Origin of the sequence: Streptomyces sp. NPDC051136, from assembly GCF_044455745.1 — a bacterium.
In the GTDB taxonomy this organism is placed as follows: Bacteria; Actinomycetota; Actinomycetes; order Streptomycetales; family Streptomycetaceae; genus Streptomyces.
On sequence record NZ_JBITFE010000007.1, the window covers coordinates 447,235 to 502,979 of the forward strand.

Sequence of the window (55,745 nt, forward strand, 5' to 3'; positions counted from 1 at the left end):
TCCTGAAGAACAAGGGCCTGGCCACCGGCCTCGGCGACGAGGGCGGCTTCGCCCCCAACCTCGGCTCCAACCGCGAGGCGCTCGACCTCATCCTGGAGGCGATCAAGGAGGCCGGCTACACCCCCGGCGAGCAGATCGCCCTCGCGCTCGACGTCGCCGCGTCCGAGTTCTACAAGGACGGCTCCTACTCCTTCGAGGGCAAGAACCGCTCCGCCGCCGAGATGACGGAGTACTACGCCGAGCTGGTCGAGGCGTACCCGCTGGTCTCCATCGAGGACCCGCTGTTCGAGGACGACTGGGACGGCTGGAACACCATCACCGCCAAGCTCGGCGACAAGGTCCAGCTCGTCGGCGACGACCTGTTCGTCACCAACCCGGAGCGCCTGGCCCGCGGCATCGAGGAGAACTCGGCCAACGCCCTGCTGGTCAAGGTCAACCAGATCGGTTCGCTGACCGAGACCCTGGACGCCGTGGAGCTGGCCCAGCGCAACGGCTTCAAGTGCATGATGTCCCACCGCTCCGGCGAGACCGAGGACGTCACCATCGCCGACCTGGCCGTCGCCACCAACTGCGGCCAGATCAAGACCGGTGCCCCGGCCCGCTCCGAGCGCGTCGCCAAGTACAACCAGCTGCTGCGCATCGAGGAGATCCTCGACGACGCAGCGGTGTACGCCGGCCGCAGCGCCTTCCCGCGCTTCAAGGGCTGACCGCACCCCGTAAGCCCCGCGAGAGGCAGCGTCGTACGTACGTCCCCGTACTCGGTCCCGTACCGTGTGCGGGGACGTACGCACGTATGACGGACGACGCACGAAGGCTGAGGCGGGGCGACATGGCGGTGAAGGACCGGGACCGTTTCTCCACCGCGACCAGGATCCGGATCATCGGGGAGCAGACCGCGGCCCGGGTCTACCGCTCGCAGACCAAGCGCCAGGCGCGGCGTTCCCGGCTGACCGGCCGGGCCGCGCTGCTCGCCATGGTGCTCTGCTCGCTCGTCGTGGCGCTCGCCTACCCGATCCGGCAGTACGTCGCCCAGCGCGCCGAGATCGCCGATCTCCGGCAGGAGCAGCGGGAGACCCGGCAGCGGGTCGAGGAGCTGCGCGACCTGAAGGCGCGCTGGCAGGACGACGCCTACGCCGAGCAGCAGGTCCGGCTGCGGCTGCACTACGTGATGCCGGGGGAGACGGGGTTCGTCGTCGTCGACCCGGACGCGGCCGAGCAGACCCGCGCCCAGGCCGGCGCCGCCGACCGCCCCTGGTACCGCAACGTGTGGGACGGGGTCGACAAGGCCGACGCCGCCGCCGCCCGCCGGCAGTGAACCGACCGTGCCGGCAGTGACTCAACAGGAAGACCAGCAGAAGACAGCCATGCAGACTCCCCCGCCGACCACCCCGCGCACCGAGCCGACCGACGCGGACGTGGCGGCCTTCAAGCAGCAGCTCGGACGCCCGCCGCGGGGCCTGCGCGCCATCGCGCACCGCTGCCCGTGCGGACAGCCGGACGTCGTGGAGACGGCACCGCGCCTGCCCGACGGCACGCCCTTCCCGACGCTGTACTACCTGACGTGCCCGAGGGCGGCCTCCGCGATCGGCACGCTGGAGGCGAACGGCGTGATGAAGGAGATGACCGAGCGCCTCGCCGCCGACCCGGAGCTGGCCGCCGCCTACCGTGCCGCGCACGAGGACTACGTCCGGCGCCGCGACGAGATCGAGGAGCTGACCGGCTTCCCGAGCGCGGGCGGCATGCCGGACCGTGTGAAGTGCCTGCACGTGCTGGTCGCCCACTCGCTGGCGGCCGGTCCCGGCGTCAACCCGCTGGGCGACGAGGCGATCGCGATGCTGCCCGAGTGGTGGCGCAAGGGGCCGTGCGTGACCCCCGCCGACCCGACCGATCCGGCCGGCCCGACCGACCAGGAGGACGTCCAGTGACCCGTGTCGCCGCCGTCGACTGCGGTACTAACTCCATCCGGCTGCTGGTCGCCGATGCCGACCCGGCCACCGGCGAGCTGACCGACCTGGACCGCCGGATGACCATCGTGCGGCTCGGCCAGGGGGTCGACCGCACCGGCCGGCTGGCGCCCGAGGCGCTGGAGCGGACCTTCGCCGCGTGCCGCGAGTACGCCGGGGTCGTCAAGGAGCACGGCGCCGAGCGGCTGCGCTTCGTGGCCACCTCCGCCTCCCGCGACGCGGAGAACCGGGACGACTTCGTGCGCGGGGTGCTGGACATCCTGGGTGTCGAGCCGGAGGTCATCACCGGCGACCAGGAGGCCGCGTTCTCCTTCACCGGCGCCACCAAGGAGCTGACCGGCCGCGCGGACCTCGACACGCCCTACCTGGTCGTGGACATCGGCGGCGGCTCCACGGAGTTCGTCGTCGGCGACGACCGGGTGCGCGCCGCCCGCTCCGTGGACGTCGGCTGCGTCCGGATGACCGAGCGGCACCTGGTGCACGACGGCGCCGTGACCGACCCGCCCACCGAGGCGCAGGTCGCGGCGATGCGGGCCGACATCGAGGCGGCCCTCGACCTGGCCGAGCGGACGGTGCCGCTGCGCGAGGCGCGCACGCTGGTGGGGCTCGCCGGGTCGGTGACGTCGGTGTCCGCGATCGCGCAGGAGCTGCCCGAGTACGACTCGGCCGCCATCCACCACTCCCGTGTCTCCCACGACCGGGTCCGCGAGATCACCGACTGGCTGCTGCGGTCCTCCCACGCCGAGCGCGCGGCGGTCCCCTCCCTGCACCCGGGCCGGGTCGACGTGATCGCGGCCGGGGCGCTGGTACTGCTGGCGGTCATGGAGCGGACGGGCGCGCAGGAGGTCGTCGTCAGCGAGCACGACATCCTCGACGGCATCGCCTGGTCGCTCGCCTGAAGCACCCGCCCGGGGCGCTCGTGGGGCGTCCGCGGGGCGCCCGGGCGGCGCTCGCGAGGCGCTCGGGCGGGTCCTGCGGCAGCGGTCTGAGCAGGACGGACGACGATTGAGCGGGTTCCGGGGGGCCGCTCGGGCGCGTCGGCGACATCCCGTCGGCAAAGTTCGTGAAGTTCTTCACAAGGAAATCGGGCCCGTCGGGCTGGGAAAGCGCGCTCGCTGACCCTTTTGGGCTTTCAACTGCCCTTTGAACGCGTTCAGGACGGTGTTTCGAGAGGGGTGCGCGGAGCCCCTCCGGAGGGGTGGTTCACCGTCCCGGGTGCGCGGAGGTGCAGCTCACGCGGCATTGACAACGGGGTCCCCTACACGCTGGTTCCTTCGCCCGCCATGATCTCCGTCACTTCGGCGGCGGATGGTAGCACAGCCTCCACCGAACCTTGTGAAGGGGCGCACGAACCACCCCCCTCGGTCGGGTGGATACTCGATGGCATGAGCACCACGGAGCGTCCCAGGATCCTCGTAGTAGGCGGTGGGTACGTAGGCCTGTACGCAGCTCGACGCATCCAGAAGAAGATGCGTTACGGCGAGGCGACCGTCACCGTCGTCGACCCGCGGTCGTACATGACCTACCAGCCCTTCCTCCCCGAAGCCGCCGCCGGCAGCATCTCCCCGCGGCACGTCGTCGTCCCCCTCAGGCGCGTGCTTCCGAAGGCGGAGGTCCTCACCGGCCGGGTCACCACCATCGACCAGGACCGCAAGGTCGCCACGATCGCCCCGCTGGTGGGCGAGGCGTACGAGCTGCCCTTCGACTACCTGGTCATCGCCATGGGCGCGGTCTCCCGCACCTTCCCGATCCCCGGCCTCGCCGAGCAGGGCATCGGCATGAAGGGCATCGAGGAGTCCATCGGCCTGCGCAACCACGTCCTGGAGCAGCTGGACAAGGCCGACTCCACCACCGACGAGGAGATCCGCCGCAAGGCGCTCACCTTCGTCTTCATCGGCGGCGGTTTCGCCGGCGCGGAGACCATCGGTGAGGTCGAGGACATGGCCCGCGACGCGGCCAAGTACTACAACAACGTCTCCCGCGAGGACATGCGCTTCGTCCTCGTGGACGCCGCCGACAAGATCCTCCCCGAGGTCGGCCCCAAGCTCGGCCAGTACGGCAAGGAGCACCTCGAAGGCCGCGGCGTCGAGGTCTACCTGTCCACCTCCATGGACTCCTGCGTCGACGGCCACGTGGTGCTCAAGAACGGCCTCGAGGTCGACTCCAACACCATCGTGTGGACGGCCGGCGTCAAGCCCAACCCGGCGCTGTCCCGCTTCGGTCTGCCGCTGGGCCCGCGCGGTCACGTCGACTGCGCGCCGACCCTCCAGGTGCAGGGCACCGACTACATCTGGGCCGCGGGCGACAACGCCCAGGTGCCGGACCTGGTCGGCCGCAAGGCGGGCAACGAGAACGCCTGGTGCCCGCCGAACGCCCAGCACGCGCTGCGCCAGGCCAAGGTCCTCGGCGACAACGTGATCTCCGGCATGCGGGGCTTCCCGCAGAAGGAGTACAGCCACGCCAACAAGGGCGCGGTCGCGGGCCTCGGCCTGCACAAGGGCGTCGCGATGATCGTCATGGGCAAGATGAAGATCAAGCTCAAGGGCCGTCTCGCCTGGTACATGCACCGCGGCTACCACGGCATGGCGATGCCGACCTGGAACCGCAAGATCCGTGTCTTCGCGGACTGGACGCTCGGCATGTTCCTCAAGCGCGAGGTCGTCTCCCTCGGTGCGATGGAGACGCCGCGCGAGGAGTTCTACGAGGCCGCCAAGCCGGCCCCGAAGCCCGCCGCGGCGCGGCCCGTCGACCAGGGCGTCACGGGCGAGAAGGCCGAGAAGCAGGAGAAGACCGAGGCCAAGGCCTCCTGACTCCCGGCCGCTCGCGGCAGCGGCGGCACGGCAGTCGCAGCAGCACAGTCACAGCATCAGCAGTACCAGCGGTTCCAGCAGTTGTCCGAAGGGGTCGTCCGCCATCCGTGGTGCGGGCGGCCCCTTCGGGCTGTGCGGGAGCCGGGGGCGCGTCGGGCGCGCGCCGCGTGCGCCGCGCCGACGGGGCGGCAATGTTGTTGGTGGGTACAGCTATTTTGCCGAGTCGTAACGCGCGCCGGGGACTGTACGGCGGGTCCTCAGGTGTTTACGTGGTGTCGGACATTCCGGGATCGCTCGTCACGGAGGCACGCCATGGCTGACGCCGCGCTGCGGCTGCAGAACCTCTTCGAACAGTTGCTGGGAGCACCACTCCCGGTGCGCATCCGCGCCTGGGACGGTTCGCAGGCGGGTCCGCCGGGCGCGCCGACCCTCGTCGTCCGCAACCGCAGGGCCCTGCGCCGGCTGCTGTTCAAACCGGGTGAACTGGGCCTGGCCCGCGCCTGGGTGGCCGGCGACGTCGACGTCGACGGCGACCTCTACACCGCCCTCGAACTGATGGCGGGCCTCGTCTGGGAGCGCGGCGACGACGCCCGCACTCTGCTGGAGGCGCTGCGCGACCCCGAGGTACGGGCCGCCGTACGCGGTCTGGTGAAGCTCGCCGGGCCGCCGCTGCCGCCCGCCCCGCCGCCGGAGGAGGTCCGCCGGGCCCGCGGCCACCTGCACACCAAGCGCACCGACAAGCGGGCCATCAGTCACCACTACGACGTCGGCAACGACTTCTACGAACTCGTCCTCGGCCCCTCCATGGTGTACTCCTGCGCCTACTGGTCCGCCCGGCCGGCCGACGGCGGCACCCTGGAGGACGCCCAGCGGGACAAGCTCGAACTCGTCAGCCGCAAGCTGGACCTGAGGCCCGGTCAGCGCCTCCTCGACGTCGGCTGCGGCTGGGGATCCATGGCGATCCACGCGGCCCGCGAGCACGGCGTGAGCGTCGTCGGCGTGACACTGTCCCAGGAACAGGCCGCCTACGCCCGCAAGCGCGTCGCCGACGAGGGGCTCACCGACCGGGTGGAGATCCGGGTCCAGGACTACCGGGACGTCGCGGACGGGCCGTACGACGCCGTCTCCTCCATCGGGATGGCCGAGCACGTCGGCGCCGAGCGCTACCTGGAGTACGCCACTGACCTGCACCAGCTCCTCAAGCCCGGCGGACGGCTGCTGAACCACCAGATCGCCCGCCGTCCGCAGCGTGACGAGTCCGCCTACAACGTGGACGAGTTCATCGACGCCTACGTCTTCCCCGACGGCGAACTGGCTCCCGTCGGCACCACCGTCACGCAGCTGGAGCGCGCCGGCTTCGAGGTGCGCGACGTGGAGTCGATCCGCGAGCACTACGCCCTCACGCTGCGCCGCTGGGTCGCCAACCTGGAGTCCGAGTGGGCGGCGGCCACCCGGCTGGTCAGCCCCGGCCGGGCCCGGGTCTGGCAGCTGTACATGGCGGCCTCCGCGCTGGCCTTCGAGCGCAACCGCATCGGCGTCAACCAGGTCCTCGCCGTGAAGACGCCCGAGACGGGCGCCTCCGGGATGCCGCTGCGGGCCCGCGTGTGGGGCCCGCCCGCTCTGACCTGATCCGCCCACGACCCGAAAGGGCCGGGCACCCCGTGCGGGGAGCCCGGCCCTTTCGGCGTACCGCCTCGCGGCCAGGGGGTGTCGGTCACTCGGCCTTGATCGCGTTCAGCATGTTCAGCCGGGCGGCGTTGCGGGCCGGCCACATCGCGGCCAGGACGCCCACCAGGCCGGCCAGCACCACGAAGATCCCGATCCGGTCCCAGGGCAGGACCAGCGCGTACCCCGGGATCTGGTCGGCGACGGTCTCGCCGATCGCCCAGCCGAGGAACGTGCCGAGACCGATGCCGACCACCGCGCCGAACACCGAGATGACGACGGCCTCCAGGCGGACCATCCGCTTCACCCGGCGCCGGTCCAGACCGATCGCGCGCAGCATGCCGATCTCCTGCTGCCGTTCGAAGACGGACATCGCGAGGGTGTTGACCACGCCCAGCACCGCGATCATCAGGGCCATCGCCAGCAGGCCGTACATGACGTTCAGCAGGGTGTTGATGGCGCCGCCGAACTCGTCGCGGATGTCCTGCCGGTCCATGACGGTGATCGCGGGGTTGTCGCCCAGCGCGTCGACGAGGACCTTCTCGTTCGCCGCGGACTGCCCGCCGTCGGCCTTCACGAAGATCTCCCGGATGGACGGCTTCGCCTCGTGCCGGTCCACGACCTTCCGGTCGACGAGGACGGGGGAGAGGAACTCGCTGTCCTTGTAGACGGCGCCGACCGTCAGCGTGGCCTTCTCGTCGTCGTCGAAGGTGACGGGGACGGTGTCGCCGGTCTTCCAGCCCTTGCTCTTCGCCGTCTTCTCGGCGACCGCGATCCGGCCCTCGGCGAGCGAGTCCGCGCTGCCGTCGACGACGTCGACGGCCAGGACCTTCTGGATGTCCCCCGAGGTGACGGCGGAGGCCGACACGTAGTCGCCGTCGACCCGGAAGTAGGCGGACTGCTGCGGCGAGACCGCGGTCACGCCCTTCGCCTTCTCCAGCGCCGTCAGCGCGGACCGGTCGAGGTCGCCGCCGTTGGCCATCGTGACCATGTAGTCGGCCCTGATGTTGTCCGTGGTCATCTTGTCGATGGCGGCGCCGACCGTCACGCCGAGCACCGACAGGCCGGTCACCAGCGTCAGGCCGATCGCCAGCGCGGAGGCGGTGGCGCCGGTGCGGCGCGGGTTGCGGACCGCGTTCTGGCCGGCCAGCCTGCCCGCCACCCCGAAGGGCCCGACGAGCAGCGGACGGACGAGTGCGATCACGGGCCGGGACAGCAGCGGGATCAGGACGATGACACCGATGAGCGCGAAGAACGCGCCCGCCCCGATGTAGATCCGGCCGTCGTCGCCGCCGGTCGAGGCACCGGCCACGATCGCCACCGCACCGAGGGCGGTGACGGCCGCGCCGATCGAGTTGCGCACGACCAGCGACTTGGTGGTGGCCACCGCGTGGACGCTGTTCATGGCCGCCACCGGCGGGATCTTCGCGGCCCGGCGGCCGGGCAGCCAGGCGGCGAACACCGTGATCAGCACGCCCACCGCGAACGCCGCGACCACCGGCGTGGCGGACAGGACCAGCGGACCGTCCGGCATCTTCATGTCGGCCGCGGCCATGCCGGAGCGCAGTGCGACGGCGAGGCCGACGCCGAGGGCGAAGCCGACGGCCGAGGCGACCAGGCCCACCACCGCGGCCTCGGCGAGCACCGAACGGGTGATCTGCCGGCGGGACGCGCCGACGGCCCGCATCAGGGCGATCTCCTTGGTGCGCTGGGCGACGAGCATCGTGAACGTGTTGGAGATCAGGAAGATCCCGACGAACAGCGCGATGCCCGCGAAGCCGAGCAGGACCTGCTTGAGGTTGCCCAGGCCCTGCTCGATCTGCTCGGCCTGCTCGTCGGCGAGCGCCTTGCCGGTGCGGGCCTCGGCGGTGTCGGGCAGCAGCGGCTCGACCGCGTGCAGGATCCGGGTGTCGTCGGCGCCGGGGGCGGCGGTGACGGTGACCGTCTCGAAGTAGCCCGGCCGGAGGTACTGCTGCTGGGCGACGGCGGTGTCGAAGAGGACCAGGCTGCCGCCGGCGTTGACGGCGCCGTCCTCGGTGGTGAACACCCCGCTGAGGGTGTACTCCCGCACCGGGCCGTTGGTCGCGACGCGCACCCGGTCGCCGACCTCGTACGCGCCCTTGGCCGCGGACTCCTCGTCCAGGGCGACCTGGTCGTCCTTCACCGGGCCCGCGCCGTCGGTGAACGTGTAGGCGGTGTCCTTGCCGTCCTCGCCGGGGGCGAAGTTGGAGCCCTTGTTGGACCAGCCGACGCCGATGAGCTTCCCGTCCGGGTCGGCGACCCCGGCGAAGCCCTCGACCCGGCCGTACACCCCGGCGACGCCGTCCACGGCGGAGATCCGGTCGAGGTCCTTGCCAGAGAGGCCGGGCTCCTCCTTGGGGTTGTCCGGGTCGGCGTGCGAGGTGACGGCGACGGCGACGTCGTAGCTCTTCGCCGACTGGTTGCGGAAGGCGTTCGAGAGGGTGTCGGCGAAGACCAGGGTGCCGGAGACGAACGCCACGCCGAGCATCACGGCGAGCACGGTCATCAACAGCCTGGCCTTGTGCGCGAAGACGTTGCGCAAGGCGGTACGGAACATGGGTCTACTTCGTCCAGACGTACGGGGCGGAAGGCGGGCGGGGGATCAGCTGGTGCGGCCCTTGGCGTCGAACCGCTTCATGCGGTCCAGCACCGAGTCGGCCGTCGGCCCGTACACCTCGTCGACGATGCGTCCGTCGGCCAGGAACACCACCCGGTCCGCGTAGGAGGCGGCCACCGGGTCGTGCGTCACCATCACCACCGTCTGGCCCAGCTCCCGCACCGAGTTGCGCAGGAAGCCCAGCACCTCGGCGCCGGACCGGGAGTCGAGGTTTCCGGTCGGCTCGTCACCGAAGATGATCTCCGGCCGGGAGGCCAGTGCCCGCGCCACGGCCACGCGCTGCTGCTGTCCGCCGGAGAGCTGGGAGGGCCGGTGACCGAGGCGTCCGGACAGCCCGACCATCTGGATCACGGAGTCCAGCCACTGCTTGTCGGGCTTGCGGCCCGCGATGTCCATCGGGAGGGTGATGTTCTCCAGCGCGGTGAGCGTCGGCAGCAGGTTGAACGCCTGGAAGATGAAGCCGATCTTGTCCCGGCGCAACTTGGTGAGCTGCTTGTCCTTGAGCGAGCCCAGCTCGGTCTCGCCGATCCGCACGGAGCCGGACGAGAAGGTGTCGAGGCCGGCGACGCAGTGCATCAGCGTGGACTTGCCGGAACCGGAGGGGCCCATGATCGCGGTGAGCTCGGCCTGCCGGAAGTCGATGGAGACCCGGTCCAGGGCGACCACCTGGGTCTCGCCCTGGCCGTAGATCTTGGAAAGCTCCGTGGCGCGCGCGGCCACGAGGGTGGACCGGTCGGCGATTGGTGCGGTGGTCACGGGAAGGGCGCTCCTGTCGGTACGGCGGGTGGGTCGGCACGGTGTGTGCGGGGACGTCATCCATCGTCCCGGCCGTGCGGCGCCGTGTAGTCAGCCGCTGTTCCGGTTCAGGGGGGCGACTCCGGTCGGACGGCCGGGGCCGGTGTCATACCTGCGGATGAGGGCGGACCCCGACGACAGGGTGAGCCAGAACAGGGCGGGCGCCCTTGTCGGGACGGTGAAATCCCGTCATTCCGCATGCACCGCGGACCGTCTCACGCAAGGCTGTTGGCATGTGCTGATGGCCTGCCCTGGTAGCTGATGCCCCCTCAGGCGCCAATAAAATAAGACAACATCGATCGTCCCGTCCGAGGCCGGGAGGGGCGTCCCGATAGGCTCAAGGCACGCGACGCGGAGCCCATGGCCTGCCCGGATGGTGGAATGCAGACACGGCGAGCTTAAACCTCGCTGCCCCTTCGAGGGCGTGCCGGTTCAAGTCCGGCTCCGGGCACCATCACGCGCTGCCGCCGACCGGGGACGCCCCGTGCGGGTGCGGGCAGGGCGGGCGCGGTGTAGAGAGTAGGTGTGTCGCGGTACCTCGCAGGACTTCTCCGGTCGGCGCGGGCGGGCCACGGAATGATCGTCGTCCCGATCGCCTGGATCGTCGCGGTCTTCACGATCGACGTACTCGCACCCTCGAACATCCATCTGGGTCCGCTCCTCGTCGCCGCCCCGGCGATCACCGCGTCCTTCGGCGGGCCCCGGACGGTGGGAGCGGTGGCCGCGCTGGCGGTGGCCGCGCAGACCGCCATCGGAGTGCTGCGCGACCGGGACGAGCTCTTCTCGTCCAATCACCAGGCACAGATCTACGCCCTCGTGCTGGTGGGGGCGAGTCTCGTGGTCTTCTGCGTCCTGCGTGACCGGCGCGCCCGGGAGCTCTCCCAGGTCCGGTACGTGTCCGAGACCGCCCAGCGGGTGGTGCTGCCGCCGCTGCCCGGAACGCTGGGGCCGCTGCGCGCCGCCGCCCTCTACCTCGCCGCCGAGGAGGAGGCGCGGATCGGCGGCGACCTCTACGCGGCGGTCCGCACCGCCACCGGCACCCGGCTGATCGTCGGCGACGTGCGGGGCAAGGGGATGACCGCGGTGGGCGACGCCGCGCTGCTGCTCGGCGCCTTCCGGGCCGCGGCCCACCGCCAGGCGAGCCTCGGCGACCTGGTGGCCTTCCTCGACAAGAGCGTGAGCTGGGACCTGATGGAGCCGGACGGGACGGACGGCGTCGGGGAAACCTTCATCACGGCCCTGGTCCTGGACGTGCCCGACCGGACCGGCCGGGTGGAGATGATTGCCTGCGGGCACCCCCCACCGGTCGTCGTGCGCGACGGCCGCCCCACGACCATGCACGCCGCCCGGCCCGCCCCTCCGCTGGGACTCGGCGAACTGGCACACCCGCACTACCGCGCGGACAGCTTCCGGTTCGAACCCGGCGACCTTCTGCTGCTGCACACCGACGGGGTCACCGAGGCCCGCGCTCCCTTCGGGGCCTTCTATCCGCTCACCGAGCGGATCACCGGCTGGACCGACCGCGACCCCGAGGCCTTCCTCCGCCGCCTGCGGCGTGACCTGCTGCGCCATGTCGGCGGCCGGCTGGACGACGACGCCGCCGTGGTCGTGATGGTGCGCCCCGCCTCCTCCCGGACCTGACCGCCGGCCGCCTCGCGTCAGGGCGGGGGCCGGAACCGTTGACAGCGGCGCGGCGGGAGCAGAAACTCAGTGCACCGTGAGGGTGAAGGAAAGTTCACCACGCGAACACCGTCGTGTGACGAAGGAACAACGGCAACGACGCCGATCGAAGGGAACGACCGATGCGCACCACCGTCGGCATCATCGGGGCAGGCCCCGCCGGGCTCCTGCTCGCCCGGCTGCTGCACAACGCGGGGATCGACTCGGTCGTCCTGGAGAGCCGCGACCGCGCCTACGTCGAACGCAGGCAGCGCGCCGGAATCCTGGAACAGGGCACGGTGGACGTGCTGCGCGCGGCCGGGGCCGGGGAGCGGATGGACCGCGAGGGGCTGCGCCACGACGGGATCGAGCTGCGGTTCTCCCGGCGCCGCCACCGCGTCGACTTCCCCGCGCTCACCGGCGGCAGGTCCGTCATGGTCTACGCGCAGACCGAGGTCTGCAAGGACCTCATCGCCCTCCAGCTGGAGTCGGGCGGGCCGCTGCTCTTCGAGACCGAGGCGCTGGCCGTGGAGGACGCCGGGACGGACCGGCCGCGCGTCCGCTTCCGGCGGGGCGGCGCGAGCGGCGGCGGCACCGAGGAGGTGCTCGAGTGCGACTACGTCGTCGGCTGCGACGGCTTCTGGGGCGTGGCCCGGGCGGCCGTCCCGGACGGGCGGACCTTCGAGCGGACGTACCCCTTCGGCTGGCTCGGCATCCTCGCCGACGTCGCGCCCTCGCACGACGAGCTGGTCTACGCCCGCCACGACCGCGGCTTCGCCCTGCTGTCCATGCGCTCCCCGTCCGTCTCCCGCCTCTACCTCCAGGTCCCCGCCGACACGGACGCCGACAGCTGGAGCGACGAGGAGATCTGGGACGAGCTGGAGCGCCGCCTGGAGACCGACGACGACTGGACGCTGCGCCGGGGTCCCGTCACCCAGAAGTCGGTCACGCCGATGCGCTCCTACGTGCACGAGCCCATGCGGCACGGCCGTCTCTTCCTGGCCGGCGACGCCGCGCACATCGTGCCCCCCACCGGCGCCAAGGGCCTCAACCTCGCCGTCGGCGACGTGGTCACCCTCGCGCGCGCCCTCGCCCACCGCGCCGCGACCGGCTCGGACGAACTGCTCGACACCTACTCCGCGACCTGCCTGCGCCGCGTCTGGCAGGCCGAGCGGTTCTCGTACGACATGACGACACTGCTGCACAAGGCCCCCGACGCCACGCCCTTCGAGGACCGCCTCCAGCTGGCCCGCCTCGACCGGATCACCTCCTCCCGCGCCGCCGAGACCGACCTCGCCGAGGCCTACACCGGGTTCCCGGTCGGGTGAGCGCGGCCCGCGGCCCGCACGGCCCCGGCCGTGAAGGGAATCACTGATCGGCGTAGCGTGTTGAGCCGCAAGTCGAGGGAAAGATCCTCCCCAAGCAGTAGGGTCATTCCTTTGCCGTTCTATTACTCTTGAGCCAAGGCTGCGCCGTGTGGCCATGGAGGAGTGAAATGAGGAGCAGAAACCCGGTCTTCTCGCGACGGGGGTTCAGCCGCGACAACGGCTACGCGGGCTTCAACGCCGCGCCGCAGGCCGGGGGACCCGCCGTCGCCACGCAGGGCAACCCGTACGCGCAGCCCGCCGGCAACCCGTACGCGCAGAACCCGTACGCGCAGCAGGACCTTCAGTACGGCGCGCCGCCGCAGGCGCCCGCCACCACCGGCCGGATGACGATGGACGACGTCGTCGTCCGCACGGCGAGCACGCTCGGCGTGCTCGTGGTGACCGCCGCGCTCGCATGGGCGCTGCTGCCGGTGGACGACGCCAACATCAGCCGCTCGTACGGCATCGGTATCGGTGCCGCGCTGATCGGCATGGTCCTGGCGCTCGTCCAGTCCTTCAAGCGCAAGCCCACGCCGGCGCTGATCCTGTCGTACGCGGCGTTCGAGGGTGTCTTCCTCGGCGTCGTCTCCAGCGTCGTCGACAACCGCATCGCGGACGGCGCGGCCATGCAGGCCGTGATCGGCACGATGGCGGTCTTCGCCGGCGTGCTGGTCGCCTACAAGGCGGGCTGGATCCGCGTCAACCGACGCTTCTACGGCTTCGTGATGGCGGCCGCGCTCGGCTTCGTCCTGCTGATGATGGTGAACCTGCTGTTCGCCGTCTTCGGCGGCGGTGACGGCCTCGGCTTCCGCAGCGGTGCGCTCGGTGTCGTCTTCGGCGTCATCGGCGTCATCCTCGGCGCCTGCTTCCTGGCCCTCGACTTCAAGCAGGTCGAGGACGGGCTCGCCTACGGCGCCCCGCGCGAGGAGGCCTGGTTCGCCGCGTTCGGCCTCACGCTGACGCTGGTCTGGATCTACCTGGAGTTCCTGCGGCTCATCGCGATCCTGAACAGCAACGACTAGCAGGACCGAGCAGCACCACGCAGCTGAAGGGCCCCGGGCTTCACGCCCGGGGCCCTTCGTCGTCATGAGGCCGGGCCCCGCTCACCGCAGTTTGCGCGCGGCCCTTCTCAGGTCGTATTCGTGGACGATGGCCTTCGCGTGGCCGTACGCGAGGTTGTGTTCGTGGCGGAGCCAGCTGACCTTTTCCTCGAACCGGAAGAGGGAGGGTCCGTCCTCGACGGCACGCAGCCAGTCGGAGATCTCACGGCCGGTGCACTGGGGAATGCGGGCGAGCAGATTGCGATGGGTCTCCTCGGAGAAGACGTGGGACATCGGCGCCTCCGGGCGAAAGGGGATGTGAGCCGGTCCTTCAGGTCACCGTGCCCGAGCGTGCGCCCGTTGGCAACAGTCCCGGACGGCCGCGTACGCTCACGCCGTGGTTGATACGACGCCCTTGACCCGTGCCGTGGACGACTTCGCCGACCGGCTGCGGGCCGCCCCGCAGAGCCGGCTGCAACGCGGCGCCGCCGCCGAGGCGCTGGAGCTGGCCAGGGAGTTGGCCCGGCGCGCCCAGTCGGTGGAGGAGCCCGGAACCGAGCCCCGTGAGATGCCGGACGCGGGCATGTTCGCCGCGGCCGACCAGATCGCCGTCGCCGCACACGACTTGGCCCTCGTCCTGGAGGACGAGAGCCAGGTGGAGGAAGCGGCGGCGCTGGTGGAGGAGGCCCGCAAGCGGGCCGGGGTCTGACGCGACCGGGTGACTACAGGGACGCGATGACGCGGTCCGCCAGGATGTACACGGTCTCCTCGCCGCAGGCGAAGGTCAGCGTGTAGGCGCCGGAGATCCCGGAGCCGCCGAGCAGGTACGGCGTCTGGCCGGCGCCCAGCGCGGCGGCCAGGCGCTCGGCCGTCTCGCGGTGGCCGGGGGTCATGCACAGGGTGGTGCCGTCGGCGAAGACGTACACGTCGAGCGTGCCCAGCGGCCCCGGCCGGACGTCCGCCAGCGCGACGCTCGACCCCGCCAGCTCCTCCAGGGCGGCCACCGTGCGGTCGTGGTCGTTCCCGGCCGGGGACGGGTTCGGTACGAAGTCCGGGTGCGAGGGGTGCCGGCGGCGGGCGGCGGCCAGCTCGGCGGACTCCCGCGGCCCCGCCTCCTGCGCAGTCGGCTCGTCGCTGTCCGCGACCGGCTCGACCACGGGCTCCAGGCCCACGAGGTCCGCCTGGCGGGGCAGGAACAGCTCACTGTCGGACAGACCGAGCAGCAGTGGCGCGTCGGAGGCGTCCCGGGTCTCCTGGGCGGCCCAGAAGGCCCGCGCCTCGGCGAGTTCCCGCTCACGCTCCTCGGCGAGCGCCTCCGCGACGGCGGCGCGTATCTCCTCGGCGTCGGCGGTGGTACGGGCGGCGGGCACCCGGCCCCGCGTGGCGTTGGCCCGGCTCTCGGCCAGCTCGGCGCGCAGGGCGCTCACCTGCCGGCGCAGCACCATGACGCTGCGCAGGACGGCGACGCCCACGGCGCCGGTGGCGGCCGTGGTGAGCAGCAGGGCGATCGGCATGGCGCTCACTGACGTACTCCCGGTTCAAGGTCGACCCCCGACTTCCTACCTCAGCTTGAAGGGAGGACTATCCGTCTGTCAGTGCACAACGTCACGAAACGGACAGGACTTTGGGCCCGGACGATGGGGGTGTCACCGGGCTGACCTGCGAAAATCGGGGGATCAGGAGACGTAGGTCACATCCTGGGCGAGTTTGGGTCACAAAACGGCCCGGAACCCCGGGGTGCACAGGGTTCCGGGCCGTCTCGTCACGCTGGGTCCGGCAGGCGCTACTGACGGTCCCTCAGTGATCCCCGGCGGGGTGTCAGCTCAGGCGCTCGATGACCATGGCCATGCCCTGACCGCCGCCGACGCACATGGTCTCCAGGCCGAACTGCTTGTCGTGCGTCTGGAGGGAGTTGATCAGCGTGCCGGTGATGCGGGCGCCGGTCATGCCGAAGGGGTGGCCCACCGCGATGGCGCCGCCGTTGACGTTCAGCTTCTCCAGCGGGATGCCGAGGTCACGGTAGGAGGGGATGACCTGCGCGGCGAACGCCTCGTTGATCTCGACCAGGTCGATGTCGCCGATGCCGAGCCCGGCGCGGGACAGCGCCTGCTTGCTCGCCTCGACCGGGCCGAGGCCCATGATCTCGGGGGAGAGGCCGGAGACGCCGGTGGAGACGATGCGGGCGAGCGGGGTCAGGCCCAGCTCGCGGGCCTTGGTGTCGCTCATGATCACCAGGGCGGCGGCGCCGTCGTTGAGCGGGCAGCAGTTGCCGGCGGTGACCAGGCCGTCGGGGCGGAAGACGGGCTTGAGGCCCTGCACGCCCTCCAGGGTGACGCCGGCGCGGGGGCCGTCGTCCTTGGAGACGACCGTGCCGTCGGGCAGCGTGACCGGGGTGATCTCGCGCTCCCAGAAGCCGTTCTTGATGGCCTCCTCGGCGAGGTTCTGGGACCGGACGCCGAACTCGTCCATGTCCTGCCGGGTGATGCCCTTGGCGCGGGCGAGGTTCTCGGCCGTCTGGCCCATCGCGATGTACGGGTCGGGCACGAGGCCGTCCTCGCGCGGGTCGTGCCAGGTGGTGCCCTCCTGCTGGGCGACCTCGGCGGTGCGGGCCTCGGCCTCGGCGAACAGCGGGTTGTGCGTGTCCGGCAGGCTGTCGGAGTTGCCCTTGGCGAACCGGGAGACCATCTCGACACCGGCCGAGATGAAGACGTCGCCCTCACCGGCCTTGATGGCGTGCAGGGCCATGCGGGAGGTCTGCAGGGACGAGGAGCAGTACCGGGTGACGGTGCAGCCGGGCAGGTGGTCCATGCCCATCTCGACGGCGACGATCCGGCCGAGGTTGTTGCCCTGCTCGCCGCCGGGCAGGCCGCAGCCCAGCATCAGGTCGTCGATGTCCCGCGGGTCCAGCTCGGGGACCTTGGCGAGGGCCGCCTGGATGATCGTGGCGGCCAGGTCGTCGGGGCGCAGGTCCTTCAGGGAGCCCTTGAAGGCGCGGCCGATGGGGGAACGGGCGGCTGAGACGATCACGGCTTCGGGCATCACGGCTCCAGTGGCGAGGCGGTACGGGCGGGCAGCGCTGGTTGGGAAGTTACCCGGCCGTATGGCCCGGGTCACGGCTCTGGGCATGTGACATGGACCGCAAGTGTCTAAGCGCTTGCTTTTGCCTCCGGCGGTGGGGCGGTGTCCCCGTGCCGGGCGCTGTGGGCCTCCCAGGGGGCCGCGCCCCCAGACCCCCTTCGTCCCGCACGGCCTCGTCCTCATACGCCGGACGGGCTGGTGAGGGCGGGCGGCGTGCATTGGTGGGTGGGGGAGGGGCGGGAGGCTGCGCTCCCGGACCCCCCTTCGGCCTGGACGGCCTCGTCCTCAAACGCCGGACGGGCTGGTCGGTTCCGCCTCCGACACCCGGCGCCGCCTCCTCCGCTTCAGCAGCGCCCAAGGCCCCCGCGGCCCCGAGGGCATCGCCGCGGCGACCTCCGTGCCCGCCTCGGACGCCGCCTCCGCCGCCGCCCGGGCCACCGGCAGGAAGCCCTCGCGCCGCAGCGCGTCCGGGTGCTCCTCGTCGGCCGGCCACAGGCCGAGCGCGGCGCACACCGACGGCAGGACCGCCATCGCGGCCGTGGCGTACCCCTCCGCCGAGGGGTGGTAGTTGTCCGGCCCGAACAGCTCCCGCGGATTCTGCGCGAACTCCGGGCCCAGCAGGTCGCCCAGCGACACCGTGCGCCCGCCCTGCTCGACGACCCCGATGGTCTGCGCCGCCGCCAGCTGCCGCGAGGCGCGCCGGGCCAGCCAGCGCAGCGGCTGCCGCACCCGCTCGATCGTGCCCAGGTCGGGGCAGGTGCCGACCACCACCTCCGCGCCGGCCGTGCGCAGCCGCCGTACCGCGCCGGCCAGGTGCCGCACCGAGCGGGTCGGCGGCATCCGGTGGGTGACGTCGTTGGCGCCGACCATGATCACGCAGATGTCGGGCACCCGGTCCGGATCCGCGAGCGCCAGCGTCACCTGCCGGTCCAGGTCGTCCGAGCACGCCCCCGGCAGGGCGACCGACCCCAGCCGCACCGGCCGCTCCGCCACCGCCGCGAGCCCCGACGCCAACAGGGCGCCCGGCGTCTGCCCGGCCCGGTGGACGCCCTGCCCGGCGGCGGTGGAGTCGCCCAGCATCGTCAGCCGCAGCGGCGGCTCACCGGCCGTGGGCAGGGTGCCGCCGTACAACCCCTGCGCGTTCGGCACCCGGGTGGGCGTGCCCACGCCCACCCGGCGCCTGGCCAGCTGCACCTCCGCCACCACCAGCCCGACCGCCGCCGCGCCGGCCAGCCCGATGCCGCCGCCGCCGTACGCCGCGCCGGCCGCGATCCGCCGGGCCACCCTCGCCCTCGACATGCTCGTCATGCGTCGCCGCCACCTCCCGAAACCCGTACACCCACTCCTTGCCCCGTACGGACGGTCGCCCAATCTCAACGCAGGGTGAACGACCGTGACGGGGCATGCCCGGGCCGCCAGGCCATAGGCTGGCAGGACCGATATCGACCCCTCATTTGCGGCATCCGGAGACCACGGTGCAATTCCACGACTCGATGATCAGCCTCGTCGGCAACACCCCGCTGGTGCGGCTCAACAGCGTGACCAAGGGGATCAGGGCCACCGTCCTGGCCAAGGTGGAGTACTTCAACCCGGGCGGCTCGGTGAAGGACCGCATCGCCCTGCGCATGATCGAGGCCGCCGAGAAGAGCGGAGAGCTGCAGCCGGGCGGCACGATCGTCGAGCCGACCAGCGGCAACACGGGCGTGGGCCTGGCCATCGTGGCCCAGCAGAAGGGCTACAAGTGCATCTTCGTCTGCCCTGACAAGGTGTCCACCGACAAGATCAACGTGCTGCGCGCGTACGGCGCCGAGGTCGTCGTCTGCCCGACCGCGGTCGACCCCGAGCACCCCGACTCCTACTACAACGTCTCCGACCGGCTGGTCCGCGAGACGCCGGGCGCCTGGAAGCCGGACCAGTACTCCAACCCGAACAACCCCCTCTCCCACTACCACTCCACCGGCCCCGAGCTGTGGGAGCAGACCGAGGGGAAGATCACCCACTTCGTGACCGGCGTCGGCACCGGCGGCACCATCTCCGGCACCGGCCGGTACCTGAAGGACGCCAGTGACGGCGCGGTGAGGGTGATCGGCGCCGACCCCGAGGGCTCCGTCTACTCCGGCGGCTCCGGGCGCCCGTACCTGGTCGAGGGCGTCGGTGAGGACTTCTGGCCGACGGCGTACGACCGTGAGGTCGCGGACGAGATCGTCGCCGTCTCCGACAAGGACTCCTTCCAGATGACCCGCCGCCTCGCCAAGGAGGAGGGTCTGCTGGTGGGCGGCTCCTGCGGCATGGCGGTCGTCGCGGCCCTGGAGGTCGCGGCCCGGCTCGGCGAGGACGACGTGGTCGTGGTCCTGCTGCCGGACAGCGGGCGCGGCTACCTCAGCAAGATCTTCAACGACGAGTGGATGGCCGACTACGGCTTCCTGGAGGACGCCGGCCCCAGCGCCCGCGTCGCCGAGGTCCTGAACCACAAGGAGGGCGGCCACATCCCCTCCCTCGTCCACATGCACCCGGACGAGACCGTCGGCGAGGCCATCGAGGTGCTGCGCGAGTACGGCGTCTCGCAGATGCCGATCGTCAAGCCCGGCGCCGGCCACCCGGACGTGATGGCCGCCGAGGTCGTCGGCTCGGTCGTGGAGCGCGAGCTGCTGGACGCGCTGTTCACCCAGCGCGCCTCGCTGGAGGACCCGCTGGAGAAGCACATGTCCGCCCCCCTGCCCCAGGTCGGCTCCGGCGAGCCGGTCGCGGACCTGATGTCGGTGCTCGGCGGCGCCGACGCGGCGATCGTCCTCGTCGAGGGCAAGCCGACCGGTGTGGTGAGCCGGCAGGACCTGCTGTCCTTCCTCGCCCGGGGCAAGTAACGGCCGACGGCCGGTTGCCGATCTTCGTGGACTTCGCGGAAGTGGTACGCGCACGTCACGTGCGCGCAGCAGTCGCTTAACACGGGACCGGCAGAGTATGCGGTGTCGGCAGGGCAGGGGGGCGCGGCTCCCGGGCGTCGAGCCCGGGAGGAGACTCCCCGTCCCGCCGGCGCCGAACGGCGTCACGGACCTTCCGGAGCGGCTCCCGGACCTCCAAGGACGCCACGGGCGCGCCGCCCGGTCGTGAGGCCGGTACCGCGCGTCCCCCGCGGGGACCGCCGTCGTCCCGCCCCCCAGCGCTGGGGGTGCGGCGGTCCCCGCGCAGTTCTTTCGCTCGCGTCTTTCGCTCGCGGCCGGCTCGCGGCCTGTCCCCGGGCCGGTCCTCCCGGCTCAGTCCTCCCCGGTTCAGTCCTCCCAGGCTTCGGCCCTGCTCGCACGGCGGCGGCCGAACAGCTCCGGGTTGGTCCGGGCCGCCTGGACGACGTTGACCCCGACGATGCCGGCCCAGGCGACCAGCATCCCCGAGAGGTCCGCCACCCCGCCGCCGATCGCGGACAGCGGGACCGCGAGCACCAGCGAGACGATGCCGAAGCCGAACCGCTCGCCGAAGGAGTCCGTGGGCCTCGGCGACCGGCTGTCGCGGGCCGCCGTCATCTGCTGCTCGGCAAGTTGCCGGCGCACCCGGCGCTCCACCGCGCCGTCGATGCGCTGGTCGACCTTCTCCAGGAACGAGTCGACCAGCGCGGACTCGTACTCCTCACCCAGTTCCCTGCGGGTGCGCAGGGTGGCGTCGAGTTCCCTCTTGAGGTCGGCGTCGTGCGCGTCCATTCCCGTCATGGCCCTCACCGTAGGCAGCCGGGGCGGCCCCGGCACTGGGGACAGCCCCCGTTTCCGGCGGGGGCCGGCCGGTGGCACCGGCCTCCGCGGCGCGGTTCCGGGGCCCACCGGGGCCCCCGCCCCCGCGACGCGGATCGTCACCGGCCCTCGCGGCGGGCCAGGGCGCGTCGGAGGCCCGGTCGATCATCAGCGACCCCCGGACGCGGTCGCCCGCCGAACGGCTCCTCACCGGCGCCGGCCGACTCGGCCCGGTGCGGGGGTCCGCCGACGGCCTGTATAACGGTATGCAGGAGTCGGGGTGAGTGAATAGGTCAAGGGGGCCATGTCGTGAACGGGACTGGCGGGAGCGGCGGAACGAACGGGGCGGCCGGTGGCGGCGCGGCCGACAGCCCGGCCGCACGGCTGCAAACTCTGTTCGAGGGGCACCGGCTGACACCCACCCAGCGGCGCATCGCGCACAGCATGGTGCGCCGCGCGTCCGACGTGCCCTTCCTGTCCAGCGTGGAGCTGGCCGAACTGGCCGGGGTCAGCCAGCCGTCCGTGACCCGCTTCGCCGTCGCCCTGGGCTTCGACGGCTATCCGGCCCTGCGCCGTCACCTGCGCGAGGTCGCCCCCGCGGAACCGGTCGCGGACACCGGCACCGTCAACGAGTACCAGCAGGCCGTGGCGGCCGAGATCGAGAACCTGCGGCACCTCGCGGAGGTGCTGGCGGACCCGGGACCGGTGCGGGAGGCGGGCCGTCTGCTCGCCGGGAGCCGGCCGCTGCCGGTGCTCGGGCTGCGGGCCGCCGCCGCCCAGGCGCACGGCTTCGCCTACTTCGCCGCCAAGGTCCACCCGGACGTCCGGCTGCTGGGCGAGGGCGGCACGATGCTCCGCGACCGCATCGACGCCGCCGTCCGCGCCGGGGCGGGCACCCTGCTCTGCTTCGCCCTGCCCCGGCACCCGCGCGAGGTCGTCGAAGCGCTCGCCCATGCCAAGGAAGCGGGGCTCACGGTGGTGACCGTCGCCGACTCCGCCTTCGCGCCGGTCGCCAAGGTGTCCGACCTGCTGCTGCCCGCCGCCGTCGGCACCGGCCTCGCCTTCGACACCGCCTGTGCGCCGATGCTGCTCGGCCGGATGCTGCTGGAGGCGATGTGCGACGACCTGCCCGACGCGCAGGCCCGGCTTGAGGAGTTCGACGCCAAGGCCGTGGCACGGGGGCTCTTCGTGGACTGACCCGTCCAGGGCGTGTCCGGTCGATCTTCAAGCCTCGGGATTGATTTCACAGTCGGAGTTGGGTCCGGGGTAAATCAGGCTTTGGTGACCGTCATCGAACATCACCAGGTACGGCGGTTCGCCGTTCTGCCCTTTCACCTCGACGATCTCACCGTCCGCTGAGGCGCCCGAGTGGCTGCGCATTCGGATTCTGTCGCCGACAGTTGCTTGCATGAGTCGGGCTCCGTTCTTGGGTCGCGTTGTCGGACCGTGCCAGGGGAGAGCGGGCGCTCGTCCGCCCGCAAGGTACGTGGGGGCTCCATCAGCATGCGGGGCTTCAACGCCCGTCGCCTGGTGGTGCGGGTCAGAACTCGCCCGGGTGAGTGACGGCGGTCTACCGCGTGAGCGACCTACCGGCCACGCCTAGTCTCGTGCCCCGGTCGGCGGACGGCCTCTCAGATTCGTCTCAGCTTGCCCCGTTACAGTGCGGCGCCTGACACACCCTTCGGACGCGTCGCACAGGCGCATCGCACGGGACGCGTCGCACGGGTCGGCACGGAAGAGGAGGCAGGACGTGGCGCGCGGAGGACAGGTGGGGCTGGCTCGGGTGGCCGTCGTCGTACGGGCGGGCGCCGCACCCCTGTGGTGGCTGGGCGTGTTCGCGGCGGGCATCGGCGTGCTGGTGCCGGGACTGACGGGACGCCGGATCGGGGTGTTGGCGGGTGCTGCGCTCTTCATCGTCGCCACGTCCGTCGTGGCGTGGGTGCGCCGGCGGCGCTACACCGCCCTGGCCGGTTCGGCCGCCCGCGCGGGCAAGCACGACGTGCTCCAGGACCGCGGCGTCACCGTACGCAACTGGCGCCGGGGTCACCGCTGGTGGCTGCTCCTCGCCTTCCTCGCCGCTCTCGGGAGCGCCTTCGCCGTCCCCGCGGCGGGCGGCATGCTGCTGGCCGGCTGCGGCGCCGGGCTGTGGCTCAAGTCGGCCTGGCTCGGCCGTCGCGAACAGTCCGGCGACGCCCTGCTGTGGGTCCGCGTGGACTGGCTCTCCGGCAACGCCGGCCGCCCCGCCGGCAAGGCGGTGAAGGCCTACCGCAGCACCGGCATCGCGGCGGGCGACGCGGCGCCGGGCGGGGCGAGGCGGAAGACGGTGGCGGCGGTCTGACGCCGGTCGGCGGCCGGGGCGCGGGGCCGTGGCACGGCCCGGCCGCACCAGCCGGGCGCCGTGAGCCACGGCGCCCGGCCTACGAAGCGACCATGGCGCGCGCCCGGCCCACGAAGCACCCATGGCGCGCCCGGCTTACGAAGCGGCCACGGCGCGCCCGGCTTACGAAGCACCCACGGCGCGCGCCTCCCGAAGCACCCCGTCGCGCGCGGCCTGCCGCGGCCTACGAAGCGCCTCCACGGCCCCGGAGAAGGCCCCCGGTCAGCGAGTCGGCGTACTCCCCTCCCGCCTCGGCCACGATCTCCTCGACCGCCTGCGCCCTGCGCACCGCGGCGAAGGTGACGCCCGCCTCCCCGCCCCCGGCGAACCCGTACACCGCGGGCCGCGCCAGCGAGTTGTACGCGTAGTGGTGCGCGAAGTAGTACGCCCCCGTGTCCAGCGCCGCCGCGTAGTCCCCCTGCTCCAGCAGCGGCATCGCCCGGCCCACGGCCAGCAGGTCGCCCGCGAAGCAGGCCGGGCCGGCCACGTCCTGCACCACGTCGGGCCCCTCCTTCGGCCGCCCCTTGCCGTCGTACGCGGCGATCCGCAGCGGCCACGCCCCCGGCGCGTACACCGTCCGCGTCGCGACCTGCACGCCCGCGTGCGTCACCGCGACCGGCCGCCCCCCGGCGCTCTTGGCGTACTCCACCCGCGCGACGACCGTGCCGTGCTTGGCCAGCAGCGACCGGCCGAACTCGGTGACCAGCCCGTACCGCCCGTCGAACAGCCCCGGCACCGTCTCGCTCAGCAGGCGCGCGTACTCGGCGTACGTCGGTGCCGTCCCGTCCGACGCGAAGTTCACCGGGAGGCCGCCGCCGATGTCGAGCGTGTCGACCTGGGTGCGGCCCGCCCGCTCGTTGATCTCCTCGGCGAGCGCGTACGTCTCCCGGACGCCCTCGGCCATCAGGGGCAGCGGGATGCCCTGGGACCCGGTGTGCGCGTGCAGGCGGGTCAGCCACGGCCGGTCCAGGTACGCCCGCACCACCCACTCGCGCGCTCCCTCGTCGCGGAGGGCCACCCCGAACTTCGAGGTCGCCGTCGCGGTCGAGAGCGCTTCGATGGAACCGCCGCCGACCTGTGGGTTCACCCGGATGCCCAGCGGTGAGGAGGTGCCCGGGGCGGATTTCACCAGAGCGTCGAGGCGCTCCAGCTCCTGAGGATTGTCCGCGTTGAGGGCGATGCCCAGCGACAGCGCCTCGCGCAGCTCGTCCGGCGTCTTGGCGGGCGAGTCCAGCACCGTCCGCTCCGCGGGCACCCCGGCCGCCCGCGCCAGAGCCAGCTCGCCCGGGCTCGCCACCTCGGCGCCGATGCCCGCCTCGTGCAGCAGCCGCAGCACCGGAACCAGCGGGGACGCCTTCACCGCGAAGGCGTGCAGCACGGGTGTCCCCGGCGCCGTCACCGCCTCGAACGCCGAGCGCAGCGCCGCGGCCGACTCCCGGATGCCGGTGACGTCCAGCAGCCCGACGATCGGTGTGCCGGGTCCCAGCAGCCCCTGCTCCACGGCCGCCCGTACCGCGTCGTCCCGCCGCGCCGCCCGCTCCGTGCCGGTGCCGCCGCTCATGTCCGTGCCGTCGCTCACGCCAAGCCTCCCTGCCCTCGCCGCCTGCCCTGACGCGTCCCTTCCACACTCGCACGCGCACCCTGCGGGACACGACCCTGTTGACTAGCTCTATTCACGAAGCGAGGATATGAATAGCCGTAGCAACATCCGCCGGGAGCAAGCCACCAGGAGGCAGACCATGTCCGGACCCCGCACTGTCCGAGCCCCACGCGGGACGACGCCGAGCGCCCTGGGCTGGCAGCAGGAGGCCGCCCTGCGGATGCTGCAGAACAACCTCGACCCCGAGGTCGCCGAGCACCCCGACAAGCTCGTCGTCTACGGCGGCACCGGCAAGGCGGCCCGCGACTGGCGCTCCTTCGACGCCATGGTCCGCACCCTGGGCACCCTCAAGCAGGACGAGACGATGCTCGTCCAGTCCGGCCGCCCCGTCGGCGTCATGCAGACCCACGAGTGGGCCCCGCGCGTCCTCATCGCCAACTCCAACCTCGTCGGCGACTGGGCCAACTGGGAGGAGTTCCGCCGCCTGGAGGCCCTCGGGCTGACCATGTACGGGCAGATGACGGCCGGCTCCTGGATCTACATCGGCACCCAGGGCATCCTCCAGGGCACCTACGAGACCTTCGCCGCCGTCGCCGCGAAGAAGTTCGGCGGCACCCTCGCCGGGACCATCACCCTCACCGCCGGCCTCGGCGGCATGGGCGGCGCCCAGCCCCTCGCGGTCACCATGAACGATGGCGTCGTGATCTGCGTCGACTGCGACCCGCGCGCCATCGACCGCCGCATCGAGCACCGCTACCTCGACGTGAGGGCCGACTCCCTCGACCACGCCCTCCGGCTGGCCACCGAGGCCCGCGACCGGCGCAAGCCGCTGTCCATCGGCGTCCTCGGCAACGCCGCCGAGCTGGTCCCGCAGCTCCTCGCCATGGGCGCCCCGATCGACATCGTCACCGACCAGACCTCGGCGCACGACCCGCTGGCCTACCTGCCCACCGGCATCGCCTTCGAGGACATGGCCGACGCCGCCGCCAAGGACCCGGCCGGCTTCACCACCCGGGCCCGCGAGTCCATGGCCCGGCACGTCGAGGCCATGGTCGGCTTCCAGGACGCCGGCGCCGAGGTCTTCGACTACGGCAACTCCATCCGCGGCGAGGCCCAGCTCGCCGGATACGACCGGGCCTTCGCCTTCCCGGGCTTCGTACCGGCGTACATCCGCCCGCTCTTCTGCGAGGGCAAGGGCCCCTTCCGCTGGGCCGCCCTGTCCGGCGAGGCCTCCGACATCGCCAAGACCGACAAGGCGATCCTCGACCTCTTCCCCGAGAACGAGTCCCTGGCCCGCTGGATCAAGATGGCGGGGGAGCGGGTCCACTTCCAGGGCCTGCCCGCCCGCATCTGCTGGCTCGGCTACGGCGAGCGCGACAAGGCAGGCGAGCGCTTCAACGACATGGTCGCGAGCGGTGAGCTGGCCGCCCCGATCGTCATCGGCCGCGACCACCTCGACTGCGGCTCCGTCGCCTCGCCGTACCGCGAGACCGAGGCCATGCTCGACGGCTCCGACGCCATCGCCGACTGGCCGCTGCTCAACGCCATGGTCAACGTGGCCTCCGGCGCCTCCTGGGTCTCCCTCCACCACGGCGGCGGCGTCGGCATGGGCCGCTCGATCCACGCCGGGCAGGTCACCGTCGCCGACGGCACCCCGCTCGCCGGGGAGAAGATCCGCCGCGTCCTCACCAACGACCCCGGCATGGGCGTCATCCGGCACGTCGACGCCGGGTACGACATCGCGGAGTCGGTCGCCGGGGAGCGGGGCGTGCGGGTGCCGATGCGCGAGGGCGAGGGCGGCGAGACGCGCGCGGGCGGCGAGACCGGCGAGGGCGACGCGACGCGCGAGGGTGACGGCGCGTGAGCTTCCACAGCATGTGGGCGGAGCTGCTGCCGGTCGGCCGCAGCTCCGCCTCCGGCGGCTACCGCCGCTACGCCTGGACCGGCGCCGACACCGACTGCCGGACCTGGTTCCGGGAGCAGACCGAGGCACGCGGACTCGCCTACGAGACGGACCGCAACGGCAACCAGTGGGCCTGGCTCGGCGACCCGGCCGCCGGGAACGCCGTCGTCACCGGGTCCCACCTGGACTCCGTGCCCGACGGCGGCGCCTTCGACGGCCCCCTCGGCGTGGTCTCCGCCCTCGCCGCTCTGGACGAACTGCGCCACAGGGGAGCGCGGTTCACCAGACCCCTGGGCATCGTCAACTTCGGCGACGAGGAGGGCGCCCGCTTCGGCCTCGCCTGCGTCGGCTCCCGCCTCACCGCCGGCGCGCTCACCGCCGAGCAGGCCCACCGGCTCACCGACGGCGACGGCATCACCCTCCCGCAGGCCATGGAGACCGCCGGGTACGACCCCGACAGCCTCGGCCCCGACCCCGAACGGCTCGCCCGCATCGGCGCCTTCGTCGAACTCCACGTCGAGCAGGGCCGCGCCCTCGACCTCTCCGGCGACCGGATCGGCATCGCCTCCGCCATCTGGCCGCACGGACGCTGGCGGTTCGACTTCCGCGGCGAGGCCAACCACGCCGGCACCACCCGCCTCGCCGACCGTCACGACCCGATGCTGTCCTACGCCGAGACCGTCCTCGCCGCCCGCCGCGAGGCCGAACTCGCCGGTGCCGTCGCCACCTTCGGCAAAATCGGCGTCGAGCCCAACGGGGTCAACGCCATCCCCTCCCTGGTGCGCGGCTGGCTCGACTCCCGCGCCGCCGACCAGGCGAGCCTGGACACCGTGGTGACCGGCATCGAGAAGGCCGCCCGCGAGTACGCCGCCGTCCACGGCGTGGACCTCGACGTCGTCCGCGAGTCCTTCACGCCCGTCGTCGAGTTCGACCACGCCCTGCGCGACGAACTCGCCCGCATCCTGGGCACCGGGACGGACCTCAGGGTCCCCGTCCTCGGCACCGGCGCCGGACACGACGCCGGAATCCTCTCCGACCGCATCCCGACCGCCATGCTGTTCGTGCGCAACCCCACCGGCGTCTCGCACTCCCCGGCCGAGTACGCCGCCGAGGACGACTGCGTGGCCGGGGTGACCGCACTCGCCGACGTACTGGAAGGGCTGGCCTGCACGTGACCCCCACCGAACGGACCCGGACCTACTGGCTGGAACACGCCTGGCTCGGCACCCACGTCGAGCCGGACGTCGCCGTGACGGTGTCCGTCGGCGGCTCCCCCGGAGGCCGGGACGGCCGCATCACCGCCGTCCACCAGGGCGTCACCACCCCGCCGCCCGGCGCCGAGATCCTGCGCGGACTCACCCTGCCGGGACTGGCGAACGCCCACTCGCACGCCTTCCACCGCGCCCTGCGCGGCACCGTCCAGGTCGGCTCCGGCACCTTCTGGACCTGGCGCGAGGTCATGTACTCCGTCGCCGACCGGCTGACCCCCGAGACCTACCTCGATCTCGCCCGCGCGGTGTACGCCGAGATGGCGCTGGCCGGCATCACCACCGTCGGCGAGTTCCACTACGTCCACCACGCCCACGGGGGCACCCCCTACGCCGACCCCAACGCGATGGGCGACGCCCTGATCGAGGCCGCCGCCGAGGCCGGTGTCCGCATCACCCTCCTCGACACCTGCTACCTGTCCTCCGGCTTCGGCGAACCCCCCAACCCTCACCAACTGCGCTTCTCCGACGGCACGGCGGAGGCCTGGGCCGAACGCTGTTCAGTTCTCAAGGACCGGGATCACGCGCGGATCGGGGCCGCGATCCACTCCGTACGGGCCGTGCCCGCGGACCAGCTGGCGACCGTGGCGCACTGGGCCGAGCAGCGGCGGGCCCCGCTGCATGTGCACCTGTCCGAGCAGACGGCCGAGAACGACGCCTGCCTGCGGGCCCACGGACGCACCCCCACCCGGCTGCTGGCCGACCACGGCGTGCTCGGCCCCCGCACCACCGGCGTCCACAACACGCACCTCACCGACGAGGACGTCGCACTCCTCGGTGACAGCCGCACCGGCACCTGCATGTGCCCCACCACGGAACGGGACCTCGCCGACGGCATCGGCCCGGCGGCCGCGCTCCAGCGAGCGGGCTCCCCGCTCTGCCTCGGCTCGGACAGCCACGCCGTCGTCGACCTGCTGGAAGAGGCGCGCGCCATGGAGCTGAACGAACGCCTGCGCACCCGCACCCGCGGCCACTGGACCGCCGCCGCCCTGCTGCGCGCCGCCACCGCCGACGGCCACGCCGCCCTCGGCTGGGACGACACCGGCCGCATCGAGGCCGGGGCCCGCGCCGACCTCGCGACCATCGCGCTGGACTCGGTCAGAACAGCGGGGCCACTGCCCAGGCTCGGCGCCGAGACGGCCGTATTCGCCGCGTCCGCAGCGGACGTACGGCACACCATCGTGGGTGGGCGGCACGTCGTACGCGACGGGGCGCACACCCTCGTACCGGACGTGCCGCGGGCCCTCGCGCGGGCCGTCGAAGCCCTGCGCGCCTGAACACCGTCCGCCGGCCGCGCACCAGCCCCCGCCCCCACGAGGACACCAGGGATCCCATGAGCAGCAGCACCGTCATCACCAACATCGCCGCACTCGTCACCAACGACCCCTCCCTCGGCGACCACTCCCCGCTCGGTCTGGTCCGGGACGCGGCCGTCGTCATCGAGGGCGAACGGGTCGCGTGGACCGGTGAGTCAAGCAAAGCACCCGCCACTGACAACCGGGTCGACGCCGAGGGCCGGGCGGTCCTCCCCGGCTTCGTGGACTCCCACTCCCACCTTCTCTTCGCGGGCGACCGCACCGAGGAGTTCAACGCCCGCATGTCCGGCCGCCCCTACAGCGCGGGCGGCATCCGCACCACCGTCGCCGCCACCCGCGCCGCGAGCGACGCGGAACTGGAGGCGTCCCTCACCCGCTACCTCGCCGAGGCCCTGCGGCAGGGCACGACCACCTTCGAGACCAAGTCCGGCTACGGCCTGACCACCGCCGACGAGTCCCGCGCCCTGCGCGTCGCCGCCCGCCACACCGACGAGGTCACCTTCCTCGGCGCCCACATCGTCGCCCCCGAACTCGCCGACGACCCCGCCGCCTACGTCGACCTGGTCACCGGCGAGATGCTCGACGCCTGCGCGCCGCACGCCCGCTGGATCGACGTGTTCTGCGAGAAGGGTGCCTTCGACGGCGACCAGGCCCGCGCGATCCTCACCGCGGGCAAGGCCAGGGGGCTGCACCCCCGCATCCACGCCAACCAGCTCTCCCACGGACCCGGCGTCCAGCTCGCCGTCGAACTCGACGCCGCCAGCGCCGACCACTGCACCCACCTCACCGACGCCGACGTGGACGCCCTCGCCGGCAGCCGCACGGTCGCCACCCTGCTGCCCGGCGCCGAGTTCTCCACCCGTGCCCAGTGGCCCGACGCCCGGCGCCTGCTCGACGCCGGCGCCACGGTCGCCCTGTCCACCGACTGCAACCCCGGCTCGTCCTTCACGTCCTCCGTGCCCTTCTGCATCGCGCTCGCGGTGCGGGACATGGGGATGACGCCGGACGAGGCGGTCTGGTCGGCCACCGCGGGCGGCGCGGCGGCCCTGCGCCGCGACGACGTGGGCCGCGTCGTCCCGGGCGCGTACGCCGACCTGACGCTGCTCGACGCCCCGAGCCACGTCCACCTGGCCTACCGGCCGGGAGTGCCGCTGGTCGCGGGCGTGTGGCGGCGGGGAGTGCGTAGGGTGTGATCAGCGGGTGAACCGGGGGCGGGGGACGGATGGCCAGGTACTGGTGGACGCCGTTCCTGGTGAACGTGCTGCTCGGGATTCCGGGCGTCGTCCCGTTCTGGCTCGTCTGGTACCTGATGGCCAACTGGCCGCTGGCGGAACTGGGCTGGACCGTGCGCGAGCCGACGGAGAACGACGGCATGGCGCTCTGGCTCGTGATCGTCGTCCCCGTGGTGGCGCTCTTCACGATGATCTGGTGGCTGGTCAACGCGCCGCTGCGACGCCGGACCTCCCTCGCGCCGCGCACCTTCTGGCTCCTGTGCGCCCTGGCCCCGCTGCTGCCGACGGCCGTGCTGATCGCCGACCCCCTCTGAAGGGCGGCGGCAACCCGAAGGGGGGCGGCCCGTTCGCGGACCACCCCCCTGGAGGGCAAGCGTCACCCGGTCGGTGCGTGCCGGCTACTCCTCGACCGTGAGCCCCTTGCGCAGGCGTACGAGCGTCCGCGACAGCAGACGCGAGACGTGCATCTGGGAGATGCCCAGCTCCTCGCCGATCTCCGACTGGGTCATGCCCGCGACGAACCGGAGCGAGAGGATCCTGCGGTCGCGCGAGGGCAGCTCGGCGATCAGCGGCTTCAGCGACTCGACGTACTCGATGCCCTCGAGCCCGTGGTCCTCGTAGCCGATGCGGTCGGCGAGCGCGCCCTCCGCCTCGTCCTCCTCGGGCTGGGCGTCCAGCGAGGAGGCGGTGTAGGCGTTGGACGCCGCCATGCCCTCGACGACCTCGTCCCTGGACAGGCCGAGGTGCTCGGCCAGCTCGGCCACCGTGGGGGCGCGGTCGAGGCGCTGGGCCAGCTCGTCACCGGCCTTCGCCAGGTCGAGCCGCAGCTCCTGGAGGCGGCGCGGGACCCGCACGGACCACGAGGTGTCGCGGAAGAAACGCTTGATCTCGCCGATGATGGTCGGCATCGCGAACGTGGGGAACTCCACGCCGCGCGACAGCTCGAAGCGGTCGATCGCCTTGATCAGGCCGATGGTGCCGACCTGGATGATGTCCTCCATCGGCTCGCTGCGTGAGCGGAAGCGGGAGGCGGCGAACTTGACCAGGGCGAGGTTCAGCTCGACGAGCGTGTTGCGTACGTACGCGTGCTCATGGGTGCCTTCCTCCAGCGACTCCAGCCGCGCGAAGAGGGTCTTGGACAGGGCCCTGGCGTCCGCCGGAGCGACCTCGTCGTATGCGGGGATGTCCGGAAGCCCGGCGAGTGAGCCGTCGGGGTCGACGGCCGGGTCGTGATGCTCGATGGGATCCAGATGTTCCGGAGGGAGTGTCGACGTCGCTTCATGGGTACGCGATCCGTCGAGCCGGGGTGACATGATGTCCTCCATCGTTCTCGGCATGCGGCTGCCGAAGCCAAATACGTGCACTGCGGTGTGCGGCGCCTCCAAAGCCGGCCGTGTCGGTTTACGTGTCCTACTAGCCCTACCGGGTTTACCGAGCCGACCGCAAGTGTGTTCTGTGCGGGTATGTCCGTTTGTGTGCGGTTGTTCGGGTGTCGGAGTGCGGCGGGAAGGCGTAGTGTTCGAGGGCGTCAGTAAGCAGTCACGACCTCGGGAGAGAGAAACGGCATGGACCGCGGGACGGTCGGCAGTGCCCAGTCGGGCCGGCTTCTGGTCGAGGTACGGGAAGAGGGCCCCAGTGCGGTCGTAACCCCGGCGGGTGAGCTGGATCACCACACCGCCGATCTGTTGCGCGAGCCGCTGGAGGACTGTCTCACTAAGGGATTCAACCGGCTCGTCGTGGACTGCTCACGCCTGGAGTTCTGCGACTCCACGGGGCTCAACGTCCTGCTCGGCGCGCGGTTGAAGGCGGAGGCCGCGGGGGGCGGAGTGCATTTGGTGGCCATGCAGCCGGTGGTGGCGCGCGTGTTCGAGATCACGGGGGCCGAAGCAGTCTTCACCCTGCACGACACGCTTGCGGCCGCCCTGGCCGCCGAGTCCGGCTGAGCCGGTCCTTGTCCGGCCGACGGAGGGGTGCGTGTGCTTCCCGGGGCGGGCGTTTTCACGCCGCGCCGGGATTCGTGCCGAATACAGGGGTGTTCGGACGGTCCGGTCGGGCAGGAGAGTCCCTGAACCGGCTGTGTACGACTTTGCTGTCCGCAACTTTGAAACGTGAACTGGTGAATCGGTGAGGTGAAGCGCTGATGAGCACCACCCGGCCCTACTCGCCGGGCGACCGCGGTCCGGAGCCCAGTGGCGCTTCCGGGGCGTCCGCGCCCGCGTCGGTGCCTTCCTCCGGGGTTCCCGGGGCCGCCGGGGCGGCGTCCGGCTCCGAGCCAGGCGGTGGCGGCGGGCGGCAGGCCCGCAGGCTGAGCTTCGAGGACGCGAGCGGCGTCGTCCCGCTCGCCCGTGACTTCACCCGCGAGGCGCTGTACGCCTGGGGATGGCTGCCGTCCGCCACCGCGGACCAGCGTGCCGCCGCGGAGGACGTGCTGCTGGTGGTGTCCGAGCTGGTCACCAACGCCTGCCTGCACGCCGAGGGGCCGGACGAGCTGTGGATCACCTGCGAGAAGAAGGTGATCCGGGTGGAGGTCTCCGACCGCGGTACGGGGCAGCCGGCGCCGCGGACCCCGCACCGCGCCGGGCGCCCGGGCGGCCACGGGATGTTCATCGTGGAGCGGCTGTGCCTGGACTGGGGCGTCGTGCGGACGCCGGGAGTCGCGGGCAAGCGGGTCTGGGCGGAGCTGGGCGCGCCGGCGTAGCCGACGGGCTTTCCGCCCTTGCCTGTGCCCACCCGCCCCCTCGCCCACCCGTCTCGCCAGGCAGGCCGAGCCGACCCTGGGCCGGCGCCTCCTACCCCGGCGGGGGACTGCGTCCCCCTCCCCCCATAGGTCGGTGTTCCCGTGGCCGCGCTCGCGGAGGCGGCGCTCGCCCCGCCGGCCGCCGAGGTCCGCCCCACACGTGCGGAGGGGCACCTCGTCCGTCCGGACGAGGTGCCCCTCCGTCAGAGGAAGCCGCGCGGCGAAGTCAGCGGACGTCGCCCATGAGTTCCTTGACGCGCCTGCGGTACATCCAGATCGCGATGCCCGCGACCACCGCGAGGGTCGCCTCCGCGGCGACGATGCCCGTCTTGTTGAGGTTGACGCCGGCGATGGAGAGCAGGCCGGTCGTGGCGTCACCGGCGGTGACGGCCAGGAACCAGACGCCCATCATCTGGGACGCGTACTTCATCGGCGCCATCTTCGTGGTGACCGAGAGGCCGACCGGGGAGAGCAGCAGCTCACCGCAGGTCTGGACGAAGTAGATCGCCACCAGCCACATGGCGGCCGCCTCGTGGCCGCCCTCCGCGATGCCCAGCGGGGCCAGGAAGAGGAAGAAGGAGGCGCCGACCAGGATCAGGCCGAAGGCGAACTTGACCACCGTGCTCGGCTCCTTGCCGCGGCGGGCGAGAGCCAGCCACACCGTGGCGAAGACCGGGGCCAGGGCCATGATGAGGACCGCGTTGACGGACTGGAACCAGGAGACCGGGAACTCCCAGCCGAAGGCGGTGTTGTTCGTCGACGAGTCGGCGAAGATCGCCAGCGTCGAGCCGCCCTGGTCGTAGATCATCCAGAAGACGGCCGCGGCGACGAAGAACCAGATGTAGCCCGACATCTTGGACTGCTCGGTGCGGTCCAGGGACTTGTCGCGCTTGATGCGGGTCAGCACCAGCACCGGGATGATCACGCCGAGCAGGGTCAGCGGGACCAGGATCCAGTTCAGGGTGTAGTGGCCGGAGAAGCCGACGATCGCGTAGAAGACGACGGCCAGCGCGGCCCAGAAGGCGGCCTTGCGCAGCGTCGAGGTCTTCTCCTCCACGGACAGCGGCTTCGGGACCACGTTGGAGTGCTCGGCCAGGTGGCGGCTGCCGATCAGGAACTGGAGCACGCCCAGGCCCATGCCGACCGCGGCGAGCGCGAAGCCCAGGTGCCAGTTGACGTTCTCACCGATGGTGCCGATGACCAGCGGCGCCGCGAAGGCGCCGAGGTTGATGCCCATGTAGAAGACGGTGAAGCCACCGTCGCGGCGCGGGTCGTCGGGACCGTTGTAGAGCTGGCCGACCATCGTGGAGATGTTGGACTTCAGCATGCCCGAGCCGAGGGCGACCAGCGCCAGGCCGGCGAAGAACGTCCCGGAGGTCGGCAGCGCCAGCGTGAGGTGGCCGAGCATGACCACGCCGCCGGCGATGGCGACGGTCTTGCGGGGGCCCCAGACGCGGTCGCCGAACCAACCGCCCGGCATCGCGAGCAGGTACACCAGCGACACGTACACCGAGTAGATCGCGGTCGCGGTGCCGGCGTTCATGCCGAGACCGCCGGGGGCCACCAGGTACAGCGGGAGCAGAGCCCTCATGCCGTAGTAGGAGAACCTCTCCCACATCTCGGTCATGAAGAGTGTGGCCAGTCCGCGGGGGTGGCCGAAGAAGGTCTTCTCGGAGCCGGGGGTGCCCGGGGTGACCGAGTCCTTCGTCAGGCTGGACGCCATGGTCGATCCTTGCTGGTCGGGACGCGCTCATCGAGGCGATGCGCGCCCGGTGGGGGGCGGCCGGCACCGGCGGCCTTACCCGCCCGTCCCACGCCTGGGGGAGTCCGCTCCGGATTGCGAAGCGCTGGGCGGCGGCCACCGGGATCCACGCCTCTGCGCGCGTCACTGCACGCGGTGAGGCCCGGCCACAGGTCATTCCTTTCATGGCCGGCCGTGGGGGCCGGCCCGCACACGAAAGAGACCTTCAGCGTCGAAACGGTCGCCAAAGGTCCTCTGGGTGCTACAGGCGCTGATTCACCATACGGCAGGACACCGCCCGGTATGGAAGGACTTGAGACACGGATCACAGGCCATGGCGGAACCGCGAACGATCATTCGAAGGTCCATCACAGGATGGCACCCCACAGCCGCAGGCCGGGACGCGGGGTCGCGGGGGCGGGTCGGGCGGCGGTTCGGGCGGTGGATGTCCGGCTTGCCCGACAGTGCTCCACAGACGCCTCACAGGCCCTGCGCGGGCGGGCGGTGCGCGGGGCGATCTTGCCCCGGGCGTTACTCCGAGCGGTCTACCATCACCTCATGACCCGTGTACTGCTCGCCGAGGACGACGCGTCCATCTCGGAGCCGCTGGCCCGCGCACTGCGCAGGGAAGGGTACGAGGTCGAGGTGCGTGAGGACGGACCAGCCGCACTGGACGCGGGGCTGCAGGGCGGCATAGACCTGGTCGTGCTGGACCTCGGCCTGCCGGACATGGACGGTCTCGAGGTCGCCCGCCGGCTGCGGTCCGAGGGGCACGCGGTGCCGATCCTGATCCTGACCGCGCGCGCCGACGAGGTGGACACCGTCGTGGGCCTGGACGCGGGCGCCGACGACTACGTCACCAAGCCCTTCCGCCTCGCCGAGCTGCTCGCCCGGGTCCGGGCCCTGCTGCGGCGCGGCGCCGTGGAGCCCCCGCAGCCGCCCGCCACCCACGGCGTGCGCATCGACGTCGAGTCGCACCGTGCCTGGATGGGCGAGGAGGAGCTCCAGCTCACCGCGAAGGAGTTCGACCTGCTGCGGGTGCTGGTGCGCGACGCCGGCCGGGTCGTCACCCGTGACCAGCTGATGCGCGAGGTCTGGGACACCACCTGGTGGTCGTCGACCAAGACCCTCGACATGCACATCTCCTGGCTGCGCAAGAAGCTGGGGGACGACGCGGCCAACCCCCGCTACATCGCCACCGTGCGCGGCGTGGGCTTCCGTTTCGAGAAGAACTGAGCGAGCCCCGAGGGGGGCCTTGCGGGTAAGAGGACATGCGCCGTCGACTGATCCAGTCCACCCTCGCCGTGGTGCTCGTCGTGATCGCCGTGTTCGGCGTCTCCCTCGTCATCGTCGAGACCCGGACCATCAGCAGCACCGCACAGGAACGGGTCGACCTGGAGGCGGTGCGGCTGGCCAGCATCGTGGACAGCCGGCTCATCGGCACCGGCTCGGTGGACGAGCAGTTCCTGCGGGAGCAGATCCGCGACGCCCGGTACGCCGTGATCCGCATCCCCGGCGAGCCGGTCGTCGAGGTCGGCAGCAAGCCCTCCGGCGACGTCCTCCAGGGCAGGGCCACCGGCGAGGAGGGCGAGACGGTCCTCGTCGAGGAACCCAGGTCCTCGGTGACCCGGGAGATCGGCCGGACCCTGCTGATCATCGGCCTGGTGGCGCTGCTCGCGGTGGTCGCCGCCGTACTGCTCGCGATCCGGCAGGCCAACCGGCTGGCCTCGCCGCTCACCGACCTCGCCGAGACCGCCGAACGCCTCGGCTCCGGGGACCCGCGCCCGCGGCACAAGCGGTACGGCGTCCCCGAGCTGGACCGGGTCGCGGACGTCCTGGACTCCTCGGCCGAGCGCATCGCCCGGATGCTCACCGCCGAGCGCCGGCTGGCCGCCGACGCCTCCCACCAGCTGCGCACGCCGCTGACCGCGCTGTCGATGCGGCTGGAGGAGATCACCCTCACCGACGAACCGGAGACGGTGAAGGAGGAGGCGACGATCGCGCTGTCGCAGGTGGAGCGGCTGACGGACGTCGTCGACCGGCTGCTGACCAACTCTCGCGACCCGCGCAGCGGCTCCGCCGTCACCTTCGAGCTGGACGACGTCATCCAGCAGCAGATCGCCGAGTGGCGCCCCGCCTACCGCGGAGAGGGCCGGGCCATCGTCAGCTCGGGCAAGCGCCACCTGACGGCCGTCGGCACCCCGGGCGCCGTGGCGCAGGTGCTGGCCGCGCTGATCGAGAACTCCCTGATGCACGGCGGCGGCACGGTGGCCCTGCGCACCCGGGTGACCGGCAACCAGGCCGTGGTCGAGGTCACCGACGAGGGACCGGGCGTCCCCGGCGACCTGGGGGCGCGGATCTTCGAGCGGGCGATCAGCGGGCGCAACTCCACGGGCATCGGCCTCGCCGTCGCCCGTGACCTGGCCGAGGCCGACGGCGGCCGCCTGGAGCTCCTCCAGGGGCGCCCGCCGGTCTTCGGGCTGTTCCTGTCCCGTACGCCGCCGCCGAAGAAGGCCGCCGGGGACCAGGACCAGACGGTGCGCTGAGGGCGCCGGAGGGTGGGGCGCAGCCGGTCGGCGGCGGACGGCGGGAGCCTCGTCCGCGCCGCTTCGGTCAGCGGTGGACGGCGGGAGCCTCGTCCGCGCGGGGGACCACGGTCGGGTGCCCGGGCTCCAGGAGGGCCTGGGCCGGCGTCGCGGCCGGTTCACGGGCGGGCAGCGCCCGGAAGACCCAGCTGCGGTACGACCAGAAGCGGAACAGGGTGCCGATCCCGATGCCGAGGAACTTGAAGATGTTGCTCTGCAGCGGGCTGTCCCAGCCGAAACCGTACGTCGCCGTGTAGAGCACGCCGTTCTCGATCACCAGCCCGACGGCGCTGAACACCAGGAACAGCGACATCTCGCGGGTCTGGCCGCTCTTGTCGCGGTCGCGGTAGGTGAAGTACCGGAAGCCCACGTAGTTGAAGGCGATGGCGACGACCGTGGCGACGATGCTGGCCCGCACGACCTGGAGGTCGCTCACCTGCCGCACGAAGTTGAAGACGAGGAGGTTGACCAGCACCCCCGCACCGCCCACGGCGCCGAATTTCGCGACCTCGCGCACGAGCCGGTGGACCCGCCCCCGCACCCCCGCACGGGGCGCCCGGGGCGTCGAGGGAGCCGTCTGAGCACCCGAGGAACCATGTTCCATGGTCGTGCAGGCCCCCGTCCGTCGGTTGGCGTCAATCCGTTCATGCTAACCACCCGGACGCGCGATCTTCCTGCGGACGGACCCCCGGAGCCCGAAAGGGCAGCGGGAGGGCCCGGAAAGAGGGGGGAGCGGGGCAGGAAACGGCCGGTAAACAGGTGGGCTCCACGCGGCCGATACGCTAGGGGTGTGACGTTCCCCGTAGTCGGTATGGTCGGCGGCGGCCAGCTCGCTCGTATGACACACGAGGCGGGCATCCCGCTCGGCATCAGGTTCAAGCTCCTCAGTGACACTCCCCAGGACTCCGCGGCGCAGGTCGTGAACGAAGTCGTCGTCGGCGACTATCGCGATCTGGACACGTTGCGCGCGTTCGCGCGCGGCTGTGACGTGATCACCTTCGATCACGAACACGTGCCGACCGAGCACCTCAAGGCCCTGGAGGCGGACGGCATCCCCGTGCGTCCCGGACCGGAGGCGCTCGTGCACGCCCAGGACAAGGGCGTGATGCGCGCGAAGCTCGTCGCGATCGGCGTGCCCTGCCCGCGGCACCGGATCGTGAGCGATCCGGCCGACGTGGCCGCCTTCGCCGCGGAGGGCGACGGATTCCCCGTCGTCCTCAAGACGGTGCGCGGCGGGTACGACGGCAAGGGCGTGTGGGTCGTGGACTCCGCGGAGGAGGCCGCCGAGCCCTTCCGCGCGGGTGTGCCCGTGCTGGCGGAGGAGAAGGTCGACTTCGTCCGCGAGCTGGCCGCCAACGTGGTCCGCTCCCCGCACGGCCAGGCGGTGGCCTACCCCGTCGTCGAGTCCCAGCAGGTCAAGGGCGTCTGCGACACGGTGATCGCCCCCGCCCCCGACCTCGACGAGGCGCTGGCCCTGCGCGCCGAGGAGATGGCGCTCGGCATCGCCAAGGAGCTGGGCGTCGTCGGTCACCTCGCCGTGGAGCTGTTCCAGACCCGCGACGGCCGCGTCCTCGTCAACGAACTGGCGATGCGCCCGCACAACTCCGGCCACTGGAGCATGGACGGCGCGATCACCTCGCAGTTCGCCAACCACGTCCGCGCGGTCCTCGACCTCCCCCTCGGCGACCCGCGCCCGCGCGCGAAGTGGACCGTGATGGTCAACGTCCTGGGCGGCGACTTCCCGGACATGTACTCCGCGTACCTGCACTGCATGGCCCGCGACCCCCAGCTGAAGATCCACATGTACGGCAAGGACGTGAAACCCGGCCGCAAGGTCGGCCACGTCAACACCTACGGCGACGACCTGGACGACGTGCTGGAGCGCGCCCGTCACGCTGCCGGCTACCTGAGAGGGACGATCACCGAATGAGCCAGGCCAGCCCGGTGAGCCCGGTCGTAGGCATCGTCATGGGGTCGGACTCCGACTGGCCCGTCATGGAGGCCGCCGCCAAGGCACTCGACGAGTTCGAGATCCCCTACGAGGTCGACGTCGTCTCCGCGCACCGCATGCCGCACGAGATGATCGCGTACGGCGAGCAGGCCGCCGGCCGCGGGCTGAAGGCGATCGTCGCCGGGGCCGGGGGCGCCGCCCACCTGCCCGGCATGCTCGCCTCCGTCACCCCGCTGCCGGTCATCGGCGTCCCGGTGCCGCTGAAGTACCTGGACGGCATGGACAGCCTCCTGTCCATCGTGCAGATGCCGGCCGGCGTCCCCGTCGCCACCGTCTCCGTCGGCGGCGCCCGCAACGCCGGACTGCTGGCCGCCCGCATCCTCGCCGCCCACGACGAGGACCTGCTCGGCCGGATGCGCGAGTTCCAGCAGGAGCTGAACGACCAGGCGACCGAGAAGGGCAAGCGGCTGCGCAACAAGGTCGCGGGCTCGGCGGCCGGCTTCGGCTTCGGGAAGTGAGCCCCATGACGTCCCTGGACCGGGCCCGCGAGCTGCTGCGGGAGTTCCCCGTCGTCGACGGCCACAACGACCTGCCCTGGGCGCTGCGCGAGCAGGTCCGCTACGACCTCGACGCCCGTGACATCGCCGCCGACCAGTCGGCCCACCTGCACACCGACCTGGCCCGGCTGCGGTCCGGCGGCGTCGGCGCCCAGTACTGGTCGGTGTACGTCCGATCCGACCTGCCGGGCGCGGTGACGGCGACGCTGGAGCAGATCGACTGCGTCCGGCGGCTGATCGAGCGCCACCCCGGCGAGCTGCGGGCCGCGCTGACCGCCGCCGACATGGAGGCCGCCCGCGCCGAGGGCCGTATCGCCTCGCTCATGGGTGCCGAGGGCGGCCACTCCATCGACAACTCGCTGGCCACCCTCCGCGCGCTGTACGCGCTCGGCGTGCGCTACATGACGCTCACCCACAACGACAACGTGGCGTGGGCGGACTCGGCGACCGACGAGCCCGCCGTCGGCGGACTGTCCGCCTTCGGCCACGAGGTCGTGCGGGAGATGAACCGCGAGGGCATGCTCGTCGACCTCTCGCACGTCGCGGCGACGACGATGCGCGCCGCGCTGGACACCTCCACCGCACCGGTGATCTTCTCGCACTCGTCCTCCCGAGCCGTGTGCGACCACCCGCGCAACATCCCGGACGACGTGCTGGAGCGGCTGCCCGCCAACGGCGGCGTGGCGATGGTGACGTTCGTGCCCAAGTTCGTGCTCCAGGCGGCCGTGGACTGGACGGCCGAGGCGGACGAGAACATGCGCGCGCACGGCTTCCACCACCTCGACTCCGGTCCCGAGGCGATGAAGGTGCACGCCGCCTTCGAGGAGCGCGTCCCGCGTCCCGTCGCCACCGTGGCCACGGTCGCCGACCACCTCGACCACATGCGCGAGGTCGCCGGCGTCGACCACCTCGGCATCGGCGGCGACTACGACGGCACGCCCTTCACCCCGGACGGTCTCAGCGACGTCTCCGGGTACCCCAACCTGATCGCCGAGCTGCTCGACCGCGGCTGGTCCCAAGCCGACCTGGCCAAGCTGACCTGGAAGAACGCGGTCCGCGTCCTGGACGCGGCCGAGGAGGTGGCCCGGAGCCTTCAGGCGACGCGGGGGCCGTCCAACGCCTCGCTGGAGGAGCTCGACGGCTGAGCCGCGGAGTCTTCGAGGGCGGGGTAGTCGGTGTATCCGGTCGCCCCGCCCACGTACATCAGGTACCGGCCGCGTACCGGATTCAGCGGTGCCCCGAGCCGCAGCCGCGCCACCAGATCGGGGTTGGCGAGGAAGGGCCGGCCGAGCGCGATCAGGTCGGACCCGGCGGCCAGCAGCCGTTCGGCGGCGCGGTGCACGGCGTCCGTCGAGGGGGACTCGTCCAGGACCGGGTTGGCGATCAGCACGCCGGGCCACCCGGCGCGGAGCCTGCCGAAGAGCGGGGCGTCCGGGTCGGCGTGCACCAGGTGCAGGTAGGCGAGCCCCAGCCCGCCGAGGCGCTCCACCAGCGCGGGGTACAGCTGGTCGGTCTCGCCCTCCGCGATGCCGTTGACGGTGTTGCCCGGGGAGACGCGCAGCCCGACCCGCTCGGCGCCGATCTCCGCGGCGACGGCCTCCACCACCTCGGCCGTGAACCGGATCCGCGCGGCGACGGAGCCGCCGTAGCCGTCGGTGCGCAGGTTGGTGTTGGCGGACAGGAACTGGTGCAGCAGGTGTCCGTTGGCGGAGTGCACCTCCACCCCCTCGAACCCGGCGTCGAGCGCGTTGCGGGCGGCCCGGGCGAAGTCGGCGACGGTGGTCCGGATGTCCTCGGTGCTCATCTCCCTCGGGACGACGGCCGGCCGGTGCCCGCCGGGCGTGAAGACCGTCTCGGGCAGCGGCACCGGCGAGGGCGCGACGGGCGTGAGCCCGCTGGTCGCCGGATGTCCGACCCGGCCGCCGTGCTGGAGCTGGAGGAACATCTGCCCGCCGGCCTCCCGCACGGCCTCGGTGACCCGCCGCCAGCCCGCCACGTGCCGGGCCCGGTGCACGGCGGTGATGTTCGGGTAGGTCTGCCCGACCGCGTTCGGCGTGGCGGCCTCGGCGATGATCAGCCCGGCGGTGGCGCGCTGGGCGTAGTAGGTGGCCATGAGCGGCGTCGGGGTGCCGTCGGCCTCGGCGCGGTTGCGGGTGAGCGGCGCCATCACGAGACGGTTGGGAAGCGTGAGCGGACCGAGCGGGGCGGACGCGAAGAGCGCCGTGGAGTTCGACATGTCCGTACGCTAGAATCTGACACTGATGTCAGATTCAAGCCCGGAGGTGCTCCATGCGGATCGGTGAACTGGCCCGGCGCACGGGCGTCAGCGAACGCTCGCTGCGCTACTACGAGACGCAGGGGCTGCTCGTGGCCGAGCGCACGTCCGGCGGGCACCGCGCGTACCCGGAGGCGGCCGTGGACCGGGTCGTGCGGATCCAGGAGCTGTACGCGGCCGGGCTGCACAGCGGCAAGATCGCCGAGCTGCTGCCCTGCATGCGGGACGGGGACGGCGGACCCTCGGCCGTCGCCACGCCGAAGCTGGTCGCGGACCTCGCCGCCGAGCGCGCCCGCATCGACCGGATGATCGCCGACCTGCTCCGTTCCCGGGACACCCTCGACGAGGTGATCGACGCGGCCGGGGGCTGAGCCGGGTACCCCCGAACGCCCCACCCACCAGGAAGCCCGTGACGCTCCGTGCGACGGTGGCCGTATCTCACGACGACCGTACGGAGCACCGCCATGGCAGACCTCCAGGACGACCTGCACACCGGTACCGAGGCCGGTGGGCTCGACGACCTGCCCGTGCCGCTCGCCGCGGAGGCCTTCGGGCCGGAGCCCTACGCGCCCGTGTCCGATCCCGACGACGAGCCGCTCACCCGGGCCCGGGCCGTGCTGGCCGCCCACCCCGTCGCCGACGGCTGCAACGGGCTGGCCTCGGTGCTGGGGCGCCTGCCCTGGTACGACCTGGAACTGGGCGAGAGCGCCGTCGACACCGACGTGCCGCGGCTGCGCGAGGGGCAGGTGGGCGCGCTGCTGTGGTCCCTGCACCTGCCCGAGTCCGTCGCCGGTGACCGTGCGGTCGGCGCCACCCTGGAGCAGCTCGACCTGGTCAAGACGGTCGTGCGGGCCCACCCCGAGGGGCTGCGCCTGGCGTACGACGCGGGCCAGGCCATCGACGCCCGCAACTGCGGCCGGATCGCCGTGCTGCCGGGACCCGCGGGTGCCGCCGCGCTCGGCGACCGCCTCGGCATCCTGCGCTCCCTGCACGCCCTGGGCCTGCGCGCGCTGACGCTGTCCGGGGTGAGCTGGGCGAGCGAGGCGGGGCTGACCCGGTTCGGCGAGGAGGTCGTCCGTGAGATGAACCGGCTCGGTGTCGTCGCCGACCTCTCCGGCGCCTCCGCCGAGACCGTCCGCCGTACCTTCGCGGTGTCCAAGGCGCCCGCGCTGTGCACCCGTTCCGCCGCCCGCGCCCTGCGCCCGCACCCCGCCAACCTCCCCGACGACCTGCTGGTGGAGCTGGGCGCGGCCGGCGGCCTGTGCATGGTGCCGCTGACCGCCGAGCAGACCGGCCCCACCGTCCGGGACGTCGCCGACCACCTGGACCACGTCCGCACGGTGGCCGGCCCGCAGAGCGTCGGCCTGTCCGGCACCTTCGACACCGGCACCGCGCACCCGCTGGAGCTGGGCGACCCCTCCGGCTACCCCCGGCTCATCGCGGAGCTGCTCCGCCGCGGCTGGGACGAGGCGGACGTGGCCCTGCTGACCTGGGGCAACGTCCAGCGCGTCCTGCGCGCCGCGGCCTTCACGGCGAAGGCGGCCCAGCTGCGCCGCGAGCCGTCCACGGCGACCATCGCCGACCTGGACGGCTGAGCCCGCGCACGGGCGCCGGTGGGCGGTCAGCGGTGCTCGGCGCTCGATCAGGCACAGGCGGAACGCTGGGCGGGCGCGGGCGCGGAGACCGGCGCTCAGCAGGCGCAGAGGCAGAACGGGTGTCCGGCCGGGTCGGCGTACACCCGGAAGGTGCGCGTGCGGTCCTCCGCGTCCAGCGGGCGCGCGCCCAGCTCCAGCACCGCCTTCTCGGCCGCGTCCAGGTCCGCGACGGTGAGGTCGAGGTGGAACTGCTGCGAGTCGTCGGGCGCGGGCCACTTCGGCGGCACGAACCCCGGGGCGGCCTGGAAAGCCAGCGTCCGCCCGTCCGCCAGTTTCAGGTCGACCCAGTCGCCCTCGCCCTCGACGGTGCCGCCGAGGACGTCGGCGTAGAAGCGGGCCAGTGCACGGGGGTCGGGACAGTCCAGGACGACGGTGCCCAGTTCGGCGACAGCCATGACTTCCTCCTTGAAGCACGCGGTCGGTGTGGCCGGCACGGTGTGCGGCACGTGTTACCAGTACTGTGCGGGTAACCGGTAACGGTTACTGCATGCTGCCCTATAGGCAGTAACGTCGCAAGCATGAGTGAGCGATCGCCCGCGCCGGGCGGCCTGGCGCTGGTCGAGACCCTGGTGAACACGGTGGATCTCGAGACGGGCGCCGACTCGCTGGACACGGAGGAGGGCCGGGCGCGTCTCGGCCTGACGGAGGGCGAGGTGCCCGCGGCCCGTGAGCTGCGCGAGTCCTTGCGGGCGACCCTGCTCGCCCACGCCGGTCACCGGCCGCACCGCGCGGTGACCCCGCTGGGCGAGCTGCTGGCCGCCGTCCCGCTGGTCGTCACGGTCGACCCGGCCGACGGCTCGGCCGCTCTCGCTCCCGCCCGCGGCGGTTCGCTCGCCGCGCGGGTCGCCGCGGCCGTCGCGGAGGCCCTGGTGGCCGGCACCTGGAGCCGGTTCAAGGCGTGCGAGGCCCCCGACTGCCACTGGGCGTACTACGACCGCAGCCCGGCCGGGCGCGGCCGCTGGTGCTCCATGCAGGTGTGCGGGGCCCGCGCCAAGATGCGCCGGTACCGGGCCAAGGAGTCGTAAACGACGCCCGCTTCACCGGTCGCGGGGCCGCGCCGTGCGGCAGAATGCGGACGGCGCCGGTTCGGCCGACTGAGCCTCGGCCGAACCGGCGTCCTGCCCGCCGTCGTCAGGCGGTGGGGCGGCCCATCGCCCGGTACGTCCAGCCGGCCTTGCGCCACAGCGTCGGGTCCAGGGCGTTGCGCCCGTCCAGGATCACCCGGGACGACGCCGCCTCGCCCAGCACCTCCGGGTCCAGCTCGCGGAACTCGCGCCACTCGGTGAGGTGCAGCACGACGTCCGCGCCCCGCACCGCCTCCAGCGCCGAGTCGGCGTACCCGAGGGTCGGAAAGAGCCGCCGGGCGTTGTCCATGCCCTTGGGGTCGTACACGGTGACCTGGGCGCCCTGGAGGTGCACCTGCCCGGCGACGTTCAGCGCGGGGGAGTCCCGCACGTCGTCCGAGTCGGGCTTGAAGGTGGCGCCGAGCACCGCGATCCGCTTGCCGAGGAGGGGACCGCCGCCCAGCGCCTGCCGGGTCAGCTCGACCATCTGGCCGCGCTGGCGCATGTTGATGGAGTCGATCTCGCGCAGGAAGGTCAGCGCCTGGTCGGCACCCAGCTCACCGGCGCGGGCCATGAAGGCGCGGATGTCCTTGGGCAGGCAGCCGCCGCCGAAACCGATCCCGGCCCGCAGGAACTTCCGCCCGATCCGGTCGTCGTACCCGATGGCCTCCGCCAGCTTGGCGACGTCGCCGTCGGCGGCCTCGCAGACCTCCGCCATCGCGTTGATGAAGGAGATCTTGGTGGCGAGGAAGGAGTTCGCCGAGGTCTTCACCAGCTCGGCCGTCGGGAAGTCGGTGACCACGAACGGCGACCCCTCGGCGATCGGCGTGGCGTACACCTCGCGCAGCAGCTTCTCGGCCCGCTCGCTGCGCACACCGACCACGATCCGGTCCGGGCGCAGCGTGTCCTGCACGGCGAAACCCTCGCGCAGGAACTCCGGGTTCCAGGCCAGCTCGGCCTCGTGGCCGGCCGGCGCGTGCTCGGCCAGGTAGGCGGCCAGCCGGTCGGCGGAGCCCACCGGCACGGTCGACTTGCCGACGACCAGCGCGGGGCCGGTCAGATGCGGGGCGAGCGAGGCCAGCGCGGAGTCGACGTACGACATGTCGCAGGCGTACTCGCCGTGCTTCTGCGGGGTGTTCACGCACAGGAAGTGCACGTCGCCGAAGGCCGCGGCCTCGGCGAAGTCGGTGGTGAAGCGCAGCCGTCCGCTGGAGCCCCCGATCCCCGCGACGTGCTTGCCCAGCAGCTCCTCCAGACCCGGTTCGTACATCGGGACCTGGCCGCGCTGGAGCATCTCGATCTTCTCGGGCACCACGTCGAGCCCCAGCACCTCGAAACCGAGCTCGGCCATGGCCGCCGCGTGGGTGGCGCCGAGATAGCCGGTACCGATCACGGTGATCTTCAGGGCCATGGGTGCTCCAGAGGTGTACGGCACGGTTGCGCGCCCGAGCATAACCGGGACGCGGGAAAAGCCTTTCCGTCGGCTGTCGTCAAGCTCACCTATCCACGGACGCGGGCGGCCTCTAAAATTTGGGTTACTTAACGGTAGTTAGCGTGCCCAGCAGCACCGCGTTTTGGAGCGTGAGACACCTTGGCCGGATCGGCTGACTTCGACCTGTACCGCCCGTCGGAGGAGCACGACATGCTCCGCGACGCCGTCCGCTCGCTGGCCGAGGCGAAGATCGCGCCGCACGCCGCCGCGGTGGACGAGGAGGCCCGCTTCCCGCAGGAGGCCCTCGACGCGCTCACCGCGAACGACCTGCACGCGGTGCACGTCCCCGAGGAGTACGGCGGCGCGGGGGCCGACGCGCTCGCCACGGTCATCGTGATCGAGGAGGTGGCCCGCGCCTGCGCCTCCTCCTCCCTCATCCCGGCCGTGAACAAGCTCGGCTCGCTCCCGGTGATCCTGTCCGGCTCCGAGGAGCTGAAGAAGAAGTACATGACCCCGCTCGCCAAGGGCGACGGCATGTTCTCCTACTGCCTCTCCGAGCCCGACGCGGGCTCCGACGCGGCCGGCATGAAGACGAAGGCCGTGCGCGACGGCGACTTCTGGGTGCTCAACGGCGTCAAGCGCTGGATCACCAACGCCGGGGTCTCCGAGTACTACACGGTGATGGCGGTCACCGACCCGAGCAAGCGCTCCAAGGGCATCTCCGCCTTCGTCGTCGAGAAGTCCGACGAAGGCGTCTCCTTCGGCGCGCCGGAGAAGAAGCTCGGCATCAAGGGCTCCCCGACCCGCGAGGTCTACCTCGACAACGTCCGCATCCCCGCCGACCGCATGATCGGCGCGGAGGGCACCGGCTTCGCCACCGCGATGAAGACGCTGGACCACACCCGCATCACCATCGCCGCCCAGGCCCTCGGCATCGCCCAGGGCGCCCTGGACTACGCCAAGGGCTACGTCCAGGAGCGCAAGCAGTTCGGCAAGCCGATCGCCGACTTCCAGGGCATCCAGTTCATGCTCGCCGACATGGCCATGAAGATCGAGGCCGCCCGCCAGCTGACCTACGCGGCCGCCGCCAAGTCCGAGCGCGGGGACGCCGACCTCACCTTCCAGGGCGCCGCCGCCAAGTGCTTCGCCTCCGACGTGGCCATGGAGGTCACCACGGACGCCGTCCAGCTGCTCGGCGGCTACGGCTACACCCGCGACTACCCGGTGGAGCGCATGATGCGCGACGCCAAGATCACCCAGATCTACGAGGGCACCAACCAGGTCCAGCGCATCGTCATGGCACGCAACCTGCCGTAGCGGCCAGGGTTTTCGCGGCGAGGGGCGTCCGGCGACGGGCGCCCCTCGTTCGTCGTGACCCGTTGTCAGTGGTGGGTGAGACGGTGGATCCATCGAGTCGGGAAGCCGGTGACGGCAATCGGTAAGAGGGGGAAGCCGCCATGTCCGGAGGCCAGAACTACATCAACCACGTCGCTCTCGTGCTGGACGCCAGCTCGTCCATGCGCCGCCTGAGCCACAAGGTGGTCGAGGTCGCCGACCAGCAGATCGCCTACCTGGCGCGCCGGTCGCAGGAGCTGGACCAGGAGACCCGCGTCACGGTGTACGTCTTCGCCGACCAGGTGGAGTGCGTCATCTACGACAAGGACGTGCTGCGGATGCCGTCGCTGAAGCAGATGTACCGCGTCGGCGGCATGACGGCGCTGCTGGCGGCCACGCTGAAGTCGCAGCGCGAGCTGGCGCAGACCGCCCAGCTCTACGGCGACCACAGCTTCCTGACCTTCGTCCTCACGGACGGGCAGGAGAACGTGAGCCACCGCTGCCCGGACGCCCCCGCGAGGGACCCGCGCGCCCTGGTCGAGGCCGTGGCCACGATGATCGAGACCCAGGCGGACAACTGGACGCTGGCCGTCCTCGTGCCGGACCAGATGGGCAAGCGCGAGGCCATGCAGTACGGCTTCCCCAAGGACAACATCGCCATCTGGGACGCCACCAGCACCCAGGGCCTGGAGGAGGCCGGACAGGTCATCCAGGAGGCCACCGAGAAGTTCATGGTGGGCCGCACCAAGGGCATCCGGGGGTCGCGGGCCGTGTTCTCCACGGGCGCGGACGCGGTCAACAAGGAGACGATCGAGGCGGCCGGCCTCGTGCCGGTGGAGTCGTCGAAGTACCGGCTGATCGACGTGACCCGCGACGTGGCGATCCGGGACTGGGTCGTCGAGCGCGGGCACACCTACCGCACCGGCGGTGCGTTCTACCAGCTGAGCAAGTCGGAGAAGGTCCAGCCGAAGAAGCAGATATCGGTGCTGGAGAAGAAGACGGACCGGGTGTACACGGGGCCCGAGGCCCGCGCCCTGCTCGGCCTGCCGGACGTGGAGGTCCGCATCAGGCCCGACCACAACGACGACTTCACGATCTTCGTGCAGAGCACGAGCGTGAACCGGAAGCTCGTGGCGAACACCCGCCTCCTGCTCATGCTCTGACCCCTCGGCCGCCCGAGTCGTCCGTTGCGTCCGTGGCGGCGGTCAGTCCTCGTACCCCTCCGCCACCCGCCGCTGCCGCAGTTGCATGATCGCGCGGCGGCGGGCCAGGCGGTGGGTGCGGCGGATCTGGGCCTCCTGGTAGCGGCGCTTGTCCTTCTCCGTCTCGGGCAGGACCGGCGGGACCGTGCGGGGCTTGCCGTCCGCGTCCACGGCCGCGAAGACCAGGTACGCCGAGCCCACCTGGGTGGCCGGGGTGGACTCGTTCCAGCGCTCGGCCATCACCCGGACGCCCACCTCCATGGAACTGCGGCCGGTCCAGTTGACCTGCGCCTTCACATGGACGAGGTCACCGACGCGGACCGGTTCGAGGAACGCCATCTCGTCCATGGACGCGGTGACGGCGGGTCCGCCGGAGTGCCGTCCGGCCACGGCACCGGCCGCGTCGTCGACAAGCTTCATGATCACACCGCCGTGCACCGTGCCCAGAAGGTTGGTGTCGCTGTGCGTCATGATGTGACTGAGGGTGGTGCGGGAGGCCGAGGTCGGCTTGCCCGGGATCTCCGGAGGCGCCGACTGCGCGGCCGAGGCCTGTTCTGCCTGGTCTGTCATGGCCTCCACCTTATGCCGGGGCCACCCGGGCGTGGTTTTGTGTCGGGTTGGCAACAGCGCTGCCCTGATTTTCCGACATACCTTGTAACGCCCACCGGGCCGCCCTGCACACTGGGCGCATGAATGATTGGCCCGAGGGATGGTCCGGTGACAACCGCGGCAGCGGATACGGACGCGGCAGCGCGAGCGCACGGCCCGAGAGCGCGCGCGTGATGCGTCAGGTCCGCCGCGGCGCGACGCCGCCGCCCGGCCCGGGCCCGTCGGCACCGCCGTACGGCGCCGGGGTGCCCCAGCAGCCGTCGTACACCGACGGCCAGGGGTACGGCGACGACGGGTACGACAGCGGCTACAACACCGGCCAGGTCTACGGCGGCGGGGGTGGCGGCGGCCAGGGCGCCGGCCGGCAGGGCCGGCCCGCGCCGAACTGGCGCCGCCGGATCAAGTGGACCGCGATCACGGTGGTGACCGTGCTGGTCGTCACCACCGTCGGCACCTACTTCTGGGCCGACTCCAAGCTCAACCGCGAGGTCGACCTGTCCAAGGTCATCGAGCGGCCCGGAGCCGGCGAGGGCACGAACTACCTGATCGTCGGGTCCGACAGCCGCGAGGGCATGACCGACGAGCAGAAGAAGGACCTCCACACCGGTTCCGCCGAGGGCAAGCGCACCGACTCGATGATGATCCTGCACACCGGGGACAACGGGTCGACGCTGATCTCCCTGCCGCGCGACTCGGACGTGGAGATCCCGAGCTTCGTCGGCTCCGAGTCCGGCAAGAAGTACCCGGGCACGGGCCGGCACACCAAGCTCAACGCCGCGTACGCCGAGGACGGCCCCGAGCTGCTGGTGCGCACCATCGAGCACAACACCGGGCTGCGCCTGGACCACTACGTGGAGATCGGCTTCGCCGGCTTCGCGAACATCGTGGACGCGGTCGGCGGCGTCGAGATGGACATCCCGCAGGACATCAAGGACAAGAAGTCGGGCGCCGACTTCAAGAAGGGCAAGCAGACGCTGGACGGCGAGCAGGCCCTCGCCTTCGTCCGCACCCGGTACGCGCTGGCGGGCTCCGACCTGGACCGCACCAAGAACCAGCAGAAGTTCCTGTCGGCGCTGGCCGGCCAGGTGGCCACCCCGTCGACGGTCCTCAACCCGTTCAAGCTCTACCCGACCATGGGCGCCGGCCTGGACTCCCTGACCGTCGACAAGGACATGGGCCTGTTCGACCTGGCGAGCATGTTCTGGGCGATGAAGAACGTCAGCGGCGGCGAGGGCACCTCGATGAACATGCCGATCTCGGGCAGCGTCGGCGGCAACCTCAAGTGGGACGACGCCAAGGTGAAGAAGCTCGTCCAGGAGCTGAAGAACGACGAGAAGGTCACCGTCTCCGGCAACTGAGCCGGCCCCGGCGGCGGGAGTCACTGGTCGCCGCAGACCACCTCGTCGCCGCGCACCACCGTGCCCGACTCCTGCGGCGGGTCGGCCGGCCGTACCCTCGCCACCCGCGTGAAGTCGGCGCCCGTGATCACTTTCAGGGTCGCCCCCTGCCCCTTCACCGGCTTCAGCGTGCTGCCGGGCAGGGCGGCGGCCAGCGACTTCGCCGACTGGTCCCAGCGCGGGTCGAAGGCGACGACGGTCCGCTCCAGGGCCCGGTCGGCGGCGTTGCGCGGTGCCCTGGTGGTGCGGAACCCGGTCGCGGCCAGCGCGTCGTCCACCCGCTTGCCGAGCCCCGGGGTGCGGGTGCCGTTCTCCACCTGGACGCGGATCTGCTTCGGGTCCACCGGGACCCGCACCGGCGCCGGGCCCTTCGGCTTCGGCTTCGGTGCGGTCAGCGGCTTGTCCTCGCGCAGGGCGGCGAAGAGCCGCTCCGACTTCGCCGGGTCCCACTTCAGGGTCGATCCGACGCCCTTGACGGCGTAGCCCATCCGCCCGATCGGCACGGTGGTGAACTCGGAGGACGACGGCGAGAAGTCCCGCATCGCCCGCCCCAGCGTCAGCAGCTCATCGGTGCCGAAGCCCTGGTCGGCCCGGACCGAGCCCAGCACCGCCCGCGTGACGTCCCGGAACTTCAGCGGGTTCAGCAGGATGCCCGAGGAGGTCGCCCGCTCGATCAGGGCGGCCAGGAAGCGCTGCTGGCGCTTCATCCGGCTCAGGTCCGAGGCCCCGTCGAGGTGGCGGGAGCGCACGTACTGAAGCGCCTGCCCGCCCATCAGGGTGTGGGTGCCGGCCGGCAGGTCGAGCCCGGTGTAGCTGTCCTTGAGCGGCTGGACCGTGCAGATCTGCACACCGCCGAGGACGTCCACGGTCTTCATGAAGCTGGTGAAGTCGACCTCCAGATAGTGGTCGATCTTCACCCGGGTCATGGCCTCCACGGTGCGGATGGTCAGCTGCGGGCCGCCCTCGGCGTAGGCGGCGTTCAGCTTGAGCGGGTGCCCGTGGTGGTGCTCGCCGGTGGTGCGGTCGGTGTGGCCGGGTGTCTCGGCGTACGAGTCGCGGGGCAGGCTGACCACGCTCGCGCGCTCCCGGTCCTCCGAGATGTGCACGATCATGATTGTGTCGGTGCAGTGGCAGGGGGCGCCGCCCAGCCGGTACTTGCGCCGCTCCTCCTTGGTGATCTCGTCCCGGCCGTCGGTGCCGACCATCAGGACGTTCATGCCGTCGCCCGCCCGCGGCCGGTTCTTCATGTCCTTGAACGCGTCGACCCGCGAGAGGTCCGAGTCCAGGCCGGTCAGCACCGCGTGCCCGATCCCGGCGGAGGCGAGCACCACCACCGACAGCGCGGTCACCGCCCGCATGGCCCAGCGCGGCTTCTTCCGCCGTACGGGGGGCCTCGGCGGGCGCCGGGAGGGCCGGGAGCCGCCGCGCTGCGGCGGCGGGCCGCCCCGGGGAGACGAGGCCGGGACCCGGGGGGAGCGGGGCGGCGTGGGCAAGGTGACACCTCCGCGGGGGCGGGACCTGGGGCCGGACGTGGGCCGGACGTGGTATTCGTGAGCACCGTAGGCCCATACGATCTGCTGCCCGGGGCTGCGACCCCCGCGGCGCGCACCCGTGTCCCCCGTTCGCGGTAACGTGAGCACCGATGAACGCCAAGTCCGACGCGCGGCTGCCCGCCGTTTCCGTGATCATGCCCGTCCTCAACGAGGAGCGGCACCTGCGCGGCGCCGTCCGCGCCATCCTCGCCCAGGAGTACGCCGGCGAGATGGAGGTCGTGATCGCCGTCGGTCCCTCCACGGACCGTACGGAAGAGATCGCCGCCGAACTCGTCGCCGAGGATCCGCGCGTGCACACCGTGCCGAATCCCACCGGCCGCACGCCCGCCGCGCTGAACGCCGCGATCAAGGCCTCCCGCCATCCCGTCGTCGTCCGCGTCGACGGTCACGGCATCCTGTCGCCCGGCTACATCGCCACGGCCGTCCGGCTGCTGGAGGAGACCGGCGCGCACAACGTCGGCGGCATCATGCACGCCGAGGGCGAGAACGCCTGGGAGGACGCCGTCGCCGCCGCGATGACGTCGAAGATCGGCGTGGGCAACGCAGCCTTCCACACCGGCGGTGAGGCCGCCCCCGCCGAGACCGTGTACCTGGGCGTGTTCCGCCGCGAGGCGCTGGAGCGGCAGGGCGGCTACAACGAGGAGTTCATCCGCGCCCAGGACTGGGAGCTGAACTTCCGCATCCGCGAGGCCGGCGGCCTGATCTGGTTCTCCCCCGAGCTGAAGGTGTCCTACCGGCCCCGGCCGTCCGTGCGGGCGCTGGCCAAGCAGTACAAGGACTACGGCCGCTGGCGGCACGTCGTCGCCCGCTACCACTCGGGCTCCATCAACCTGCGCTACCTCGCCCCGCCGACCGCCGTGTGCGCCATCGCGGCCGGTGTCGTGGTGGGCGCGGCGCTGACCCCGTGGGGCTTCGTCGTACCCGGCGGCTACCTCGCGGCGATCGTGGCCGGCTCGCTGCCCGCGGGCAAGGGCCTCGGGCTGAAGGCGCGGGCGCAGATCCCGGTGGCGCTGGCGACCATGCACATGTCGTGGGGCTGGGGCTTCCTGACCAGTCCGAAGTCCCTGGCCAGGAAGGTCATCGCCTCGCGGCGCCCGGCGGTCCAGCCCGACGCCGAGGCCACGGACGCCACGGACGCCGCCGGTACGCGGTGACGGCGTCCGTCAGGACCAGGTGAACGCCGGGTTCACGTGCATGCAGGCGCTGTCGTCCGCGCCGTTGAGGGCTTCGGCGGACTCGGGGGTGCCGTCGTCGCTCCCGGGCGCCTCGTAGGCCGTGCCCTCGCGCCAGTCGGCGCCCACGACGAGCGTGACGCCCGAGACGTCCGTGGACCGCTGCACCGAACTCGCCGGGACGCCCAGGGCCTCGGCGACGCGCCGCGCGTCGCCCTCCAGGTCGGCGCTCGGGTAGCGGACCACCGTACGGTCCTCGCTCGGCAGCACCGAGGGGTCCGCGACGGCCTTCGTGAAGCCCTTGTCGGCCAGCAGCCCGGCGATCGTGTTCGCGCGTCCGGGGGCCGTGCCGAGATCGTCGGTGCGGGTGCCGTTGAGGACCCGGACCGCCAGCTCGTCGTCGGGCGCGGCCGGGTCGGCCGGGGGCTCCGGCTCGGCGGGCTTCTTCTTCGCGTCCTTGCCGTCCAGGGCGATGTCCTCGCGCACCAGCCGGAACAACTGCTCCGCGTCCTCGGTCGGCTCGACGCGGGCACCCACGTACCGGTTGGGCATCGTGGTCATGGTGATGCGCTCGGGCTTCACCCCGCGCAGCTCGGTGCTGAGGTCGTACAGCTTCTTGACGGTGTCCAGGCCCGGGTCGACGGTGAGGGCGGCGGTGGCCTCCTCGGCGAGCCTGCGCAGCCTGTTCGGGCTGCTCAGGGTCGCGTTCTCGCGCAGTACCCGGACCATCGAGTTCAGGTACATGTGCTGGGCCTTGGCCCGCGCCAGGTCGCTGCCGTCCTCGAAGCCGTACCGGGTGCGCAGCCACTGCAGGGCCTGCTCGCCCTTGACCGGGTGCGTGCCCCGCGCCAGCTTCAGACCGGAGCCGTGGCCCGTGCTGTCGCGCGAGTGGATGTTGGCGTCCACGCAGACCGGGACGCCGCCGACGGCGTCCGCCATCGACACGACGCCCGCGAAGTCCACCATCACGAAGTGGTCGATGTGGATGCCGGTCAGCTCCTGCCAGGTGGCCACCGTGCAGCCCGGACCGCCGTGCCCGAGGCTCTGGTTGGTCATCACCCGGCCCCGGCTCGCCGGGTGGACCTCACCGTCGTCGGGGTCGGTGCACTTGGGTATCTCCAGCAGCGTGTCGCGCGGCATGCTGACCACCGACATGTTGCTGCGGTCGGCCGACAGGTGCACCAGCATCTGCACGTCCGCCAGCGGCGTGGAGCCGAACGTCTCGCGAGCGCCGCCCAGTTGCTGGTTCTCCTCGCTGTCCCGGGCGTCCGAGCCGATGACGAGGATGTTCAGCGGGGTCTGCCCGGCCGCGTTCGGAGTCGGCGCGGCGACCTTGTTGTCGCCCAGGTTCAGGACGTCCTGCTTGATGTTGTCGTTCAGGTGCTCGTAGTAGAGGTAACCCGCCCCGGCCGTGCCGGCCAGGACCGCCGCGAGCACCACCGCGGTCCAGCGCAGGACCCGGCGGCGCCGGCGCCGCCCGGGACCGCCGGGCTCGCCGGTGTCCCGTCCGCCGTCCTTCCCGCCGCCGTCCGTGGTGCCGTTCGCGGTGCCGTCGTCGGTGGCGTCGACACCGTTGTCGCCGTCCCCCCGGCCGGCCTCCGCACGCTCGGACGCGTCTGCCGCGCCCTCCCGCGTGTCCTCCTCCTGCACACCGCTCCGCGTCACGTCCGCGTCCCTCCCCGCCCCCGGGCCACCACGTGGGCCCGTCGCCGCCCTGTGAGACGTACGACAGGCCCCTCAGGTCAACTTGCGCACAGCTTCTGGTCGGCCGTGGACTCGGTGTCCAGGTCCGGCTTCTTGACGGAGGCGGGATCGAGCGAGACTCCGGCGCCCTTGAAGTCCTTGCCGAGGGTGAGGGTCATGGTGGGCAGGCCCTGGGAGTTGGTGACGCTCTCGCCGGGCTTCATGGCGGCGCCGGACAGGCCGAGGATCTCGGCGAGGGCGCGGGCCTGGTCGGCCTGGTCCGGGGCGTACTCCAGGGTGGTCTTCGCGAGGTCGGCGGGGGCGTTGCCCGCGTTCTCCGACTTCGAGACGCCGGCCTGGGTCTGGAGG

General features: G+C 72.1%; 51 protein-coding genes and 1 tRNA gene (2 of these 52 only partly in view). 33 read left to right on the top strand and 19 right to left on the bottom strand.

Annotation, left to right across the window (positions count from 1 at the left end; all coding sequences use genetic code 11):
- The 6 genes from eno to ACIBCJ_RS22585 all read left to right on the top strand — a co-directional run.
- Positions 1–707, top strand: partial view of a phosphopyruvate hydratase gene (eno, locus tag ACIBCJ_RS22560; protein ID WP_133890589.1) — the 3' portion only. It extends 574 nt beyond the left edge of the window; 707 of the gene's 1,281 nt are visible here — the last part of the coding sequence; the start codon falls outside the window, past its left edge; the stop codon is at positions 705–707.
- Positions 708–829: 122 nt separating this feature from the next.
- Positions 830–1,315, top strand: a complete 486-nt coding sequence (gene divIC / locus ACIBCJ_RS22565; protein ID WP_362098037.1) for a cell division protein DivIC — start codon at positions 830–832, stop codon at positions 1,313–1,315.
- Between the two features lie 49 nt (positions 1,316–1,364).
- Positions 1,365–1,925, top strand: a complete 561-nt coding sequence (locus tag ACIBCJ_RS22570) for a DUF501 domain-containing protein (RefSeq protein ID WP_365981510.1) — start codon at positions 1,365–1,367, stop codon at positions 1,923–1,925.
- Positions 1,922–2,863: a Ppx/GppA phosphatase family protein gene (locus ACIBCJ_RS22575; protein ID WP_362502294.1), complete on the top strand. Its 942-nt coding sequence runs from the start codon at positions 1,922–1,924 to the stop codon at positions 2,861–2,863. Before ACIBCJ_RS22570 ends, ACIBCJ_RS22575 begins: the two co-directional genes overlap by 4 nt.
- 486 nt (positions 2,864–3,349) lie before the next feature.
- Positions 3,350–4,774 carry an NAD(P)/FAD-dependent oxidoreductase gene (locus tag ACIBCJ_RS22580; protein ID WP_362097815.1) on the top strand — a complete coding sequence of 475 codons (1,425 nt, stop codon included), beginning with the start codon at positions 3,350–3,352 and terminating at the stop codon, positions 4,772–4,774.
- Positions 4,775–5,086: 312 nt separating this feature from the next.
- On the top strand, positions 5,087–6,403 hold the full coding sequence (locus ACIBCJ_RS22585) for a cyclopropane-fatty-acyl-phospholipid synthase family protein (protein WP_365981485.1): 1,317 nt from the start codon (positions 5,087–5,089) through the stop codon (positions 6,401–6,403).
- 85 nt (positions 6,404–6,488) lie between these two features.
- Here ACIBCJ_RS22585 and ACIBCJ_RS22590 read toward each other — a convergent pair whose 3' ends face one another.
- Both ACIBCJ_RS22590 and ACIBCJ_RS22595 read right to left on the bottom strand, forming a co-directional pair.
- Positions 6,489–9,017 carry an FtsX-like permease family protein gene (locus ACIBCJ_RS22590; RefSeq protein ID WP_365981484.1) on the bottom strand — a complete coding sequence of 843 codons (2,529 nt, stop codon included), beginning with the start codon at positions 9,015–9,017 and terminating at the stop codon, positions 6,489–6,491.
- Positions 9,018–9,062: 45 nt separating this feature from the next.
- Positions 9,063–9,833: an ABC transporter ATP-binding protein gene (locus ACIBCJ_RS22595; RefSeq protein ID WP_362097824.1), complete on the bottom strand. Its 771-nt coding sequence runs from the start codon at positions 9,831–9,833 to the stop codon at positions 9,063–9,065.
- A gap of 406 nt (positions 9,834–10,239) precedes the next feature.
- Here ACIBCJ_RS22595 and ACIBCJ_RS22600 point away from each other — a divergent pair.
- The 4 genes from ACIBCJ_RS22600 (at position 10,240) to ACIBCJ_RS22615 (ending at position 13,920) form a co-directional block, all read left to right on the top strand.
- A tRNA-Leu gene (locus tag ACIBCJ_RS22600) sits at positions 10,240–10,326 on the top strand.
- A gap of 122 nt (positions 10,327–10,448) precedes the next feature.
- Positions 10,449–11,513: a PP2C family protein-serine/threonine phosphatase gene (locus tag ACIBCJ_RS22605; protein WP_365981483.1), complete on the top strand. Its 1,065-nt coding sequence runs from the start codon at positions 10,449–10,451 to the stop codon at positions 11,511–11,513.
- Positions 11,514–11,674: 161 nt separating this feature from the next.
- On the top strand, positions 11,675–12,859 hold the full coding sequence (locus tag ACIBCJ_RS22610) for a 4-hydroxybenzoate 3-monooxygenase (RefSeq protein WP_362502285.1): 1,185 nt from the start codon (positions 11,675–11,677) through the stop codon (positions 12,857–12,859).
- A 167-nt stretch (positions 12,860–13,026) separates the two neighbouring features.
- Positions 13,027–13,920 carry a Bax inhibitor-1/YccA family protein gene (locus ACIBCJ_RS22615; protein ID WP_133890579.1) on the top strand — a complete coding sequence of 298 codons (894 nt, stop codon included), beginning with the start codon at positions 13,027–13,029 and terminating at the stop codon, positions 13,918–13,920.
- Positions 13,921–14,001: 81 nt separating this feature from the next.
- Here the strand turns inward: ACIBCJ_RS22615 and ACIBCJ_RS22620 are convergent, their stop codons facing one another.
- Entirely contained in the window at positions 14,002–14,232 is a 231-nt protein-coding gene (locus ACIBCJ_RS22620; RefSeq protein ID WP_362097834.1) for a DUF4287 domain-containing protein, read from the bottom strand.
- 133 nt (positions 14,233–14,365) lie between these two features.
- Here ACIBCJ_RS22620 and ACIBCJ_RS22625 point away from each other — a divergent pair, with 133 nt between their 5' ends.
- On the top strand, positions 14,366–14,647 hold the full coding sequence (locus tag ACIBCJ_RS22625; protein ID WP_362098043.1) for a hypothetical protein: 282 nt from the start codon (positions 14,366–14,368) through the stop codon (positions 14,645–14,647).
- A 13-nt stretch (positions 14,648–14,660) separates the two neighbouring features.
- Here ACIBCJ_RS22625 and ACIBCJ_RS22630 read toward each other — a convergent pair whose 3' ends face one another.
- From ACIBCJ_RS22630 to ACIBCJ_RS22640, 3 genes are all read right to left on the bottom strand, one after another.
- Entirely contained in the window at positions 14,661–15,461 is an 801-nt protein-coding gene (locus ACIBCJ_RS22630; RefSeq protein WP_362502282.1) for a hypothetical protein, read from the bottom strand.
- Between the two features lie 295 nt (positions 15,462–15,756).
- Positions 15,757–16,977: an acetyl-CoA C-acetyltransferase gene (locus ACIBCJ_RS22635; protein ID WP_133890576.1), complete on the bottom strand. Its 1,221-nt coding sequence runs from the start codon at positions 16,975–16,977 to the stop codon at positions 15,757–15,759.
- Between the two features lie 324 nt (positions 16,978–17,301).
- Entirely contained in the window at positions 17,302–18,324 is a 1,023-nt protein-coding gene (locus ACIBCJ_RS22640; RefSeq protein WP_362097840.1) for an SGNH/GDSL hydrolase family protein, read from the bottom strand.
- Positions 18,325–18,491: 167 nt separating this feature from the next.
- On the opposite strand from ACIBCJ_RS22640, the gene ACIBCJ_RS22645 reads away from it, so the two are divergent.
- Positions 18,492–19,877: a cystathionine beta-synthase gene (locus ACIBCJ_RS22645; protein ID WP_362097843.1), complete on the top strand. Its 1,386-nt coding sequence runs from the start codon at positions 18,492–18,494 to the stop codon at positions 19,875–19,877.
- Between the two features lie 405 nt (positions 19,878–20,282).
- Here the strand turns inward: ACIBCJ_RS22645 and ACIBCJ_RS22650 are convergent, their stop codons facing one another.
- Complete coding sequence (locus ACIBCJ_RS22650; protein WP_365981509.1) at positions 20,283–20,705, bottom strand: hypothetical protein; 423 nt, start codon at positions 20,703–20,705, stop codon at positions 20,283–20,285.
- 336 nt (positions 20,706–21,041) lie between these two features.
- Here ACIBCJ_RS22650 and ACIBCJ_RS22655 point away from each other — a divergent pair, with 336 nt between their 5' ends.
- Positions 21,042–21,929 carry a MurR/RpiR family transcriptional regulator gene (locus ACIBCJ_RS22655; protein WP_365981482.1) on the top strand — a complete coding sequence of 296 codons (888 nt, stop codon included), beginning with the start codon at positions 21,042–21,044 and terminating at the stop codon, positions 21,927–21,929.
- 27 nt (positions 21,930–21,956) lie between these two features.
- Here ACIBCJ_RS22655 and ACIBCJ_RS22660 read toward each other — a convergent pair whose 3' ends face one another.
- Positions 21,957–22,142, bottom strand: a complete 186-nt coding sequence (locus ACIBCJ_RS22660; RefSeq protein ID WP_365981481.1) for a DUF1918 domain-containing protein — start codon at positions 22,140–22,142, stop codon at positions 21,957–21,959.
- Positions 22,143–22,482: 340 nt separating this feature from the next.
- Here ACIBCJ_RS22660 and ACIBCJ_RS22665 point away from each other — a divergent pair, with 340 nt between their 5' ends.
- Positions 22,483–23,070 (top strand): hypothetical protein, encoded by a 588-nt coding sequence (locus ACIBCJ_RS22665; RefSeq protein WP_362097847.1) that lies wholly within the window; start codon positions 22,483–22,485, stop codon positions 23,068–23,070.
- Positions 23,071–23,293: 223 nt separating this feature from the next.
- Here the strand turns inward: ACIBCJ_RS22665 and ACIBCJ_RS22670 are convergent, their stop codons facing one another.
- On the bottom strand, positions 23,294–24,670 hold the full coding sequence (locus tag ACIBCJ_RS22670) for a diaminopimelate decarboxylase (RefSeq protein ID WP_365981508.1): 1,377 nt from the start codon (positions 24,668–24,670) through the stop codon (positions 23,294–23,296).
- Between the two features lie 178 nt (positions 24,671–24,848).
- On the opposite strand from ACIBCJ_RS22670, the gene hutU reads away from it, so the two are divergent.
- The 5 genes from hutU to ACIBCJ_RS22695 are packed head-to-tail and all read left to right on the top strand — an operon-like array spanning position 24,849 to position 30,742.
- Entirely contained in the window at positions 24,849–26,573 is a 1,725-nt protein-coding gene (gene hutU / locus ACIBCJ_RS22675) for a urocanate hydratase (RefSeq protein WP_365981480.1), read from the top strand.
- Positions 26,570–27,787 carry an allantoate amidohydrolase gene (locus ACIBCJ_RS22680; RefSeq protein WP_362502271.1) on the top strand — a complete coding sequence of 406 codons (1,218 nt, stop codon included), beginning with the start codon at positions 26,570–26,572 and terminating at the stop codon, positions 27,785–27,787. The genes hutU and ACIBCJ_RS22680 overlap by 4 nt, the downstream gene beginning before the upstream one ends.
- Positions 27,784–29,157, top strand: coding sequence for a formimidoylglutamate deiminase (locus ACIBCJ_RS22685; RefSeq protein WP_365981479.1), 1,374 nt, complete (start codon positions 27,784–27,786; stop codon positions 29,155–29,157). Before ACIBCJ_RS22680 ends, ACIBCJ_RS22685 begins: the two co-directional genes overlap by 4 nt.
- A 56-nt stretch (positions 29,158–29,213) precedes the next feature.
- Entirely contained in the window at positions 29,214–30,389 is a 1,176-nt protein-coding gene (gene hutI / locus ACIBCJ_RS22690) for an imidazolonepropionase (protein ID WP_365981478.1), read from the top strand.
- Positions 30,390–30,418: 29 nt separating this feature from the next.
- Positions 30,419–30,742, top strand: coding sequence for a hypothetical protein (locus ACIBCJ_RS22695; RefSeq protein ID WP_365981477.1), 324 nt, complete (start codon positions 30,419–30,421; stop codon positions 30,740–30,742).
- 84 nt (positions 30,743–30,826) lie between these two features.
- Here the strand turns inward: ACIBCJ_RS22695 and ACIBCJ_RS22700 are convergent, their stop codons facing one another.
- Positions 30,827–31,753: an RNA polymerase sigma factor SigF gene (locus ACIBCJ_RS22700; RefSeq protein WP_362098055.1), complete on the bottom strand. Its 927-nt coding sequence runs from the start codon at positions 31,751–31,753 to the stop codon at positions 30,827–30,829.
- 240 nt (positions 31,754–31,993) lie between these two features.
- Here ACIBCJ_RS22700 and ACIBCJ_RS22705 point away from each other — a divergent pair, with 240 nt between their 5' ends.
- Positions 31,994–32,371: an STAS domain-containing protein gene (locus tag ACIBCJ_RS22705; protein WP_362097865.1), complete on the top strand. Its 378-nt coding sequence runs from the start codon at positions 31,994–31,996 to the stop codon at positions 32,369–32,371.
- A gap of 197 nt (positions 32,372–32,568) precedes the next feature.
- A complete protein-coding gene (locus ACIBCJ_RS22710; RefSeq protein WP_362097868.1) occupies positions 32,569–33,126 on the top strand; it encodes an ATP-binding protein in 558 nt (185 codons plus the stop codon).
- Positions 33,127–33,391: 265 nt separating this feature from the next.
- Here ACIBCJ_RS22710 and ACIBCJ_RS22715 read toward each other — a convergent pair whose 3' ends face one another.
- Positions 33,392–34,888 (bottom strand): oligopeptide:H+ symporter, encoded by a 1,497-nt coding sequence (locus ACIBCJ_RS22715; RefSeq protein ID WP_362097871.1) that lies wholly within the window; start codon positions 34,886–34,888, stop codon positions 33,392–33,394.
- 576 nt (positions 34,889–35,464) lie between these two features.
- Here ACIBCJ_RS22715 and ACIBCJ_RS22720 point away from each other — a divergent pair.
- Both ACIBCJ_RS22720 and draK read left to right on the top strand, forming a co-directional pair.
- A complete protein-coding gene (locus ACIBCJ_RS22720; RefSeq protein WP_007450413.1) occupies positions 35,465–36,142 on the top strand; it encodes a response regulator transcription factor in 678 nt (225 codons plus the stop codon).
- Between the two features lie 35 nt (positions 36,143–36,177).
- The gene (draK, locus tag ACIBCJ_RS22725) at positions 36,178–37,452 is read left to right on the top strand and encodes a two-component system sensor histidine kinase DraK (protein ID WP_362097875.1); all 1,275 of its coding nucleotides are present in this window, start codon (positions 36,178–36,180) and stop codon (positions 37,450–37,452) included.
- A gap of 67 nt (positions 37,453–37,519) precedes the next feature.
- Here the strand turns inward: draK and ACIBCJ_RS22730 are convergent, their stop codons facing one another.
- Complete coding sequence (locus ACIBCJ_RS22730; RefSeq protein ID WP_365981476.1) at positions 37,520–38,095, bottom strand: GtrA family protein; 576 nt, start codon at positions 38,093–38,095, stop codon at positions 37,520–37,522.
- Between the two features lie 186 nt (positions 38,096–38,281).
- Here ACIBCJ_RS22730 and ACIBCJ_RS22735 point away from each other — a divergent pair, with 186 nt between their 5' ends.
- The 3 genes from ACIBCJ_RS22735 to ACIBCJ_RS22745 are packed head-to-tail and all read left to right on the top strand — an operon-like array spanning position 38,282 to position 41,144.
- The gene (locus ACIBCJ_RS22735; protein ID WP_362097881.1) at positions 38,282–39,421 is read left to right on the top strand and encodes a 5-(carboxyamino)imidazole ribonucleotide synthase; all 1,140 of its coding nucleotides are present in this window, start codon (positions 38,282–38,284) and stop codon (positions 39,419–39,421) included.
- Entirely contained in the window at positions 39,418–39,960 is a 543-nt protein-coding gene (purE, locus tag ACIBCJ_RS22740) for a 5-(carboxyamino)imidazole ribonucleotide mutase (RefSeq protein WP_133890556.1), read from the top strand. The genes ACIBCJ_RS22735 and purE overlap by 4 nt, the downstream gene beginning before the upstream one ends.
- Positions 39,961–39,965: 5 nt before the next feature.
- Positions 39,966–41,144 (top strand): dipeptidase, encoded by a 1,179-nt coding sequence (locus ACIBCJ_RS22745; protein ID WP_365981475.1) that lies wholly within the window; start codon positions 39,966–39,968, stop codon positions 41,142–41,144.
- On the opposite strand, the gene ACIBCJ_RS22750 is transcribed toward ACIBCJ_RS22745, so the two are convergent.
- Positions 41,093–42,235, bottom strand: a complete 1,143-nt coding sequence (locus ACIBCJ_RS22750) for an alkene reductase (protein ID WP_362097888.1) — start codon at positions 42,233–42,235, stop codon at positions 41,093–41,095. The two genes, ACIBCJ_RS22745 and ACIBCJ_RS22750, sit on opposite strands and share 52 nt — an antisense overlap.
- A gap of 53 nt (positions 42,236–42,288) precedes the next feature.
- On the opposite strand from ACIBCJ_RS22750, the gene ACIBCJ_RS22755 reads away from it, so the two are divergent.
- Together ACIBCJ_RS22755 and ACIBCJ_RS22760 are read left to right on the top strand one after the other, a co-directional pair.
- Positions 42,289–42,645 carry a MerR family transcriptional regulator gene (locus ACIBCJ_RS22755; RefSeq protein ID WP_362097891.1) on the top strand — a complete coding sequence of 119 codons (357 nt, stop codon included), beginning with the start codon at positions 42,289–42,291 and terminating at the stop codon, positions 42,643–42,645.
- Between the two features lie 93 nt (positions 42,646–42,738).
- On the top strand, positions 42,739–43,869 hold the full coding sequence (locus ACIBCJ_RS22760) for a dipeptidase (RefSeq protein ID WP_362097894.1): 1,131 nt from the start codon (positions 42,739–42,741) through the stop codon (positions 43,867–43,869).
- Between the two features lie 95 nt (positions 43,870–43,964).
- Here ACIBCJ_RS22760 and ACIBCJ_RS22765 read toward each other — a convergent pair whose 3' ends face one another.
- Positions 43,965–44,324 (bottom strand): VOC family protein, encoded by a 360-nt coding sequence (locus ACIBCJ_RS22765; RefSeq protein ID WP_362097897.1) that lies wholly within the window; start codon positions 44,322–44,324, stop codon positions 43,965–43,967.
- A 123-nt stretch (positions 44,325–44,447) separates the two neighbouring features.
- Between ACIBCJ_RS22765 and ACIBCJ_RS22770 the strand changes: the two genes are divergently transcribed.
- Positions 44,448–44,954 (top strand): CGNR zinc finger domain-containing protein, encoded by a 507-nt coding sequence (locus ACIBCJ_RS22770; protein ID WP_362502256.1) that lies wholly within the window; start codon positions 44,448–44,450, stop codon positions 44,952–44,954.
- Between the two features lie 106 nt (positions 44,955–45,060).
- On the opposite strand, the gene ACIBCJ_RS22775 is transcribed toward ACIBCJ_RS22770, so the two are convergent.
- Positions 45,061–46,404, bottom strand: a complete 1,344-nt coding sequence (locus ACIBCJ_RS22775) for a UDP-glucose/GDP-mannose dehydrogenase family protein (protein WP_362097903.1) — start codon at positions 46,402–46,404, stop codon at positions 45,061–45,063.
- A gap of 180 nt (positions 46,405–46,584) precedes the next feature.
- On the opposite strand from ACIBCJ_RS22775, the gene ACIBCJ_RS22780 reads away from it, so the two are divergent.
- Positions 46,585–47,742 carry an acyl-CoA dehydrogenase gene (locus tag ACIBCJ_RS22780; RefSeq protein WP_362097905.1) on the top strand — a complete coding sequence of 386 codons (1,158 nt, stop codon included), beginning with the start codon at positions 46,585–46,587 and terminating at the stop codon, positions 47,740–47,742.
- A gap of 140 nt (positions 47,743–47,882) precedes the next feature.
- A complete protein-coding gene (locus ACIBCJ_RS22785) occupies positions 47,883–48,923 on the top strand; it encodes a vWA domain-containing protein (RefSeq protein WP_362097908.1) in 1,041 nt (346 codons plus the stop codon).
- Positions 48,924–48,965: 42 nt separating this feature from the next.
- Here ACIBCJ_RS22785 and ACIBCJ_RS22790 read toward each other — a convergent pair whose 3' ends face one another.
- Positions 48,966–49,532 (bottom strand): acyl-CoA thioesterase, encoded by a 567-nt coding sequence (locus ACIBCJ_RS22790; RefSeq protein WP_365981474.1) that lies wholly within the window; start codon positions 49,530–49,532, stop codon positions 48,966–48,968.
- 119 nt (positions 49,533–49,651) lie between these two features.
- On the opposite strand from ACIBCJ_RS22790, the gene ACIBCJ_RS22795 reads away from it, so the two are divergent.
- Entirely contained in the window at positions 49,652–50,929 is a 1,278-nt protein-coding gene (locus tag ACIBCJ_RS22795) for an LCP family protein (RefSeq protein ID WP_362097913.1), read from the top strand.
- Positions 50,930–50,949: 20 nt separating this feature from the next.
- Here ACIBCJ_RS22795 and ACIBCJ_RS22800 read toward each other — a convergent pair whose 3' ends face one another.
- Positions 50,950–52,326 (bottom strand): LCP family protein, encoded by a 1,377-nt coding sequence (locus ACIBCJ_RS22800; RefSeq protein ID WP_365981473.1) that lies wholly within the window; start codon positions 52,324–52,326, stop codon positions 50,950–50,952.
- Between the two features lie 284 nt (positions 52,327–52,610).
- Here ACIBCJ_RS22800 and ACIBCJ_RS22805 point away from each other — a divergent pair, with 284 nt between their 5' ends.
- Positions 52,611–53,675: a glycosyltransferase family 2 protein gene (locus ACIBCJ_RS22805; RefSeq protein WP_365981472.1), complete on the top strand. Its 1,065-nt coding sequence runs from the start codon at positions 52,611–52,613 to the stop codon at positions 53,673–53,675.
- A 9-nt stretch (positions 53,676–53,684) separates the two neighbouring features.
- Here ACIBCJ_RS22805 and ACIBCJ_RS22810 read toward each other — a convergent pair whose 3' ends face one another.
- On the bottom strand, positions 53,685–55,358 hold the full coding sequence (locus ACIBCJ_RS22810) for an LCP family protein (protein ID WP_365981471.1): 1,674 nt from the start codon (positions 55,356–55,358) through the stop codon (positions 53,685–53,687).
- 77 nt (positions 55,359–55,435) lie between these two features.
- Positions 55,436–55,745 carry the 3' end of an LCP family protein gene (locus ACIBCJ_RS22815; protein WP_362097925.1) on the bottom strand. 1,385 nt of this gene lie beyond the right edge of the window, so the window shows 310 of its 1,695 coding nt (coding positions 1,386–1,695); its start codon lies beyond the right edge, outside the window; the stop codon is at positions 55,436–55,438.

What these genes read in the sequence shown, in the direction of transcription:
- ACIBCJ_RS22755 (WP_362097891.1), top strand. Translation starts at nt 42,289, where the DNA reads ATGCGGATCGGTGAACTGGCCCGGCGCACGGGCGTCAGCGAACGCTCG.
- draK (WP_362097875.1), top strand. Translation starts at nt 36,178, where the DNA reads ATGCGCCGTCGACTGATCCAGTCCACCCTCGCCGTGGTGCTCGTCGTG.
- ACIBCJ_RS22800 (WP_365981473.1), bottom strand. Translation starts at nt 52,326, where the DNA reads ATGCGGGCGGTGACCGCGCTGTCGGTGGTGGTGCTCGCCTCCGCCGGG.
- ACIBCJ_RS22770 (WP_362502256.1), top strand. Translation starts at nt 44,448, where the DNA reads ATGAGTGAGCGATCGCCCGCGCCGGGCGGCCTGGCGCTGGTCGAGACC.
- divIC (WP_362098037.1), top strand. Translation starts at nt 830, where the DNA reads ATGGCGGTGAAGGACCGGGACCGTTTCTCCACCGCGACCAGGATCCGG.
- ACIBCJ_RS22765 (WP_362097897.1), bottom strand. Translation starts at nt 44,324, where the DNA reads ATGGCTGTCGCCGAACTGGGCACCGTCGTCCTGGACTGTCCCGACCCC.
- ACIBCJ_RS22710 (WP_362097868.1), top strand. Translation starts at nt 32,569, where the DNA reads ATGAGCACCACCCGGCCCTACTCGCCGGGCGACCGCGGTCCGGAGCCC.
- ACIBCJ_RS22795 (WP_362097913.1), top strand. Translation starts at nt 49,652, where the DNA reads ATGAATGATTGGCCCGAGGGATGGTCCGGTGACAACCGCGGCAGCGGA.
- ACIBCJ_RS22750 (WP_362097888.1), bottom strand. Translation starts at nt 42,235, where the DNA reads ATGTCGAACTCCACGGCGCTCTTCGCGTCCGCCCCGCTCGGTCCGCTC.
- ACIBCJ_RS22775 (WP_362097903.1), bottom strand. Translation starts at nt 46,404, where the DNA reads ATGGCCCTGAAGATCACCGTGATCGGTACCGGCTATCTCGGCGCCACC.
- ACIBCJ_RS22805 (WP_365981472.1), top strand. Translation starts at nt 52,611, where the DNA reads ATGAACGCCAAGTCCGACGCGCGGCTGCCCGCCGTTTCCGTGATCATG.
- hutI (WP_365981478.1), top strand. Translation starts at nt 29,214, where the DNA reads ATGAGCAGCAGCACCGTCATCACCAACATCGCCGCACTCGTCACCAAC.
- ACIBCJ_RS22720 (WP_007450413.1), top strand. Translation starts at nt 35,465, where the DNA reads ATGACCCGTGTACTGCTCGCCGAGGACGACGCGTCCATCTCGGAGCCG.
- ACIBCJ_RS22730 (WP_365981476.1), bottom strand. Translation starts at nt 38,095, where the DNA reads ATGGAACATGGTTCCTCGGGTGCTCAGACGGCTCCCTCGACGCCCCGG.
- ACIBCJ_RS22745 (WP_365981475.1), top strand. Translation starts at nt 39,966, where the DNA reads ATGACGTCCCTGGACCGGGCCCGCGAGCTGCTGCGGGAGTTCCCCGTC.
- ACIBCJ_RS22670 (WP_365981508.1), bottom strand. Translation starts at nt 24,670, where the DNA reads ATGAGCGGCGGCACCGGCACGGAGCGGGCGGCGCGGCGGGACGACGCG.
- ACIBCJ_RS22590 (WP_365981484.1), bottom strand. Translation starts at nt 9,017, where the DNA reads ATGTTCCGTACCGCCTTGCGCAACGTCTTCGCGCACAAGGCCAGGCTG.
- ACIBCJ_RS22570 (WP_365981510.1), top strand. Translation starts at nt 1,365, where the DNA reads ATGCAGACTCCCCCGCCGACCACCCCGCGCACCGAGCCGACCGACGCG.
- ACIBCJ_RS22635 (WP_133890576.1), bottom strand. Translation starts at nt 16,977, where the DNA reads ATGCCCGAAGCCGTGATCGTCTCAGCCGCCCGTTCCCCCATCGGCCGC.
- ACIBCJ_RS22695 (WP_365981477.1), top strand. Translation starts at nt 30,419, where the DNA reads ATGGCCAGGTACTGGTGGACGCCGTTCCTGGTGAACGTGCTGCTCGGG.
- ACIBCJ_RS22640 (WP_362097840.1), bottom strand. Translation starts at nt 18,324, where the DNA reads ATGACGAGCATGTCGAGGGCGAGGGTGGCCCGGCGGATCGCGGCCGGC.
- purE (WP_133890556.1), top strand. Translation starts at nt 39,418, where the DNA reads ATGAGCCAGGCCAGCCCGGTGAGCCCGGTCGTAGGCATCGTCATGGGG.
- ACIBCJ_RS22705 (WP_362097865.1), top strand. Translation starts at nt 31,994, where the DNA reads ATGGACCGCGGGACGGTCGGCAGTGCCCAGTCGGGCCGGCTTCTGGTC.
- ACIBCJ_RS22650 (WP_365981509.1), bottom strand. Translation starts at nt 20,705, where the DNA reads ATGGACGCGCACGACGCCGACCTCAAGAGGGAACTCGACGCCACCCTG.
- ACIBCJ_RS22610 (WP_362502285.1), top strand. Translation starts at nt 11,675, where the DNA reads ATGCGCACCACCGTCGGCATCATCGGGGCAGGCCCCGCCGGGCTCCTG.
- hutU (WP_365981480.1), top strand. Translation starts at nt 24,849, where the DNA reads ATGTCCGGACCCCGCACTGTCCGAGCCCCACGCGGGACGACGCCGAGC.
- ACIBCJ_RS22790 (WP_365981474.1), bottom strand. Translation starts at nt 49,532, where the DNA reads ATGACAGACCAGGCAGAACAGGCCTCGGCCGCGCAGTCGGCGCCTCCG.
- ACIBCJ_RS22605 (WP_365981483.1), top strand. Translation starts at nt 10,449, where the DNA reads ATGATCGTCGTCCCGATCGCCTGGATCGTCGCGGTCTTCACGATCGAC.
- ACIBCJ_RS22660 (WP_365981481.1), bottom strand. Translation starts at nt 22,142, where the DNA reads ATGCAAGCAACTGTCGGCGACAGAATCCGAATGCGCAGCCACTCGGGC.
- ACIBCJ_RS22615 (WP_133890579.1), top strand. Translation starts at nt 13,027, where the DNA reads ATGAGGAGCAGAAACCCGGTCTTCTCGCGACGGGGGTTCAGCCGCGAC.
- ACIBCJ_RS22620 (WP_362097834.1), bottom strand. Translation starts at nt 14,232, where the DNA reads ATGTCCCACGTCTTCTCCGAGGAGACCCATCGCAATCTGCTCGCCCGC.
- ACIBCJ_RS22580 (WP_362097815.1), top strand. Translation starts at nt 3,350, where the DNA reads ATGAGCACCACGGAGCGTCCCAGGATCCTCGTAGTAGGCGGTGGGTAC.
- ACIBCJ_RS22715 (WP_362097871.1), bottom strand. Translation starts at nt 34,888, where the DNA reads ATGGCGTCCAGCCTGACGAAGGACTCGGTCACCCCGGGCACCCCCGGC.
- ACIBCJ_RS22585 (WP_365981485.1), top strand. Translation starts at nt 5,087, where the DNA reads ATGGCTGACGCCGCGCTGCGGCTGCAGAACCTCTTCGAACAGTTGCTG.
- ACIBCJ_RS22785 (WP_362097908.1), top strand. Translation starts at nt 47,883, where the DNA reads ATGTCCGGAGGCCAGAACTACATCAACCACGTCGCTCTCGTGCTGGAC.
- ACIBCJ_RS22700 (WP_362098055.1), bottom strand. Translation starts at nt 31,753, where the DNA reads ATGGAGGACATCATGTCACCCCGGCTCGACGGATCGCGTACCCATGAA.
- ACIBCJ_RS22760 (WP_362097894.1), top strand. Translation starts at nt 42,739, where the DNA reads ATGGCAGACCTCCAGGACGACCTGCACACCGGTACCGAGGCCGGTGGG.